A 57,671-nucleotide genomic window follows, 5' to 3' on the forward strand; every position below is an offset into this window, starting at 1 on the left:
GGTCGGTCGGCTCAGCGCGTTATCAGGCAAGAGGCAAGCCTCGGCGACTTGCAGATTGTTGTCGCGGGCAAAGTTCATGACGAAATCCCAGGCCATGGGCTCCAGGCCGCGGAGCTCTTCATTCACGATCACGCACTTCACGCCATTGATGACGCGCGGCACGCACAGCGGCGAGTAGCCGATGTAATCCCCAATGCCACCACGCACACCGCCGGGGCGAAAGCAGGACATGGCACCCGCCAGACGCTCGGCCCAATCGCTAGGGCGAAAGGTCTTGCCATCCGCGGTCAGGCCTTGGATGAAGACTTCTCTCGGCTTTTCAATCGGCTTCAGGGGCTGGCTCATGGATTTGGCGGCGGGGCTGCCAGCTTCGGTAGGAGCTGGCCGGCGCGGATACAACGGTTGGATGACGGCCCGTATTGTGCCTTGGATGTGCTGCGTTGCAGCACGCACCGCGCCCAAAGTGACCCGACAAAGTCACACCGAGGCATCAAAAGCGGGCCCAGTAAGCCGCATGAAAGGGGCACATGAATCGGCCCCGCCGCAGCGCATTCAGCACTGCACCTTAGAATCAGTCTGGCCTGGCAAGCTCGAATTGACTTCAGCCCAAAGCCATGGCCACAAGACCTGACCCCAGGTCATTGATCCAACCTTTTGTTTTTCCATTTGGAGAGTTGATGAACGCGCCTGTCGCCGCACCGTCTGTACCGTCTGAGCCTCATGTCATGCAAACCTATGGCCGCTTAGCCCTTGCCCTGTCGCATGGTCAAGGCTGCTGGGTCTGGGACGTGAACGGCCGACGATACCTGGACGGTCTGGGTGGCATCGCCGTCAACACCCTGGGCCACGGCCACCCCCGCTTGGTGCCGGCGCTGCAAGAGCAAATCGCCAAGATGATGCACTGCAGCAACTACTACCATGTGCCGCTGCAAGAGCAATTGGCTGCCAAGCTGTGCGAATACTCCGGCCTGGACGTGGCCTTTTTCTGCAATAGCGGCCTGGAAGCGAATGAAGCTGCGTTGAAGATCGCGCGCAAATTCGGCCATGACCGCGGCAATCACCAGCCCGAACTGCTGGTGTTTGACGGCGCATTCCACGGCCGCTCCATTGCCACCTTGTCGGCCACCGCCAACCCCAAGATCCACGCCGGCTTCGGCCCGCTGGTGGAAGGCTTTGTGCGCGTGCCCTTGAACGATATTGCGGCAGTGGAAGCAGCCCTGAAGGCGCACCCGAACATCACCGGCATCTTCCTGGAAACCATTCAGGGCGAAGGCGGCGTGAACCCAGCGCGCATCGAGTTCTTGCAAGACCTGCGCCGCGTTTGCGACGCCCATGACATCTTGCTGATGCTGGACGAAGTGCAATGCGGCATCGGCCGCACCGGCAAGTGGTTTGCCCATCAATGGGCCGGCATCAAGCCGGACGTGATGCCGCTGGCCAAGGGCCTGGGCTCGGGCGTGCCGGTGGGCGCCGTGGTCTGCGGACCGCGCGCGGCCAAGGTGATGCAACCGGGCAATCACGGCACCACCTTTGGCGGCAACCCGCTGGCAATGCGCGCCGGGGTCGAGACGCTGAAGATCATGGTCGAAGACGACTTGCTGGCTAATGCCGCCAAGGTCGGCGCCGAGCTGAAGGCCGCCCTGAGCCAAGGCTTGGCAGGCGTAGACGGCGTGGTGGAAGTGCGCGGCCAAGGCCTGATGCTGGGCATTGAGTTGGCTCGCCCCTGCGGCGCCCTGCTCGCCCGCGCAGCCGAAGCCGGGCTGATGATCAGCGTCACCGCCGACCGCGTCGTGCGCCTGGTGCCAGCCCTGATTCTGAGCAGCGATGAAGCCGCGCAGATCGCCGCCATTCTGGTGCCCCTGATCAAAACCTTCCTCGCGGAGCCGCAAGCATGAAGCCCGGATCCACATTGATTCGCCACTATCTGCAGTTCAAGGATTTGCGCGCCGAGGAGTACGCGCATCTGTTCGAGCGCGTCGCCATCATCAAGCGCCGCTTCAAGAACTACGAGCGCTATCAGCCCCTGGCTGACCGCACGCTGGCGATGATCTTCGAAAAGGCCAGCACCCGCACCCGGGTCAGCTTCGAAGCGGGCATGTACCAGATGGGTGGCTCGGTGGTGCACCTGACCACCGGCGACAGCCAGCTGGGCCGCGCCGAGCCGATCGAAGACAGCGCGCGGGTGATCAGCCGCATGGTGGACATCGTCATGATCCGCACCTTCGAGCAGACCAAGATCGAGCGCTTCGCGGCGCACTCGCGCGTGCCGGTCATCAACGGCCTGACCAATGAGTTCCACCCCTGCCAGATCCTGGCCGACTTGTTCACCTTCATCGAAGCGCACGGCATGAACCGCCGCGGCATCGTGGATGTGGACTGCCTCAAGGGCCGCGTGGTGGCCTGGGTGGGCGACGGCAACAACATGGCCAACACCTGGCTGCAGGCGGCGGAGATTCTGGGCTTCACCGTCCATGTCAGCACGCCCAGCGGCTATGAGGTCGACGCCAAGGTGGCCGGCATCCAGAACAGCGACTGCTACAAGGTCTTCAAGAACCCGCTGGACGCCTGCCGCGGCGCCGATCTGGTCACCACCGATGTGTGGACCAGCATGGGCTACGAGGCCGAGAACGACGCCCGCCGCGCCGCCTTCGCCGACTGGTGTGTGGATGCCGAGATGATGGGCGTGGCAAAGCCGGATGCCCTTTTCATGCACTGCCTGCCGGCCCACCGTGGTGAGGAAGTCACTGCAGAAGTCATCGACGGCCCCCAATCCGTCGTGTGGGATGAGGCTGAGAACCGCATGCATGTGCAAAAGGCGCTGATGGAGTACCTTTTGCTCGGTCGCATCGGCTGACGTATCGGCTGACGTATCGACCCAGGTCCGGGCGGCTCAGCCGCCCAGCCTCGCCCCAGGGGCGGCCCCTGCAAAAGGCAAAATTAGCCGCCCCCGACTCGGGTGATCCATCAGGCGGGTGTCAGCGTTTCATGGCAAGCTCTGCCCATGAAAATTGCGCTGATCTCCGACATCCATGCCAACCGTGAAGCTTTCAGCGCCGTGCTGGATCATGCCCAAGCTCAGGGCGTGAGCGACTATGCCCTGCTGGGCGATTTTGTGGGCTATGGCGGCGACCCCGCCTGGGTCGTGGATCGCGTCCGCGAGCTGGTCGACAAGGGCGCCGTGGCGGTGCTGGGCAATCACGATCAAGGTGCCGTGCAAGGCGTGGCCCCCACGATGAACGAAGAGGCCCGCGCCGCCGTGGCCTGGACCCACGATCAACTGAACGATGAGCAGCTGGCGTTTCTGGCCCAGCTGCCGCTCAGCGTGACGCAGCAAGACCGGCTCTATGTGCACGCCAACGCCTATGCCCCCGGCGGCTGGGCCTATATCCAGGGCCGCATGGAAGCCATGCAGAGCTTGCAAGCCACCAGCTGCCGCTACACCTTTTGCGGCCATATGCATGAGCCCATGCTCTACCACCTCTCGGGCACCGGCAAGGCGGGCGAATTCACACCGGCGCCGGGCACCGCCATTCCCCTGCTGCCCAATCGCCAGTGGCTGGTCATCCCCGGGTCCTGCGGCCAACCGCGCGACGGCAACCCGGCGGCTTGCTACGCCATCTTCGACAGCGCCAGCGGCGAGTTGAACTTCCAACGCGTGCCTTACGACTTTGAAACGGCAGCCCAACGCATCCTCAAAGCCGGCCTGCCCGAGCGCCTGGCTCATCGCCTGAGCCAGGGCCAGTAACTCCGCCATCAGCCTGCCAAACCAGCCATGCCAAACAGCCCCAGCGGACCAGTCAGCCAACTCCCTCCCATCGGGCCTTTGGAACCCGGCCTGGTGCTGGACGGTTTCCGGCTCGAAGAGCGCCTGCACCAAGGCGGCATGGCCAATCTCTGGAGCGTGACCCGACTCAGCCCGGTTGCCGGCGAAGACTTCCCGCTGATGATGAAGGTGCCACGCATCAAGGGCGGCGAAGACCCGGCCACCATCGTCGGCTTCGAGGTCGAGCAGATGTTGATGCCCGCCCTCAAAGGCCGCCATGTGCCGCGCTTTGTGGCGCGTGGCGACTGGACCCGCCAAGCCTATATCGTGATGGAGCGCATCGAGGGCGAATCCCTGCGGCCACGCCTGGACGAGGCGCCGCTGCCGCTGGAAGAAGTCATCACCATCGGCATTCAGGTGGCCACCGCTTTGCAAGACTTGCATCGCCAGCATGTGGTGCATCTGGACATCAAGCCCAGCAATATCCTCATCAAGGCCAATGGCGATGCAGTGCTAGTGGACTTCGGCCTCTCGCGTCACGAGCATCTGCCCGATTTGCTCGAAGAAGAGTTCGCACTGCCTATGGGCACCGGGCCCTATATGTCGCCCGAGCAAGTGCAGTTTGTGCGCAACGACCCGCGCAGCGACCTGTTTGCCCTGGGCGTGATGCTCTATCACCTGGCCACCGGCGAGCGGCCCTTCGGCCAGCCCAACTCGGTGCGCGGCCTGCGCCGCCGGCTTTACGTAGAGCCGGTGCCGCCGCGCGCCATCAACCCCGATTTACCGGCGTGGTTTCAGGAATTGGTGCTGCACTGCCTGGAGGTCAAAGCCGAGCGGCGCTACCAAAGTGCCGCGCAACTGGCGCTGGACCTGCAGCACCCGGAAGGCATTGTGCTGACCAAGCGCGCCGAGCGGGTGAACACCAGCAGCAGCATCAAAACACTCAAGCGCTGGTTCTTTGCGCTGGGCGCCGAGCCCAGTGTCCAGATCAGCACCAGCGTGCAAGTCTCCCGCAGCCCCATCATCATGGCCGCGGTGGATATTGAAAACGCCACCTCGGCCCTGCTGGAGCAGTTGCGCGAAACGGTGCGCCGCATCGTGCAGACCGAACCCGGCGCGCGCCTGGCCTGCGTCAGCGTGATGAAGGTGGCCCGCATCGGCATGGATGAGCTGACCGATAAGGAAGGCAAAAGCGTGCACGTCAAGCAGCTGATCGCCCTCAAGCATTGGGCCCGGCCGATCAGCAAGGCGCTCAATCTGGAAGACGGGCGCCTGACCTTTCATGTGCTGGAAGCGCCCGACGCGGCCACCGCCATCATCGACTTTGCGGCCAAGAATGGTGCCGACCACATCGTCATGGGCGCCCGCGGCGCCTCGGCCTTGAGGCGTTATCTGGGCAGCGTTTCGGCCCAGGTGGTGACGCAATCGGACTGCAGCGTCACCGTGGTGCGTGAGGCAGCACCAGCTGGGCGCTAAGCAAGATCAGCGGGCCAAGCACGCTAAGCTGGCGGCATGAGTACCGACAACCCCTGCATCAGCTGCGGCGCCTGCTGCGCCAGCTTCACCGTGGACTTTGCCCAGCAAGAACTGCAAAGCGAAGGCGGCTGTGTGCCCGACGGGCTGACCGTCACCGTCAACGACAGCCTCGCGCGCATGCGCGGCACCGACCATGTGCGCCCGCGCTGCGCGGCGCTGGTGGGCACGGTGGGCGTCAAGGCCAGCTGCGGCATTTACGAATGGCGCCCTGCGCCTTGCCGCGAGTTCGGCCTGTGCGCGCCCATGGGCCGCGGCGATGAGGCCTGCGCCAGGGCGCGCACCCGCCACGGCTTGTCGCCGCTAAGCTGAGGCGGGCCGCCCTGCCCTTCTTCCCAACAACTCACTCAACGCAAGATGCGCGTGCGCTGCTCCGCGCTCTGGCGCTGCGTATTGAGCCACTCCAGCTTGGCGGTATAGCTGGCCTTGTCCTTGGGCGTATTGCTATTGGCCACGGCCTGGCCCAGTTGCTGGCGAGCCAAGGCCAGATCGCCCAAGCCATAGCTGGCCAAGGCGGCCCAGAAATGAAACTCGGCCACAAAGGCGGAGCGCGCAATCTCCTTGTCGAAATAATCTCTGGCGGCCTTGAAGTCAGCCCCGTGCATGGCCAGCACACCCAGGTCGAAATAGCGATAAGGCGGATAGGGCTGCAAAGCCTTGAGCTGCAGGGCCAAGGCTTCGCTTTCCTGCACCTTGCCAAGATCATTCAGGACCAGCACCAGATTGGACATGGCTTGTGCATTACCCGGCTCCTGGGCCAGCACATAACGCAGCGGCGCCTCGGCTTGCGCCGATTGACCGGCGCGCCGGTAAATCACCGATAAGGTGTTGTAGGCCGCCATCAGCTTGGGGTCTTGCACCATGGCTTCGCGCGCCCACCAGTAAGCCTCGTCCATCTGATTGGCGATCAGCGCCTCGGCCGCGCGGTTATTCATATACATGGCGACGATGGTGTTCTCGTCGATCACCCGGGTGCGCTGAAAGCGGCGCTGCTCGGCCGGCAGAAAGTCAACCGTCAGCAAGTCCGCATCGCCATGGGTGCGGTGCTGCTCACCCAAGCGCTTGCCCAGGCTCAGATTGACGTGGCCGCTGAGCACAAAAATGCCCTCGCTGCGGGTCCAGAACTCATCCACGAAAACACTGTGGTAGCTCAAGGGCAGATCCAGCTGCTTGGCCAGCGCCGCCGTCATGATCACCAGGGACAAGCAGTTGCCACGTTTGGCCTCAAAGGCTTCCGCCGCATTGCGGGTGTAGCTGGAGTCATATTCCAGCATCAGCTCTGACTTGAGGTAGAGGGCATCCAGCAAGCCCTGGCGGCTGCCCTTGCTGCGCAATTGCGCGGCAATGTCCTCATCCAGATAGCGCCGCATGGCCGGGCTGAGCGCGAATACTTGCCCAGGCTGTATGGGCTCGGCCAGCGGCTTGAACAGCGCGTCGTGAAAGAGCTGCGGCTGCACCCGCGCGGGCGGCGCGCTGGCGCATCCTAGCAAGCTCAAGCTCACCACAAAGAACAAGCACTGGCACAGACACTGCCAGACGGTAAACAGCACAGACCTCGGCGTCATGATGGACCTCGCAAACCGGGACAAGCCTGCTTCAATATTAGTGCAAGCCCCGCCTTGCTGCCGGAAGTTAGGCCCTCGTCATGGGCCGGGCCATGCGCCTAGTCAAGCGCCTCCACAAACACCATCGCCGTCCTGGCCGGCAGCGTGAACTGACCGCTAGCGCGCTCATAGCGGGCTTGTGCGGCCGGGCGCGAATCGGCCGCAGCGGGCGCCAAATGCACGGGATGCAGGCGATAGGCGCGGCCGGCCAATGTCGGCAGGCTCAAGGTCTGAGCCTGTTCGGCCGCGTTGATGAAGTACAACAGGCCTTTGAAGCCCGCGCCCGGCCAGCCCTGGCCGTCGAGGCTGGCAGCCAGCACCAAGGGGTTCTGTGCCGAGCCGGTGTTGTGGAACACCAGGCGCTGCTGCACCGCCGCGGCCGTGGGCAGGCGGAACAGGCTGGAGCTGGCGCGGATCTTCAGCAAATCGCGAAAGGCATCGCGGGTCCAGGCAATGTCTTGCGGGCGCGGCTTGATGGCGGGGTCGGCCAGCAAGGGCTTCATCCACTCGAACATGGTGCCGTTATCGGCCTGGGGCGGCAAGCCCGCGCCGAAGCCGTTGTCGCGATAGGTCCAGTCCAGGCGGTTGAACCAATCGCCGGAGTCATAACTATTGCGGTCCAGCGATTTAGAGCGCAAGACATCGATGCCGGCATGAAAGTAGGCGATGCCTTGGCTGAAGGCCGTCAGCGCCGCGCCCAGCACTTGCACGCGGGCACGCTCGGCGCTGCTGGTGGCTTGCGGCAGCTTGAGCACATGGATATCAAAGAGGGTCTGGTTGTCGTGGTTCTCCACATAGTTCACCACCTCGCCGGGCTGAGACACATAACCGGCAGGCTGGCCGGCATAGTCGATCTCGGCCAGGCGCAGGGTTTGGTCCTGCCATGTCTGCAGGCGATAGTCGCGCAGCGAGCCGACCAGCCCAACGCGCAGCAGATCGGCCGCCTTGAGCAAATCACTGGTCGGGCGGGCTGACGCTTTCATCGCTTGCGCATTCGGCGCCGTGACCAGGCCGTTGAGCCAACCTTGGTTATGAAGCAGCGCCACGCCCCCATCACCCGCGCTGCCGCCGCGGGCCGCATCCCGCGCCCGGTCGCTGAAGGTGGCAATGCCGCTGCCGTTGAGCGAGAGCTGCGAAGCCTGCACAAAGCGCGCGCCGTTCGCCACCTCACCAAAATTCCAGCCCTCGCCCATCAGTTGCACTGGGCGGCCAGCCGCTGAGTTGACCCGCGCCTGCAGCGCCTCCATCACCGCACGCGGCTGGTGGGCCATCAGGTCAAAGCGGAAGGAATCGATGCGGTACTCACGCGCCCACAGCGCGACCGAGTCCAGCATCAGCTTGGCCATCATGCGGTGCTCGGTGGCGGTATTGGCACAGCAGGTGGACTGCTCCACCTCGCCGCTGGCGTTCAGGCGCTGGTAGTAGCCGGGCACGATGCGGTCCAGCACCGAACGCGCATTTTGGCCGGACGCAGCGGTGTGGTTGTAGACCACATCCATGCCCACCCGCAGGCCCATTTTGTGCAGGGCCTGCACCATCTGCCGGAACTCGATGATGCGGCGCTCGCCCTGCATCGCACTGCTGGCATAGCTGCCCTCGGGCGCGCTGTAATGCCAGGGGTCATAGCCCCAGTTGAAGCAGTCCTGGCCGGCCACGGCCATCACCGCCGCTTGCTGGGCCGGGCTATCGGCGGCGGCCTTGGGCACCTGGGGCGTCTTGCAGCCGGCTTCGGGGATGGTGGCAATGTCGAAGACCGGCAACAGATGCACATCCGTCAAGCCCGCGTCGGCCAAGGCTCGCAAATGGCGCATGCCATTCGATTCACCCTCGGTGAAGGCCAAATACTTGCCCCGCTTAGGCCGCGGCACCGTGCGGTCGCCAATGGAGAAGTCGCGCACATGCAGCTCATACACCACCATATCGGTGGCGTTTTTGACTCGGGCGCTGGCGTGCGCTTGCGCGTCCCAGCCTGCGGGCTTGAGCCGGGGCGACTGCAAATCAACCACCAGGCTGCGCGCGGAATCTTGGCTGAGGCTCAGCGAATAGGGGTCGGTCACCAAATTACGCACCAGGCCAAGGCCAGGCACCCAAACCTGCACGGCGTAGCGGTAGTACTGTCCGCTCAAATCGGCGGGCAGGCTCAGCGACCAAGTCCCCGTGCCACCCTCCCAGCGCATGGCCTGCACCGCCATAGCCTTGGTGCTGCCGCTGGCATAGCGGCACAAGCTGACCGCCTGCGCCGTGGGCGCCCAGAGTTTGAACAGGGTCTGTGCCGCGCCCACGCTAACACCCAAATCAGGCAGATCGGCAGCGCTGGCATAGAGGTCATCCAGCGCGCCCGGGGTCTGCAGGGCGGTATAAGCCAGCACGCGGCCCGCCGCGTCTTCTTGCACCAGCAAGACTTGCGCTTGCAGCAAGGCGGCCAGCTTGGCTGAGGTCGATTGGGCGTCAAGCCTATCTACTGCCACGCTCAGGCGCGGGCCGGCAGCAATGAACTTGAAGCGTTCGGCCAAGTCCTGGGCCAAAGGTGCTTCGCTGCGCTGCAGGGCTACGACCTCATCGGCCCCCTGCACCGGCTCGCCCACGCGCACTTGCAAGGCGCCCACGGCCGAGCGATAGAGTTTGAAGCGGCTGCCGGCAGGCTCGCCCTGCCCCGGCCATTGCAGCTGGCTGCGATCCAGCCAATAGGCACGGGCGGGGATGGGCTCTGCAAGGCCCGACCGAGTTTGCACCTGCGGCTGCAGCAGCTGCGTCAGCGGGCCATCGCACACCGCCTCCGCTTTGTCTTGGGCCTGGGCCAGACCTGCCTGCAGCATGAGGGCCAAGCCCAGGCCCGAGCCGATGAGCGACAAAGATCGGGACAGATGTGGGGGCAAACCAGAGGCCATCATTGCAAGCACCATAAAAGTAGCAAAACTACATACACTCTAGAAAGATTGGATTTTGCATGGCAAACCGCCTCATAGGCAAAATCCATTTGCAAGTAATTTACCTACTTATCCAAGAAGGAATGTCATGCCAGTTCGCTGCCCGCCCACAGCCCCCAGCCAAATGCCGCGTTGGCCAGCTGCCGCCTTGGCCGCCAGCCTGCTGAGCCTAAGCAGCCTAGCTTCACTGGCGCAAGCAGAAACGAGCAAGGCATCTGCAACTGCGCACAGCAAGGCCGTCGCAGCGCCAGCCTCGTTCGCTGGCCGCATCCAAGCCAAGCGCGACTGGCGCCAAGGCAGCTTCATGGAAATCTTCGTGCGCGGCTACCAGGACAGCGACGGCGACGGCATCGGCGACCTGCGCGGCCTGACCCAGCGCCTGGACTATTTGCAAGACCTGGGCATCAGCGGCATCTGGTTAATGCCCATCACCCCCAGCGCCGACCGCGACCACGGCTACGCCACCACCGACTATCGCGGCATCGAAGCCCAGTACGGCAGCATGGCCGACTTTGAAGAGTTGCTGCACCAGGCCCACCGGCGCGGCATCGGCGTGATCGTCGACTACGTCATCAACCACAGCGCCGCCGAGCACCCCTTTTTCCAAGAGGCCGCGGCCGACCGCAACAGCCCCTACCGCGACTGGTTTGTGTGGCAAGATCCGGCACCCACCGGCTGGGACATCTGGGGCAAGAACCCCTGGTATGCCAATGCGGCTGGCGGCCACTACTTCGCGACCTTTGGCGCGCCGATGCCGGACTTCAATCTGCGCAATCCGGCCGTGGTGGACTATCACCGCGCCAGCATGCGCTTCTGGCTGGACAAGGGCCTGGACGGCTTCCGCCTCGACGCCGTGCCGCACATGATCGAGAACGACGCCGTGCGCTGGAACGACCAGCCCGAGAGCCGCCAACTCACGCTGGAATTCCAGCAGTTGATCAAGTCCGCCCCGCAACGCTACAGCGTGTGCGAAGCCACCGCCAACCCGCAAGCCTATGCCGACACCAAGGTCTGCGGCAGCGCCTTCGCCTTTGGCCTGCAATACGAGGTGATCAAGGCCGCCAAGGGTGAACCCAAGGCGATTCAGGCCGTGGCCGACTATTTCAAGACCGCACCGCTCAGCATGGCCACCATGCTCAGCAACCACGACATCTTTGCCGGGCAGCGCCTGTGGGACCAAATGCAGGGGCAAACTCAGCCGGTCAAGCGCTACAAACTGGCGGCGGCCACCTATCTGCTGCAACCCGGCATTCCTTTCATTTACTACGGCGAAGAGATCGGCATGGCCGGTGTGCCGGGCCTGGAGGGTGACGAGCCCTTGCGTGCGCCCATGAGCTGGACGGCGGATGCCAAGGGTGGCTTCAGCCCGGCCGGCAGTAGCAGCCAGCCCTTCCGCCCACTGGCCCCCAACCGCCTCAGCCACAATGCCCAAACCCAGGCGCAAGACCCCGACTCCATCCTCAACTTCTACAAGGCCATGCTGCAGCTGCGCAATCAGCACCCCGCGCTGACACAGGGCAGCTATGTCCACCCTCAGGTCCAGGGTCAGGTCTTGCGCTTTGAGCGAAAGCACGGCGCCGAGCGCGTGCTGGTGGTCATCAACTATGGCGAGCAAGAAGCCACACTTAGGCTGCGCGACCTGAAGCCAGGCACCCGGCTGGCGCCACTTTACCCGGCAGGCGCTGCGCGGCTGAGCGCCAAGCCCTTGACGCTGGCGCCTTTGTCGCTGCAGGTCTATCGCCTTCAAACCCCCAAGCACTGATACGCCATGCCTCGTCTATTTGCTTTGTTCCTACGCCGCTTGCGCAGCGCTGTGCTGCCGGCGCTGCTGCTGAGCCTGGGCGCCAGCGCTACCCTCAGCGCTGTTGCGCAGGGCCCTGCCGCCACCGCACCGCGCGCCGATCGCATCGAGCCGCCATCTTGGTGGGTGGGCATGGCCGAGCCTCGCCTGCAGGTGTTGATCCACGGCCCTGGTGTCGGCGCCCTGCGCCCGGCGCTGAACTACCCCGGCGTGCGCATCGCAGGTGTGCAAACAGTGGCCAGCCCGAACTATCTGTTTGTGGATCTGGATATCTCGCCACAAGCTAAGCCGGGTGAACTGCCGCTCTTGCTGCAGGCTGCGCAAGGCAGCCAAGCGCCATTGCGAATCAACTATTCACTGCGCCCCCGCGCCCCAGGCTCGGCCCAGCGCCAGGGCTTTGGCCCCAAGGACGCCGTCTACCTGCTGGTGCCGGACCGCTTTGCCAAAGCAGGCGCCAACAGCGCCCCGGCCGGCATGCGCGAGGCCGAGCAGCGCAGCGATCCGAACGGGCGCCACGGCGGCAATCTGGCGGGCCTGCGCCAGCATCTGGACTACATCGCGGGCCTGGGCTTCACGCAGATCTGGCCCACTCCGCTGATCGAAAACAATTCGACCAAGGCCAGCTATCACGGCTATGGCGCGACGGACTTCTACCGCATCGACCCGCGCTTTGGCAGCCAAGCCGACTATCAGGCCCTGGTGAGTGAGGCACGCGAGCGTGGCCTGGGCGTGATCCAAGACATCGTGCTCAATCACATCGGCAGCAATCACTGGTGGATGGCCGATCTGCCCGCGCCCGACTGGCTCAATCAATGGCCTGAGTACACCCAGACCCAGCATGCCCGCAGCACCTTGCTGGACGGCCATGCCGCGCCGAGTGATCGCCGCTTGTTCACCAACGGCTGGTTCGTACCCGAGATGCCCGACCTCAACCAGCGCCATCCCCTGCTGGCCAACTACCTGACGCAGATGAGCGTTTGGTGGGTGGAGCAGGCGGGGCTGTCCGGGCTGCGCGTCGACACTTTCTCCTACTCGGACAAGCAATTCCTGGCGCGCTGGTCGGCCCGGCTGATGCAGGAGTATCCGAATTTCAATCTGGTCGGTGAGGAATGGAGCCCCTCGCCCGCCATCGTGGCCTACTGGCAGCGCGGCAAACGCAACCACGATGGTTATCAGACCGCCATGCCCAGCATGATGGACTTCCCCCTGCACGGCGCCTTGCTGGCCGGGCTGACGCAAGACGAATCCTGGGAAGGCGGCCTCAACAAGCTCTACGACGCCCTGGCTCACGACTTCCTCTACCCCGACCCGGCCCAGCTGATGCTGTTCACCGGCAATCACGACACGCCGCGCCTGTTCACCGCACTCAAGTCCGACCCGGCGCTATTCAAGATGGCGATGCTCTACCTGGCCACGGTGCAGCGCATTCCGCAGTTCTTTGCCGGGGACGAGTTGCTGCAGACCAGCCCGGCCCAACGCGATGACGGCGCCGTGCGGGCCGACTTCCCCGGTGGCTGGGCGGGCGATGCCGTCAATGCCTTCACCGGCCAAGGCCTCAGCCCCGCCCAGCGCGAGGCGCAGGACCTGGTGCGCCGTTTGATGAACTGGCGCAAGCAGTCCACCCTGGCACAGCGCGGTGAGTTGATGCACTACACCCCCAAGGACGGCAGCTATGTGCTGTTCCGCCATCTGCCCGGGCAGAGCCGCAAGCTGATGCTGGTGTTCAACAAGAACACAGCGCCCATCAGCCTGGACACCCGCCGCTTTGCCGAGATGCTGACGCCCCAATCGAGCGGCACCGATGTGCTCAGCGGCGCGCGCCATGCCCTGGGTCAGACCTTGCAAGTGCCCGCGCGCAGCGGCCTGCTGCTGGAGGTGGACAACTAAACAAAAAGGCCGGGCCTGAAAACAGGCCCGGCCCGGCTGAACTCAACCCTGCAAGGATCAGCCCGGCAAATTCAGCAAAGCCAGCGGCGCACGCCCGCTGGCCGCGCTGATCAAGCCCAGCACGCGAGCCGACTCGCTGCTGACCATCTCCCAGGTGAAGCGCCAGCCCCAGTTGCCGCCCAGCACGCCGGGCACATTCATGCGGTGCGCGCTGTCCAGGCCCAACACATCCTGCATCGGGAACACCGCCATATTGGCCACCGAATTGCAGCAAGCGCGGATCATCGCCCAGTGCACATCATGGGCGCCGCAAGCCAGGTAGGCGCCTGCGAAAGCACGCTCACGCGGGCTGGCCTTGTCCCACCAGCCGCGCACCGTGTCGTTGTCATGCGTGCCGGTATAGGCCACGCATTCACGCGGCCACATCTGCGGCAAGAACTCGTGTTGGCCGTCGCCACCGAAGCCGAACTGCAAAATCTTCATGCCGGGGAAGCCACAGCCCAGGCGCAGGGCGTGCACATCCTCGGTGATGAAGCCCAGGTCTTCGGCCACGATGGGCAAGCTACCCAAGGCCTTCTCGATGGCTTCAAACAGCGCCCGGCCCGGCCCTGGCAACCAGCGGCCCTGCTTGGCATCTGGGCTGCTAGCTGGGATCTCGTAATAGCCGGCAAAGCCACGGAAGTGATCGATGCGGAACACATCGGCCTGGCTCAAGGCCCGGCGCACCCGCGCCGTCCACCAAGCGTAGTCCTCGGCCGCCATGCGGTCCCAGCGGTACAGCGGGTTGCCCCAGCGCTGCCCCTGCGGGCCCAGATCATCGGGCGGCACGCCGGCCACAACGGTGGTCTGGAAATTTTCATCCAGCCAATAGAGATCGGGCCGCGACCAGCAGTCCGCGCTGTCATGCGCCACAAAGATGGGCAAATCACCCATGATGGACACGCCCTTGCTATTGGCATAACGCTTCAATTCAGCGCTCTGCAGATCGAACTGCCACTGCACAAAGCACCAGAATTCCAGCTCGGCCGCATAGTCCTTGCGCACCTGGGCAATGGCCGCGGGCTCGCGCCGCGCCAGCTCAGGCTGCCATTCCCACCAAGGCTGGCCTCCCAGCGGCGCACGGATGGCCATGAAGAGCGCATAGTCGTCCAGCCAGCTTTGCTGCTCGGCACACCACTGCGTGAAGGCTTGTCGGTCGGCCGCACTGGCGCGGGCCGCAAAACCGGCTGCCGCCGCACGCAGCTGCTGCTCACGCCAGGGCAGCACATCGCCGTAATGCACATGCAGGGGGTCAAAGCCGGCCGCAGGCAGGCTAGGCTGGGCCAACCAGCCCTTGGCGACCAAGGGCTCCAAGGCCACCATCCACTGGCTGCCAGCGAAGGCCGAGACGCCTTGGTAAGGGCTGTCGCCCGGGCCGATGGGCGTGGTGGGCAGCAGTTGCCAAATTGTTTGACCGGCCGAAGCCAGCCAGTCGACGAAATGAAAAGCCGCCGGGCCAAAGTCACCCATGCCATGCGGGCCGGGCAGCGAGGTGATGTGCAGCAGCACACCGGCGGAGCGTTGATTGAGGTTCATGGTCTCAGGGCTTTCTTCTCAAACATGGCGCAGCACCAGGAGGCTGCGCGCGGGAACATTCAGGTGGGCAATGGACTGAGCGGTGGGCTGAGCTATGGGCTGAGCTGTAGGCTGAGGGCTGGTCTGAACAGCCGATATTGGCATGGGCGCCGCATCCTGCGGCAACTCGCCACTGCTGTCCAAAACCAAGCGCCACGCCCCCAGGCCAAAGGCAAAAGCCTGCGACTCGGGCTCGGGGTTGAACAAAACCATCAGTCGCGGCGTGGCCGCAGACTCTGCGGGTTGGCGCGCCTCAAAAAACACGGCTGCAAAAGCGGACTGCGAAGCATCGAACCAATCGTGCTGCTGCATCTCCGCACCGCGTGGCGAGAACCAGCGCAAGCTGGGGGCCGAGGCCTGAGTTGCATCAGATGAAGCCGCGGCGAACCACTGCTCATGCCGCAGCAAGGGCTCGGCACGGCGCAGCGCCAGCAGCGCGGCGACAAAGGCTTGCGTGTCGCTCTCAGCCTGCGCCCAGTCCAGCCAAGTGATGGCATTGTCTTGGCAGTAGGCATTGTTATTACCGCCCTGGCTGTTGCCGATTTCGTCACCCGCACACAGCATGGGCGTGCCCTGGGCCAGCAGCAAAGTGGCCAACATGGCGCGGCGCACCCGCAAACGTGTGGCGCGAATGGCGGCGTCCTCGCTCGGCCCCTCATGGCCGAAGTTGGCGCAGAGTTCGCCGTCGCGACCATCGCGGTTGTTTTCGCCATTGGCGTGGTTGTGCTTGTGCGAATAGCTCACCACATCGGCCAGCACATAGCCGTCATGCACAGACACAAAGTTCACCGAAGCCGTCGGCCGGCGCGCGCCATGGTGGAACAAATCGCTGGAGGCCATGAAACGCCGCGCCAACTCGCCGCGACTGACGCTGGGCTGCTGCGAGCGCAGCCAATAGCCGCGCACCGCGTCGCGGAACTTGTCGTTCCAATCCAAAAAACGCCCAGGGAAGCGGCCGACCTGGTAGCCCTCATGCCCGGCATCCCAGGGCTCGGAGATCAAATGCACCTGGGCCAGCACCGGGTCCTGACGCAAGGCGGTGAAGAAGGCGGCCTGCGGGTCAAAGCCATGATGCGTGCGCCCCAGCACCGGCGCCAGATCGAAGCGGAAGCCGTCCACGCCCATCTCCGTCACCCAGTAGCGCAGCGAGTCCAGCACCAGCTGTGCCACGCGTGGGTGAGCGCAGTTCAGGGTGTTGCCGCAGGCGCTGACGTTTTCATAACGGCTTTTGTCGTCTGACACCAAGCGGTAGTAGCTGCGGTTGTCCAGCCCTCTGAAACTCAAGGTCGGGCCGAACTCATTGCCCTCGGGCGTGTGGTTGTAGACCACATCCAGCACCACCTCCAGGCCTTGCGCATGCAGCTCGCGCACCATGGCGCGGAACTCCTCGCGCACGGCGGCCGGGTCATCGCGATGGGCGCGCTGCGCCAGGCGCGGGTCAGGGCTGAAAAATCCGAGGGTGTTGTAGCCCCAGTAATTCGGTTTACCCAAATCGGCGAGATGCGGCTCATCGATATGAAAGTGCACGGGCAGCAAGGACAAGGTGGTGACACCCAGGGCTTTCAGATGCGCCACCGAGGCGGGGTGCGCCAGGCCGGCATAGCTGCCACGCAGGGCCTCGGGCACGGCTTGCAGCTGCTGCGAGAAGCCCTTCACATGCACTTCGTAAAGCACCAAGTCAGCGGTGGCATGGCGCGGCGCGTTCAGGCGCGGGCTGCTCTCAGCCGGCAAGGCTTGCGCCACCCTCGCCTTCAGCGCTTGCAAGGCGTTGTCGCGGGTGTCGAATGAGCGCGGGCCGTCCGGATGGCCCAGCTCATAACCGTGCTGCTCTGGCGCCCAGGCGAAGTGGCCGACGATCTCGCGGGCATAGGGGTCGAGCAAGAGCTTATGGGCATTGAAGCGATGACCCTGCTCGGGGCAATATGGCCCATGCACCCGCAGGCCGTAAACCAGCCCCGCGCCCAAGCCCGGCAAAAAGCCGTAGAACACCCCGTCATCAGGCCCCAGCAAGGCATAGCGGCGCAACTCGCGCTGGCCGGCGCCATCAAAGATGCACAGCTCAATGGCCGTGGCCGATTCGGAGAAGACGGCGAAATTGACCCCGCCGTCGCGAGGCGTAGCGCCCAGCGGCTCATGACGGCCGGCTTGCAAACATTCGGGCAAATGGCGACTCATGCGCGAGGCTCCAACAAAAAACGCAGGGGTTGCGCCAAACGGCTGGACCAGGCGCGCTCGTTGTGGCCCTGGCCCTCGAAAACCTGGCTCAGAACCCGAGGCGGTTTGTGCCCCAGTTCCACCATCAACGCGTCAACCTGGGCCTGCGCCTGATCGTAGAGTGCATCGAGTTCCACCGTGCCGCGGTCCATGTACAGCCGGCATTGGCCGGGCGGCGGCAGCTTGCGCCGCAGATAGGCCAGAGCAGCAGCTGGAATCTCAATATTGCGCTCATGTCCGCCAATCCAGTGGGTGCTGAGCGCGGCGGCGGCACCAAAGACCTGCGGATACTCGCACAAGCCATAAACACTGATCATGCCGCCCATGCTGGAACCCATCAAAAAGGTGGATTCGCGCCCGCGCTCGGTGGCATAACGCGCATCAACAGCAGGCTTGAGTTCTTCCACGATGAAGCGCAGATAGGCATCAGACAGGACTTCCGATTTCAACCGCTCGGCCCGGTAGCGCTGCATGACGGTCGAGTCCGGCAAAGCGTCGGCATAGGCCTTGGGGAAGAACTCCGCATGGCGCTGCTCAGGGCGGTTCCATATGCCCACAACGATGAAGTCGCGCAACTGGCCCGCTGCGATCATGGGCGCGGCGATCTTGTCCACACACCACGCTTGGCCGTTCCAAGTGCTGCGCGGATCGAACAGCATCTGGCCGTCATGCATATAGAGCACGGCATGTGGGCGGCGGCCGTCATAGCTCGGCGGCAGCCAGACTTCGACCGGGCGCGCCGGCACGAACTGAGAAGGGAACGCCGACCAGCGTTCCAGCCGGCCCGATTGCACCTGCTGCTCGCTGGCGCCGGGCGCCGTGGGCGCCACGCTAGCGGCGCCCAGTGCCATGCCACCCGCCAGCGCCGAGGCGGCAAGCACGCAGCAATCGCGTCGAGTAATCATTGGGATGCAAGTCCTTCAAGGGCAGACGGCCCCTTGGGCAACGCCGCTAAAAACAAGGTCGCCAGCGGCGGCAGAGTCAGCTCAAGATAGCCGTCACGCGCGAGCAGCTGTGCATCAAGATTGCCTAGATTGCTGCCGCCGTAATGCGCGGAATCGGTATTGAGAAGCTCCCGCCAAGCCTGTGATGAATCAAAGCCCTTGGGTAATGGCAGACGGTAGCTTGGGCGTGGCAGCGGCGTGAAATTGCAGACCACCAGGACCGTGGCGCCGACTCCACCACCAATTTCCGATGCGCCCTCCTCATGCCTTGCCCAGGCCAGCACCGACTGCTCGCGGTCCTCGGCCTGCAGCCACTCAAAGCCCGCTGCCTCGCAGTCCAGGCGGTGCAGCGCGGGGGTATTGCGGTAGAGCTGATTCAAGTCGCGGATCAGGCGCTGCACGCCCGCGTGGCGCGGGTCTTCCAACAATTCCCAGGGCAAGGACTTGGCCTCGTTCCACTCGCTGCTCTGGGCAAATTCCTGGCCCATGAAGAGCAGCTTCTTGCCCGGGTGGCCCCACATAAAGCCGTAGTAAGCGCGCAGATTGGCGAACTTCTGCCAGGCACTCGGGTCGCTGGCGTCGCCAGGCATCTTGCCCTGCATGCTGCCCTTGCCATGCACCACTTCGTCGTGCGAGATGGGCAGAACAAAGTTCTCACTGAAGGCGTAGACCAGGCCGAAGCTCATCTTCTCGTGATGCCAGCGCCGATGAATCGGGTCTTCCTGCATATAGCGCAAGGTGTCGTTCATCCAGCCCATATTCCACTTGTAGTGAAAACCCAGGCCGCCGGCATAGGTGGGCGCCGACACGCCGGGGAAGCTGGTGCTTTCCTCGGCCACGGTGATGGCGCCCGGGGTCTCGCTGCCGAGCACCTCGTTCATTTTCTTCAGCAGCGCGATCGCCTCCAGGTTCTCGCGCCCGCCCAGGGCATTGGGAATCCACTCACCAGGTCGGCGCGAATAGTCGCGGTAGAGCATGGAGGCCACCGCATCCACCCGCAAACCATCCACGCCCCAACGCTCGATCCAGTAGAGGGCATTGCCGACCAGGAACTGGCGCACCTCGGCACAGCCGAAGTTGTAGATCAGGGTGTTCCAGTCTTGGTGAAAGCCTTCTTTGGGATCGGCGTATTCGTACAAATGCGTGCCGTCGAACTGGGCCAGGCCATGCGCATCGATCGGGAAATGCGCCGGCACCCAGTCCAGCAGCAGCCCCAGGCCGCGCGCATGGCAAGCCGCCACAAAGCGCGCGAAGCCCTCGGGCGGGCCGAAGCGGGCCGTTGGGGCATAAAGCCCCAAGGTTTGATAGCCCCAGGAGCCATCGAAGGGATGCTCGCTGATGGGCATCAGCTGCACATGGGTGAAGCCCAGCTCGGCGGCATAACTTGGCAACTGCTCGGCCAGCTCATCCCAGCTGGGGAAGCGCGGGCCACCCTCGGCCGCCCTGCCCTGGCGCCAGGAGGCGGCATGCACCTCGTAAATGCTGATGGGGGCCTGGCGCGCGTTGGCAGCGGCACGGCCTGCTGGCAAAGCGGTGGGGGCCGGCAGCGTGCCGACCACGCTGGCATTGTCCGGCCGCAGCTGGGCCGCAAAAGCAAACGGGTCGGCCTTAAGCGGCAGCAAGCCGCCCTGGGCATCCAGCAACTCGAATTTGTAGAAGTCCCCGGGAGCCGCATGGGGAACAAAGATCTCCCACACGCCAGCGACGTGGCGCAAGCGCATGGCGTGGCGGCGGCCGTCCCAGTTATTGAACGAACCCACCACGCTGACCCGCCGCGCATTGGGCGCCCAGACGGCAAAGCGCACGCCGCTGACCGAACCCAGACTCAATACATGCGCGCCCAGCACGGTGTAGGGGCGCGGATGCTCGCCGCGCGCCAGCAAGGTCAGATCCTCATCGCTGAGCTGGGGGCCGAAGCTATAAGCATCGGCGTAGACCTCGCTATGCCCGTCTGCCCACTGCACTTGCAGCCGGTAGTCAAAGCGCTGCTTGCGGCGCAAGGCCTGGCCTTCGAAGAAACCGGCCGCATCGCGCTGGGCCAAGCTCGCGATGCGGCGGCCGGTCTTCGCGTCCAGCACCGTCACCGCCTGCGCGCCGGGCAGCAAGGCGCGCAGCCACAGCCGCCCCTGCGCATCGGCATGCAGACCCAGCACGCTGAAAGGGTCGGCATGCTGGCCGTTCAGCAAGGCCTGGAGATCGGTGGAGGCAAGCATCGCGCGGTCTGTCCCTTCTCTTTTGCTTCTTGTCGCTCTTGTCGCTCTTGTCGCTCTTGTCGCGCCTATTGCGGCGCCGTCATCTTCACCGCAAGGCGGTCAGCCGAGCAAGCGCAAGCTGGCCAAAAATCAGGCCCAAAATCCGCCCATCATCAAGCCAGACTCTCACGTGACCACACCCGCGCCACATACTCCTCAATCGTGCGGTCCGACGAGAAGGCGCCCATGCCGGCCACATTGAGGATGGCGCGCTGGCTCCAGGCGGCAGGCTGTTTGAACAAGGCGTCCACCTCGGCTTGCTTGGCCAGGTAGTCGGCAAAGTCGGCCATCAGCATATAGACATCCTGGCCCAGCAGCTTGTCGACCAGCACGCGGTAGCGGTCGCGGTCACCGAAGGAGAAGGCGCCGTTGGCGATGGCCTCGATGACGGCCTTCAGTTGCGCATTGCTCTCCACATACTTGCGCGGCTCATAGCCCTGCTGCTTGAGCTGGGCCACCGCCTCGGTGCGCAGGCCGAAGACAAACATATTCTCCACGCCCATGGCCTGGGCCATTTCGATATTGGCGCCGTCCCAGGTGCCGATGGTCAGCGCGCCGTTGAGGGCGAACTTCATATTGCCGGTGCCCGAGGCTTCGGTGCCGGCGGTGGAAATCTGCTCTGACAAATCGGCGGCCGGGATGATGATCTCGGCCAAGCTAACGCCGTAATTCGGCAGGAACACCAGCTTGAGCTTGTCGCCCACGCGCGGGTCGCTATTGATGACGCGACCCACATCGTGCGCCAGCTGGATGATGGATTTGGCCATGTGATAGGCCGAGGCCGCCTTGCCGGCGATGACCACGGTACGCGGAGTCCAGTCGGCCTGCGGGTTGGCAACAATCGCCTGGTAACGCGCGATCACATGCAAGATATTGAGCAGCTGGCGCTTGTACTCGTGGATGCGTTTGATCTGCACGTCGAACAGGCTGTCGGGGTTCAGCGCCACGCCCAGCTGGCTGCGCACCAGATCGGCCAGGCGCTGCTTGTTGGCGCGCTTGACGGCCAGGAACTGCGCGCCAAAGCCCACATCGGCGGCCAGGGGCTTGAGCTGCTGCAGTGCCATCAGGTCTTGGCGCCAAGTGCTGCCGATGCGGCCATCAATCAGGGCCGACAAACTGGGATTGCATTGCTGCAGCCAGCGACGCGGCGTCACACCATTGGTGACGTTATGGAAACGGTCGGGGAAGAGGCGATGGAAGTCGGCAAAGATGGTTTGCACCATCAGCTCCGAATGCAGGGCCGCCACGCCATTGACGCGGTGCGAGGCCACGATGGACAGAGCCGCCATGCGCACGCGGCGCTGGCCGCCCGAACCGGCGCCATGGCCTTCATCGATCAGCGAGACCCGCTGCAGCAAGCCGGTGTCACCAGGGAAGCGCTGCGCCACCTCGGTCAGAAAGCGTTGATTGATCTCGTAAATGATTTCCAGATGGCGCGGCAGCAGCTGCTCGAACATCTGCACCGGCCAGGTCTCCAGCGCCTCCGGCATCAGGGTGTGGTTGGTGTAGGACACGGCTTGGCGGGTGATGGCCCAGGCCTGATCCCAGCCCAAGGCATGCTCATCCACCAGCAAGCGCATCAACTCGGCCGGGGCCAGGGCCGGATGGGTGTCGTTCAAATGGACGGCATTGCGCAGACCCAACTCCTGCAAAGGGGCGCCCTCGCGCAGATGGCGGGCGATCAGGTCTTGCAAGGAGGCGCTGGTCAAGAAGGCCTCTTGCTTGAGGCGCAACTCGCGCCCGGCCTCGGTGCTGTCGTCCGGGTAGAGCACCCAGTTCAGCGCGTCGGCGGCCACGCGGTGGCGGGCGGCGCCCATGAAGTCACCTTCGCAGAAGGTGGCAAAGTTGATCGGTGCGGCGGCACTTGCATGCCACTGGCGCAGGGTCGAGACCCGCTCGCTGTGGTGGGCCGGCACGATGAAGTCATAGGCTTGCGCCTCCAGCACCTCGGCCGGCTGCCAGCGGCGCGCGCCGCCGTCCTCCACCACCACCCGGCCGCCGAAGCCCACGTGGTAGCGCAGCTCAGGGCGCGGCACCTCCCAGGGCTGACCCAAGCGCATCCAGTCGTCCGGCATTTCAATCTGGCGGCCGTCTTGAATGCCCTGGGCGAACATGCCGTACTGGTAGCGCAGGCCGTAACCGAATGAGGGCAAGCCCAGCTCGGCGAAAGAATCCAAGAAGCAAGCCGCCAGGCGGCCGAGGCCACCATTGCCCAGCGCCATATCGGGCTCACGCTCCAGCACATCGCTGTATTGCAGGCCTTGAGCGGCCAGCAACTCGCGCAGATCGCCATCCAGACCCAGCGCAGCCAAGGCGTTGGAAAGCGCACGGCCCATCAAGAATTCCATCGACAGGTAATGCACCCGGCGCACCGGCGCCTCGGCGCCGCGCTTGGCGTCGGCCAATTGGGTCTGCGCCCAGCGCAAGGCCAGCACATCGCGGGTGGCGGTGGCGGCGGCGCGCAAGGCGGTCTGTGCGCTGGCTGTGCCACCGGACAGGCTCATCTCGCGCTCAAAAGCACTGGCAAAGGCGGCGCGAAGCGCGGCGCGCGCTTGGGCTTGGGTCTGTTGGGCTGGTGTTGCTGAAGTCATGGCATCCATCGTGGTCAAAACCCTGGTCTTGAGAATCATGCTTAATCCCGGCCCTCGCCGCCTGGCGAGGCAAGGCCTCACAGCCTCCGGCTGGAAGCTTTGTAGCCAGTATCGCTGACGGCAGAAGATTTGTGTAGTTTCACTACATGCAAAACAACAAATCCCAGCAACAGGCCCTTGATCTTATTTATGCACAGTTCAAATCTGCCGGGTAATTGCTGTTGTTCAACTACAAAGCAAACGTTATATTCGAGCCAAAGAGAACAATGACTGGAGACAGCAGCGTGGCAGATGTTCAGCTTCAAGGCGTGGCCAAAGCTTTCGGCGATGTGACGATTTTTCAGGGCATCGACCTGCATATCCGGGACGGCGAGTTCATGGTTTTCGTCGGCCCCTCGGGCTGCGGCAAGTCCACTTTGCTGCGCTCCATCGCGGGGCTGGAAGAAATTACCGGCGGTGAGTTGCGCATCGGCGGGCGCGTCGTCAACGATGTGCCGCCGGCCGAACGCGGCATCGCCATGGTGTTCCAGTCCTATGCGCTCTACCCGCATATGAACTTGTTTGACAACATGGCCTTCGGACTCAAGCTGGCCAAAGTGCCCAAGCCAGAGATCGAAAGCGCTGTGCGCAATGCCGCCAAGATCTTGCACATCGAGCATTTGCTGGATCGCAAGCCCAAGGACTTGTCGGGCGGCCAGCGCCAGCGCGTGGCCATTGGCCGCGCCATCGTGCAAAAGCCCGATGTGTTTTTGTTTGACGAACCGCTCTCCAACCTCGACGCCGCCCTGCGTGTGCGCATGCGTTACGAGTTCGCCAAGCTGCATGAAGACCTGAAGACCACCATGGTCTACGTCACCCACGATCAGGTGGAAGCGATGACGCTGGCGGATCGCATCGTGGTGCTGTCGGCCGGGCGCATCGAGCAAGTCGGCACGCCGCTGGAGCTGTACGAGCACCCCGACAACCTTTTTGTGGCCGGCTTCATTGGCTCGCCCAAGATGAATTTCATCGAGGCGGAAGTCGTGCAGGGCCGGGCTGACGAGGTGCTGCTTCGCCTAGCCGGTGGGGCATCCATCCGCGCCCTGGTGGACGGCAGCAGCGCCAAGCCTGGAGACAAGGTCAGCTTAGGCATCCGCCCCGAGCACTTTGTGGTGGGCGCCACTGAGAACGTGATTCAGGCCACCGTCACCTTTGTGGAGTCCCTGGGCAGCGCCACCCACGCCTATTGCGCCTTCCCCGGTGTGGAAGACGCGCTGACCTGCGAATTCGATGGCCGCACCAAGATCCGCACCGGCGACACACTGAGCCTGAGCCTGCCGGCCGAGGCCTGCTATGTCTTCAATGCCCAGGGTCAGGCCTTGCGCCGCCAGGGCTGGTCCGCCGAGGTGGCCGCATGAAGAGGGCGATGCACGCGAGAGCGCGAACCGCTTGTTTCGTTCCAGCACTGACATCGGCACTGACCCTGGCCTTGGGCCTGCCAGCCCAGGCGGCCTCGGCCGGCGCGCAGTCCGACCTGAAGTTGGTGGTCTGGATCAATAGCGACAAGGGCTATAACGGGCTGCAAAAAGTGGGCGACGCTTTTGCCGAGAAGTCCGGCGTCAAGGTCACGGTGGAGCATCCCGTCGATGCGCCCGACAAATTCAGCCAAGCCGCAGGGGCCGGCAAGGGACCAGACATTTTTTGCTGGCCGCATGACCGTGTGGGTGAATGGGCCAAGAGCGGCCTGATCTCACCGGTGCGCCCGAACCAGCGCATCAGCAGCGAAGTGGAAGCCTCGGCCTGGCAAGCCTTCGCCTATCGCGGCAAGACCTGGGGCTACCCCATCGCCATCGAGGCCATCGGCCTGATCTACAACAAAGCCCTGGTGAAGACGCCGCCCAGTACTTTTAACGAAGTGATCGCCCTGGACCAGCGCTTGGTCAAGCAAGGCAAGAAGGCGATTTTGTGGGACTACAACAAGAGCTTTTTCAGCTGGCCCTTGTTCGCCGGCGCGGGCGGGCAGATCTTCCCCAAAGATGCGCAAGGTGAGTACGACACAGCCAAAGTTGGCGTCAACAACGCCGGTGCGGTGCGCGCAGGCCAAATGCTGGATCAACTGATCCGCAGTGGCGTGATGCCCAAGGGCGCCCGCTATGCCGAGATGGAAGGCGGCTTTGCCCGTGGCGATGTGGCCATGATGATCTCCGGCCCCTTCGCCTGGGACAACGCGCGCCGCGCCAAGATTGATTTCGGCGTGGCCCCCATTCCCGCCGTCATCCCCGGCCAACCCAGCCGGCCTTTTGTGGGCGTGCTGGGCTGCATGATTGCCGCGCCCAGCAAGGTCAAGGACGTGGCGCGCGAATTCATCGAAAACCACTTGATGCGGGTGGACAGCCTGAAGACCATCAATGCCGATGTACCCCTGGGCGTGCCGGCCAACAAGGCCTTCTATGCCGAACTGGCAGCCGACCCGGCTATTCGCGCCTCGATGGAGAACGCCCGCCTGGGCCAGGCCATCCCCAACATCCCCGAAGTCGGCCGCTTCTGGACCGCCATGGACGCAGCGATGGAAGCCATCAGCAACGGCCTGCAATCTCCCAAGGACGCCCTGGACGGCGCGGCCGCACGCATGACGGTGGGCAAGTGATATGACGCGGACAAGCAATCTCAATTCGAGCCAGGCCGCCGGCAGCAGCACCAGCAGCAGCCTGCTGAAATGGCCGCTGGTGGCGACCCTGGCTTTGGCCGGGCTCTACCTGGTTTTCAATATCTACGCCGCCGGCCAACTCTGGTGGGCGCTGGGGCTGCTTGTGCTCTTGGGCAGCGCCTTCTTTGTCTATCTGGCCAAGATCTCTTTCGCCTACCGCTACCTCTACCCGGGTCTGGCGGGCATGGCGATTTTTGTGGCCTTCCCGCTGCTGTACACGGTGCAGATCGGCTTCACCAACTACTCCTCCAGCAATCTGCTCAGCCAGGAGCGGGTGCGCAGCTATCTGCTGGAGCAAACGGCGCCGGATGACGCTCACTTGATGAGTTACTCCCTGCACGCCGACGGGCCGCAATACCTGCTGGCGCTGCGTCCGCTCAGCCCCATGGGTGAGCTGGGCGAGGTGGCTTTTGTGTCCGGCCCGCTGGCCTTGATGAACACCCAGGCGCCTGTGCGGGTGAGCATGGCTGCCCCCACCGCCTCTACCCATTTGGCACCTGCCCTGCCGCTGAAAGAGGTGCTCAAGCACCGCGATGTGCTGATGAGCTTGGTGCTGAGCCTGCCCGAGGGCGCGGCGTCTCATGGCACCGACCTGCATTACCTGGGCGTGAGCGAATTCGGCCCGCTGAACCGGCTCTGGCAGGCCAACCCGGACGGCTCGCTCACGCAGGCATCCGATGGCGCCGTCTACCACCCCAATGGCGAGACCGGCTTTTTCGAAAACGCCGCCACGGGCGAGCGCCTGCAGCCCGGCTTCAAGGTGTTTGCCGGCCTCAAGCATTACCAGCGCATGGTGATGGACCCGGACTTCCGCGGCCCCTTCTTTTCAATCTTCTTGTGGACGGTGAGCTTCTCGGCGCTGACCGTGCTCTTCACCCTGCTGATCGGCATGGCCCTGGCGGTGCTGCTGAACTGGGAAGCGCTGCGTTTTCGCACCACCTACCGCACGCTCTTGTTCCTGCCCTATGCGGTGCCGGGCTTCATTTCTATTCTGGTGTTCAAGGGCTTGTTCAACCAGAACTTCGGCGAGATCAACGCCATTCTGGACAGCTTATTCGGCATCAAGCCCGCCTGGTTTGCCGACCCCGCGCTGGCCCGCAGCATGCTGCTGATCGTCAACACCTGGCTGGGCTACCCCTACATCATGGTGCTGTGCACCGGCTTGCTGAAGGCCATCCCCGCGGACCTGTACGAAGCCTCGGCGATTGCAGGTGCCGGGCCGCTGACCAACTTCTTCAAGATCACCGCGCCTTTGATCGCCAAGCCGCTCACACCTTTGTTGATTGGCATCTTCGCCTTCAACTTCAACAATTTCGTGCTGATCGCCTTGCTGACCGATGGCCGGCCGGACTACCTCAACACCAAGGTCCCTGCCGGGCAGACCGACATTCTGGTCAGCTACACCTACCGCATCGCCTTCCAGGATTCCGGTCAGGACTTCGGGCTGGCAGCGGCCGTGTCGACCGTGATCTTCCTGATGGTGGCAGCGATGTCGCTGATCAATCTGCGCTTGATGCGCGCGAACTCAAGGTAAAGGTATTGCGTGACAGACCGCCCGAGTGAGCGAAGCGAACGAGTAGCTCTGTCACCAACCAATTTTTTGACTTGTGTGACAGACCGCCCGAACGAGCAAAGCGAGTGAGTAGCTCTGTCACCAACTGATTAGGTATTGCGTGACAGACCGCCCGAGTGAACGCATCGAACGGGTCGACCTGTCAGCAAACCAGTAGAAAGCAAGCATGGCCATCGTCACCAGTAAAACCCAAAAGTGGCGCGTCCTCGGCGCCCACGCCCTGCTGTGGGCGCTGATCGGCATCACCATCTTCCCGCTGCTGGCGGTGATTTCGATCTCGCTGCGGCCGGGGAACTTCTCCACCGGCAGCTTGATCCCGTCGGAGATCAGCCTGGAGCATTGGAAGCTCGCACTCGGCATCCCCTACCAAAGCGCCGATGGCAGCTTGATTCAGCCGCCCTTCCCTGTGCTGCGCTGGCTCTGGAATTCAATCAAGATTGCCACCATCTCGGCACTACTGATCGTGGCCATCTCCACCACCGCCGCCTATGCATTTGCGCGCCTGAAGTTCCGCTTCAAAACGCCCATTCTCAACAGCATGCTGCTGCTGCAGATGTTCCCAGCTGTACTGGCCCTGGTGGCGATTTACGCCATCTTCGAAACCATCGGCCAGTACCTGCCGGGCCTGGGCATTGAAACCCATGCCGGCCTGGTGCTGAGCTATATGGGCGGCGTGGCCATGCATATCTGGACCATACGCGGCTACTTCGAGACCATCCCCGTGGAGATCGAGGAATGCGCCAAGGTGGACGGCGCCACCCATTGGCAGGCTTTCCGGTATGTGCTGCTGCCCATGGCTGTGCCCATTTTGATGGTGGTCTTCGTGCTGGCCTTCATCGGCACCATCATCGAGTACCCGGTGGCCTCGGTGCTGCTGCGTGAAGAGGCCAATCTGACCCTGGCCGTGGGCGTCAAGTACTACCTCAACACCCAGCGCTTTTTGTGGGGCGACTTCGCCGCCGCCGCCGTGCTCTCGGGCCTGCCGATCACGCTGGTGTTCTTGGCCGCGCAGCGCTGGATCGTCTCAGGCCTGACGGCCGGTGGGGTGAAGGGCTAGTGACGGCCGATTCAAAAGCCAATGGCGCGGCGACTGATTGAGCCGCAAATGTAAGAAGGCGCGCGAAACTCGCGCGCCTTCTTGGCTGAGCGTCCCGGGCCTGGCATCAGATGCGCAAGGCCCGGTAGCTAGAGTCAAATCCACAACAAGGCGAGATCAAGGCGTGATCAAAGACGCCGAGTCATTGCGGGTATCGGCGTCGCCTCGGGCTTCCACCTTGCCTGCAAAGATAAGGCCAGCCGTTTCACCCGGATTGAAGGTGTAAGGCAAGGTGAACACCAAGGAGCCATCCTTGGGCAGCAGGAGCACGCCCATGGATTTGTCATTGAGCGAGCTCGGGCACTCGGCGCCGCCTGCGGCCACGCAAGTCATCGCCCCCAGCACCGGCGTCTTGGAGGAGATCTGGTTCAAGGTCAGGGTCACTCTCTTAGCGGCGTCAGGGCCGCTATTGGCCACGGTCACCACATATTGGAAACTGCCGCCAGCCGGCACGGAGGCAGTCGGCCCGTCGAGCTTGATGCTCACATCATTGGTATAGGCCTTGAAACCCACCGACTGCTTGCTGCTCGACAAATTGGTGCCAGTATTGGTGCTGGCTTCGGCGGCCACGTTGACCGAGCCGCTGGTGCCGAGCTTGACCGTCCCAGAGACATCAAAGGTCAAGCTCGCGCCGGGGGCCAGATTACTGATGGTCATGCGCGAACCCAGGCTCGGGCAAGCGGTCGCGAGGCTATCAGAGCTGCAGGCCGAGACTTGGAAGCGCTCCAGCAGCGCGTCCGCGCTGATGCTCACATCAGTCGAAGCCGCAGCCGCCTTGCCCACGTTAGACACCTTGACGGTGGCCACGGTCTGCGCATAGCCCGAAGGCACGTCCGGCCCGGGCAAGCCCATGGTGACCATCAACTCAGGCGTATCCACCGGCGGCGGTGGGGGGGGCGGTGTGGTGTCGCCACCACCGCCGCCACCGCCGCAGGCGCTCAAAACGAGCGCAGCACCAAGCCCAGCCAGCAAAGGCAGTGGGCGTGCAACGATATTTTTCAAAGACGCGAAGCTGCTTGTGGAACGCGAAACCATGTTTATCCCCTAGTCATTTGGTACCGGCCTAGCTGCCAATTCATTTCGGCAAAAAAGCTGGCTCTTGAAAGTGAGCGCGAATTTTAGTGACGCAACTTTTTAAGATCCGTTCGGCTTGAGTAGTCACATTGTGCGCATTTCGTACGCGAGCTTGCAATGGGCGAACAAAGTGTTCCAGGGCGACTGCTTGAAGCGACTCGCTTTTCCGTGTACCGGTGCAAAGCAAGCCCAATTGCCAAGCAGACATCACCCCCAGGAAAAACTTAAGGCGCCAGCTGCCTATCCAAAAAACCCGCGACACGATTCCAGAAATCGATCTGATTCGCCGGTACACGCCAACCATGGCCCTCGTCGGCATAAACCACATACTCGAGCTCGCTGCTGGCTTTGAGGGCCTTGCTGAAGGCCTCACCGTGCACCAGGGGCACGCGCTGATCCGCGCTGCCGTAGGCCAGCAGCACCGGCTGCTTGATGCTGGCAGCATGGGTCAAGGGTGAATTGGCTTTGAGCTCGGCGGCGTCCTTGACCCGGTCGCCCAGCAGCTTGGGCATGCCGTGCTTTTTGTAGGCATCAGACACATCATCCCAGCTGACCGAATGCAACATGTCCAGGTCGGTCACACCCACCCAGGCCACAGCGCAGCGGAATAGCGCCGGGTCGCGCACCAAGCCCATCAAAGCCGCATAGCCGCCATAGCTGCCGCCGGCGATGGCAATGCGCTTGGGATCGGCAATGCCTTGTGCGATTGCCCAGGCCGCAGCATCCGCCAAGTCGGTCTGCATGGCCTTGCCCCACTGGCGCCAACCGGCTTGGTGATGCGCCGCACCGAAGCCTTTGCTGCCCCTGAACTGGGGCTGCAAGACCGCAAAGCCCCGCGCCGCCAGGAACTGCACTTCCGCATCCCAGCGCCAGGCCGGGCCGCGCACAAAAGGCCCGCCATGCACCAAGACGACCATGGGCAGATTCTTCATGCCGGCAGCGCCGGGCGGCAAGGTCAGCCAAGCCGGCAGTTCCAGACCGTCGCGCGCCTTGATGCGCACCATCTCCATCTCAGCCATGGCCTTGGCATTGATGTCCGGCCGCTCGCCGCCCAGGCGGCTGAATTTGCGGGTCTCGCGGTTGAACAAGAAGTACTGCGTTGGCTGAATGTCGGCAAAGGCTTCGATCAAGACCCAAGGTGCATCGCCCGTCCAGGGCACGCTGATGCGGTTGACGGTGCGTGGCAGCACCTTGTCGATCTGCTTCTGCAGGGTCTGCATCTCAGCGTCCAGCCACTGGGTGACCTCGGCATCGATGGTGAAGCGCAGACCCAGCACCTTGTCACGGCGTGCGATCACCTCGGCATCCACATCGAACTGGGGTGATTGGGCCAAGGGTTCGGCCGACCATTCGCCGGTGGCAGGGTCAAGCAGCCAGCAGGCTTGCTTGTCACGGCCACGCTGGGCGGTGACGAACAGCTTGCCGTCGGCGCCGATTTGGCGCACGGCCAGCTCTCCCCCTTCGGTGAAGGCATTGAACTCCGCCAAGACCTGCCACTGCCCCGTCGCTGGGTTGCGCCAGCGCAAGGCGCCCTTCTCGGCTTCCTGCGTCTGAGCGACGCGCAACTCGCCCTGTGGGTCAGCCCACCAACCGACCGAATGCAGCGGCCCGTCCACTTCAACGCTGCGCCCCGTGCGGGTATTCAAGCGCAGCAGCTTGATATAGCCCACGCTCTTGCTGTCGTAGCTCTCGGGCCGGACCACCAAGACCTCATCACCCACACGCTGGGCGGAGCCATTGAGCAAAAAGGTGTTCCAAGGCTGTAGCGACAGCGAGTCACTGCCATTGCGCACCCACACGCGCTGGCGCTCGACCAACTGCTTGAACTCCGAGCCATCGTGCTGCACCGCAAACAAGCCAGGCGCCGCATCGATCTTGCCCTGCGGCGTTTCGCGGTCGTTCAAGTCAAACGCCAGGCGCTCGTTATTGACCCAGACGAAATTGCCCACATCGGCAGCGTCTGAGCTGTACACCACCTTGGGCGTCATGCCCTCCAGCGTCAGCACCGTCAGCATCATGCGGCCAGCCGCCCCCATGCTGCGCATGGCCAAGCGCCGGCCGTCGGGCGAAAGGCTGGCTGCATCCATCTGCGCCGCGCGGAAGAATTTATCGGCCGTCTGTCTGAGGGGCGAAGCAATGGCTTCAGGCGACGTTTGCGCCTGAGCCCAGGGCCATGCGGCAGCGAGCGAGGCGGCCAAGAGCGTGCGACGCTTCAAAGTTGTGAGCGAGAGAGTCATGTGAGATTCGCCTGAGAGGCTCGACAAATGGGAAGGAAGAAGGAAGGCACAAAGAAAAAACCCCTGCGGGCTGGAGCAGCCGGCAGGGGTTTCGAACGTGCAGAACTTAGAACTTGTAGCTGGCGCCCAGCATCACCGAGCGGCCCCACTTCAGGTATTCCAACGGACGATCCTTGGTGCCGGCGTAGGTCTGGTAAGCCGTGTCGCCCAGATTATTCACTTGCAATTGCAAGCCCAAGCCCTTCATCGCGCCGGTATTGAAGCTGTAGCCGATTTGCGCGTCGACGATGCTTTCACCCACCACATAACGCAGGGTGCGGTTGCCGTTGAAGTTACCGATTTCACCGATGAAGTCGGAACGCTTGCGCTGGCTGATGCGGAACTCGAAGCCGTCGGCCTCGTAGTAGGCCGTCAGGTTGTAGACCTGCTTGGACAGACCCGGCAGGGTGATGTTGCCCGAGCCCACGCTGCTGGCGCTATCTGGATCCTTGATCGCGATATTGCTATCGGTGAAGCTGGCGCTGGCCACGATACCGAAGCCCTTCAACACAGGGCTGACCATTTGCAGGGGCAGCGAGGCTGACAGCTCGATACCTTGCAGACGGCCACCATTGCCGTTGTAAGGCGCCGTGTAGTCACCCTTGCTGGCGATGGTGGTGCCGGGAATCGGCTTGGCATCGGCGATATAGGCCGAGAAGTCGTAGTTCGGGTTGGTCTGGGTGTAGATATAGCTCTGCAGGTCTTTGTAGAAGTACGCGGCAGCCACATAAGCCTTGGTGCCAAAGTACTTCTCGTAAGACATGTCAAAAGCCACCGCACGCCAAGGGTCCAGGCGCGAGTTACCACCGCTGGCACCGGGCTTGCGCACACCGTTGACATCGGGGTTGTCGCCCACGCCGAACTCCAGGGCCGAGCGCAGCTGGTCAACACGCGGACGCGCCACTTGCTTGGCCAGGGCCATGCGCACGGTCTGATCATTGCTCAGGCCAAACACCAGGTTCATGCTGGGCAGCGCATCGGTGTAGGTCTTGCCGTCAGTCACCGGCTTGGGGTTCGCGCCATCCGTCAGGCGAATGGCGGTGGAGGATTGGTCGGTGTGCTGAACTTGCACGCCCACATTGCCGCGCACCGAGATGCCGCCCCAGTTGGTGTCGATGTCACCCTTCAGGTAGCCGGTGGTGATCTTCTCGTTGACGTCCCAGGCCTTGGCCACCAGATAGGGGAAGGCGGTGGCGCTTGGCTTGAACGTCATGTATTTATCAACCGCGCCAGGCACATTCCAAGCGGGGATGTTGCCAACGCCGGCAAAGCCGAGGTCAACCTGACCGTACTGGAACTCAGAGCCGACGGCGGTTTCGCCTTGCGCGCCGAGATTGATATTGCCTTCAGGCTGGCGCTTTTTCTTGGAACGGTCGGCGTAGTTCAGGCCGAATTGCACCTCAGACAAAAGGGAGCTGGCGAAGGCCGGTGCGGGCAGGCTGCCACCGAACTTCAGGCTCTTGAGCTCGTCTTCCACGCTAGGCGTCTTGCCGTAGCCGGAGCCGTAAATCGTGCCGCGCAGCAGCAGCTTGCTCGGGTCCGAATAGCTCAGGCTGGGGTTCAGGGTGGAGAAGCCACCGCTCACCACATTGAGCTTGAGCGTGTCCAGCGGTGCCGTCGTCGCATTGCTCGGCGGCAGCTGCAAATTGTTTTCGAGATTCAGCTCTTCACGCGTGGCCTTGGAATAGCTCGCATCGGCCAGCCAGTTCACGCCCGCAGCCTTGAACTTATTGTTCCAGCCCAGCGCGTTGATCTTGTCCTCGCGCTTGTTATACATGCCGCGCACCAGCGGGTAGAGGCCGCTGATCGTGCCGCCGCCAAAAGTGCCGTTGGCATTGATGATCGGCGAGGTCACATTCAAGCCGGGGTTGAAGCCGCCGTTATAGCCGCTCAAGTTGACTTCGAACTGATTGGCCGTGTCTTCTTGCTTGGCCTGGGTGTGATACAGATCGATCACACTGCTCCAGTCGGCCGAGGGGCGGAACTCGATCGTGGCCATCAAGCCATCACGCTTGGTCACGCCGGTGCGGCGCAGGGCCTTGATACCGTCCGAGTAGTAGGTGCCATCGGCCACGCCAGGGCGCCAGCCGGTCTTGATCTGCTGCCAGGGCTCGTACAGACCCACTTGCTCTTCTTGCACCGGGGTCTCGAGGTGGGCATAGCCCAGCACGACGCCGATGGTGCGGTTGGCAAACTGATCGATATAGCTGGCGCTCAAACGATTGCCTCGGTCCGAGGCGTTTGCTGCCTTGCCCAGGGAGTTCTGCGACACGCGAGCACCAATGGAAACCACGCGGCTGCCGAAGTTCAGCGGGCGAACGGTTTGCATGTCCAACGTGCCGGACAAGCCTTGGCCGATCAAGCCTGCATCGGGCGTCTTGTAAACGGTCACGCCGCTCAGCAACTCGGAGGGGAACTGGTCGAACTCGACGCTGCGGTTGTCACCGGTGCTGACCATCTCGCGGCCGTTCAGCAAGCTGGTGGCGAAGTCGGGCGACAAGCCGCGCACGCTGATCACTTGGGCGCGACCGGCCGCGCGCTGGGCCGACAGGCCAGGCAAACGAGCGATGGACTCAGCAATGCTGTTGTCGGGCAGCTTGCCGATGTCTTCGGCGGAAACGGCTTCGACGATGGAGTCGGAGTTCTTCTTCACCGAAATGGCCGCTTCGATACCCTTGCGGATGCCGGTGACGGTGACGGTTTCCAGCTTTTCGGAGCTGGCGGCTTGCTGGGCAAATGCGCCCGCTGCCATCATCAAGACGGCGCAGCCAATGGCGACTTGCTTGACTTGGAAGGTTTCGCGCTGCACGGCCTTGGCCTGCATACGCTTCTCTGCGGAAGTATTCATATTCAATGTCTCCTCAAGCTCTCTCTGGAACAACAAGGTGGCCCACACAAGCAGCCACTACCGGTCGCTAGGGGGTTGAGAACTCAATGTCTCAGGCGCATTTGTACCAAAACTAGATATTCTTCGTGCAAACGTAAACCCTAGACGTTGCATTACTACGACCAAATTTCGTCTAAGTTCACCCGGATAGTCAGGGTTTACGCTTAAGTTTTGCCTATATTTAAGGCAACAAAACCACTTTAAGACCAATTTTCACCAAAAGACATGTACTTCAACTACACGCCATTTCAAGGCAAAGTACAAACCCATCTGGGGCAAAGCAACCCAGGAAAAGACAAAGCCGCCGAACCCTGGGGAGTTCGACGGCTTTGACGGATTAAACCGATGCGCTAGCTGTTATGGCAGCTTAGATAGGCCAAGCAAGACAAGTCGCGCAGGGCGCAGACCCAACGGTGCCGCGTGGTCATTCACGCTTTTGCTCAGTCATCCAGCTGCTCAATTGCCGCCGCCACACCGGTCAGCGCCGCCAGGGTGTCGGTGATCAAGGCCGTCGGAATCGCTGCCAGATAGCCCTGGAAACGCCCCTTGGCCTCAAAGCGCTCGCGAAAGCGCGAGGCGAAAAAGCGCTCGCCCAGGCGCGGCACAATGCCGCCGCCGATATAGACGCCGCCACGCGCACCCAAGATCAACGCCACATTGCCGGCAAAGCTGCCGAGCAAGGCACAAAAGCTGTCCAGCGCTTGCGCGCACAGGGGATCCTCGCCAGACAAGCCGCGCGCCACAATCTGCTCCGAACTCAAGGCCAGCGGCACGTGGGCCTGTTCGCCCCGTTCACCTTGCTTGCCTTGCGCACCCTGATGGCCCATCACCGCCACGACTGCCGCATGAAGTACTGGCAAGCCGATGCCCGACAACAAGCGTTCGGCCGACACATGCGCATACTGCGTGCGCACATGCGCCAGCAAGGCACTTTCAAAGTCATCCGCAGCCGACAAACTGGCATGCCCGCCTTCGCAAGGCAAGGCAATCCAGCCCTGCGGCGTCGGCGTCACCCCCGCCACGCCCAGGCCGGTACCCGGGCCGATCACCGCCATGGTCGCCGCGGCCGAGGCCGGCAAATAAGGCTGAATCGCATCACCCGCCACCCAAGCGCGCAACTGCCCATCACCCAGGCGCGGCAAGGACAAGGCCAGAGCCTCAAAGTCGTTCAAGACCAGCAGGGGCGACACGCCCAAATCCTGCTGCACCTGGCGCCGCGAAAAGCTCCAATGGCTATTGGTCAGCTCCACCTGATCGCCAGCGACGGCCGTGGCCACAGCGAAAGCCGCTGAACTCGGGCGCAGTGAGGCATCGCCAAGCTGCTGTCGCAGACCATCCAGATAGGCATTGGCCGCTGCCACCGGGCCACTATGCTCGCGTACCGGCAAGACCGTGACATGGCTGACCGGCGCATGCCGCGCCGCGAGCCAGCCGAAGCGCGCATTGGTGCCGCCAATATCGGCCACCAAGCAGGGGTAGAGGGCGCCGTTCACCAAGCCAAACTCCCGCCACGCACGCACCCACCACCACCCCGCGGCAGCTGAAGCAGTAATTCAAACAATCGTCGTTGTAGGGCTTGCACGTTCTTTTCTTATCTTTTCCAAAGTTCCCAGGGCTCGGTCGCTAGGCGCGAGACCGGATGGCAGGCCAGCCACCAAGATCAGCCTCAAATCAAGCGACAGCGAGTAGCCAGTCAGCAAACCCAGCTCTCTCGCCACACCTTCCGCAGTCGCCTAAGGCCACAGCAGGGCCAGAAGGTAGCAAAACTACACGATCAACGCAATAGATAGTTCCCAAGGTCTTGCGCCAGCTTAGTCAGCCGATTTCAGGCCTGAGCTAGCCAGCGGCGGGAAATTTTTATGGCAGAACGCAAGAACCCAGATGGCGCAGCGCAGGGATCGGAGCAAAAATGGTTCGCGGGCGACCAGCGACGCGACCAAAGTCGCCAAGCACAACTGTAGTCAAGCTACATCACCCAGGTGCCGGATAGCACTTGCGGGCCATGCCAAGGCCGTGGCAAGCTTGGCCGCAGGCTTAACTAGGCGGAAGGGCCGCCACAAGCGCGCCGCATAATGCAGCGCCACGCGATCAAGCCTGCCCGGGCTTGCTCTCTTTTTCCACCTCGTGCCCATCGCCAGACACAGACATGTCGCTCAAGTCAAACTTTGACAGCCCACGCTTGATTGCCGATATCGGCGGCACCTATGCGCGCTTCGCGGTGGAGCAAGCACCCGGCCATTTCAGCCAGATTGCCTCCTTGCGTTGCGCCGACTTTGCCGACTTCCACGCGGCGATCAGCGCCTATCTGAGTGACCTGGCGCCGATTGGCGCAAATGGCCCAAATAACTCGAATAGCTCGAATGGCCAGAGTGCTACGAGTGGAAGCCAAAGCCAGCACGGCATCTTGCATGCGGCCATCGCCATCGCCTATCCGGTCGAAGGCGACCAGGTGCGCATGACCAATTACCACTGGCAGTTTTCCATCGAGGAAATGCGCCAGCGCCTGGGTCTGGAAACCCTGGTGGTGGTGAATGACTTCACCGCCCTGGCCATGGCCCTGCCCAAGCTGGGCCCGGCCGATGTGCGCCAGATCGGCGGCGGCGAGGCCCGCATGCCCAGCGTGATCGGCCTGCTGGGCTCAGGCTCGGGCCTGGGCGTGTCAGGCCTGATCCCGGCGGCGGAAGGCTGGATCGCCCTGGGCACCGAAGGCGGCCACACCAATTTCGCCCCACGTGACGAGCGTGAAATCGCCATCCTGCGCCACGCTTGGCGGCAGTTCGAGCATGTCTCTTTCGAGCGCTTGTTGTCGGGCCCCGGCATCGAGTTGATTTACCGCGCCCTGGCCGAGCATGGCGGCGTGGCGGCAGAAGATTTGCAAGCCCCCGAAATCACCCAACGCGCCCTGGACCACCAGGATCCGCTGTGCGCTGAAACCCTGGATGTGTTTTGCGCCCTGCTGGGCACGGCCGCATCCAATCTGGCGGTGACCTTGGGCGCGATGGGCGGCGTCTATATCGGTGGCGGCATCGTGCCGCGCTTGGGCGAGTATTTCGACAAGTCCTTGTTCCGCGCCCGCTTCGAAGACAAGGGCCGCTTCCACGACTATGTGGCCGCCATCCCCACCTTTGTGATCACCGCCGAGCACGCCACCTTCAAGGGAGCCTCGGCGATTCTGCAAGCGCAGTTGAAGACCCTGGAGGCCACGCCCGGCTCGGCGATTCTGGGCCAGATCCGGCGCGCCTGCGCCGAGTTGTCACCGGCCGAATTGCGGGTGGCCGAGCATGTGCTGGCCCATCCGCGCGATGTGCTGGGCGCACCCATTGTGGAGATCGCCCGCGCGGCAGAAGTGAGCCAGCCCACAGTGATCCGCTTTTGCCGCTCGCTCGGTTGCGAGGGCCTGTCGGACTTCAAGCTGCGCCTGGCCTCGGGCCTGACCGGCACCGTGCCCGTCACCCACACCCAGGTCAATCTGGATGACTCGATGGTGGAGCTGGGCGCCAAGGTGCTGGGCAATACCGCCTCGGCGATTTTGCAAGTGCGCAGCCAGCTCAACCGCGAGATGATCGACCGCGCCATCGACCTGCTGCTGGGCGCCGGCCATATCGAGTTCTACGCCGTCGGCCATTACGGCGTGGTGGCGCAGGACGCGCAGTTCAAGTTCCTGCGCTTTGGCATGTCCAGCGCGGCCTACACCGACACCCGCTTGCAAGCCCTGGCCGTCAATGTGCTCAAGCCGCGCGATGTGGTGGTCATCATCAGCAACGGCGGGCGCCTGCAGGAGTTGCTGGAGGTGGCCGACAAAGCGCATGAGCGCGGTGCCTATGTGGTGGCAATCACGGCTAGCCAATCCCCGCTGGCACGCAAGGCAGATGCGGCCTTGATCGTGGACCATGTCGAAGACGTGGCCACCCATCTGCCCATGATCAGCCGCATCTTGCACCTGCTGGTGATCGACATCCTGGCCGTCGGTGTGGCCATGCGCCGCAACCCCGAGGGCGTGGAAATGCTCTCGCGCCTGGCACAGGATGCGCTGGACGAGAAAGACTCGGCACGACCCGCCGGCCAGAGCCCACGCGCCCAGCGCACCGCGCCGGGCGTCACCCTGGCCTCACCGCTGGCCAAGCTGACCTCGCACAGTCGCTGATCAGGCCATTCGCCTGATTCAGCTGATCAAGCGGATCAAGCTGGCTTGACGCCACCGGCCGCCAGGCCGGCAATCTGCGCCAGCACGCCGGGCAATTGGCTCACCCCGTCGATGACGAAATGGGCGCCGCCGGCGTACAGCTCAGCACTGGCACGGGCACGCAATTCGGCTTGCTCATGCTCCGTCAATGCCTGCCACTGCGCTTCGCTCAAGCCCAAGGTATTGCCGGTCACCGCCAGGCCCACCACCCAGCAGCCGATGGCACGACCCTCTTGCAAGCCGGGCACCGTGTCATCCACCTTCACCACGCTGGCCGGCGGCCACACGCCCAGATCGGCCAGGGTCTTGACCATCATCAGAGGGCCAGGTCTTGCCGAGGGCATATCGCCCGCGCAGACCAGGTTGTCGGGCTCATAGCCCTGGGCCGCCGCCAATGGCGCCAGCACCTCCATGATGGGCCGGTTGTAGCCCGTGGTTGAGCCGATCTTGAGCCCCTGCTCGCGCAAGGCTTGCACCACCTCCAGCGCGCCCGGAATCAGCGTGGCATGCTGGCTGACGCTGGCCATATTCATGGGCGTGAAGACCTCGTAGAGCTCGTCGCAATCGGCATCGCTGAAAGCTCGGCCGTGCACGCGCGCCCATTCGGCGGCAATGCGCGGGGCATTACCCAGGGCATGGATGTGGTCCCACTTGGCCAACCCCATGGGCACGCGGGCTTCATCAATGCTGATGTTCACGCCATAGCGCGCAAACAGCTGCACAAAAGCGCCCATGGGCGCTTGGCTGCCGTAGTCCAGCATGGTGCCGGCCCAGTCGAACACCACCGCTTGTAGTTTGTTGCTCATCTCATTTGCTCCAAAAATTACCAGGCCGCAAAAACCTCTTCGGCCAAACCAAATGCCGTGCTGGCACCGGTGCCGCTGCTGATAGTGACGGCGCGGGTCAGCGCATCAGGCGACTCCACCAGGCAAGGCTCGGTGGCCGAGGAGGGATAGGTGCCCACCCAGCGCTCGATCACCTGGGCTTCGCGCAGATGCAAGGCCTCACGCAGATGGCGCAGGATCAAATCGTCCACCGCTTCGTTAGCGAAAGGCGGCAGCACCGGGCCGTAGTGATGTGAGTCCCCCACCACCAAGCTGCCGTCAGCGCTTTGCACCACGATCAGGTGGATGCCATGGGCCAGGCTCTCGCCCTCCTCCGCCTGCAAGCGCGCCCGCAGGGCTTGCGCCTCGGGCAGCTCGGAATAGCCCTCATAACGCACCAGGCTCAGCTCACCCATCACCGAGGCCGGTAGCTTGAAGCCGGCTTCAGGCCGCACCCGCAGCATTTGCAACTGACAGAGGCGCAGCTGATGCGGAACCCAGCGCTCGGCAAACAAGCCATGGAGTTCGGCGCCCGTGCACACCACCACCCGCTCGGCGCGGTACTGGCCCCGCGAGCTCTGCACATGCGGCGTCTGCAGCGCCAGCACGCTTTCGCCAAAGCGGAACTCAACGCCGTAAGTGCTGGCCAACCAGCGGGCCAAAAGCGGAATCGCCTCGCGCGACTCGACCCGCAACTCATGCGGGCTGTAGAGCACCTGCCCCGACCCATTTCCCAAGCGCAGCGCCGGCGCGCGCGCGCTGGCGTCCGCTTCGCTCAGAAGCTCGCATTGCTGTGCCATCTCGGTGCGCATAAAGGCTTCCAGCACGGCTTGCGCCTCGGGCCTTTGCGCGGCCAGATACAGGCCGCGGTGCTGCACCTCAATGCCCGCCAGTGGTGCCACATCCGCCCAAACCTGGCGCGAGCGCATGGCACGCGCCCAGCTGGCGCCGGCCTTTTGCCCGGTCACCGTGACAAAGCCGAAGTTGCGGATCGAGGCGCCGATGCAGGCCGCATCCCGCTCCAGCACCACCACCTTGAGCCCGCGCTTGGCGGCGGCATAGGCATGGGCCAGGCCAACGATGCCGGCACCGACCACCAGTAAGTCATATGTCTTGCTCATTCCAGTTCTCAACTCCAAAAGAAAAGTTTGGGCTGCGGCGGCAAGTCAAGCGCGCAGCCTCGGGGGACAGGCGAGCTGCAAATGCCGACCTGCCCACTCCGCTCGTTCAGCCGATTCAGCGCGCCCGCCAGCGCTGCGTCTTGTTGATCAGCAGCCGCTCCAGGCCCGCCAACACCAGGCGGCCCAGGGCCGCAGTTGCGAAGATCAGCACCGCCATTGCGGCCGCCGGTCCGATATCGCCCGCGTCATCCATGGCCAGCACGGCCACCGAGGCCAGCGTGGTCTCGGGCGAATACAAAAACACCACCGCCGAGACCGTGGTCAGCGCATTGACGAAGAAGTAGCCCGCCACCTGCACCAGCGTCGGCAGGCTGACCGGCAAATGCACCCGCAACAAGGTCTTCCAGAAAGGCACACCCATGCTTTCAGCCACCAGTTCGTACTCGCGGTCCAGCGAGCGCAGCGCCGTTAGCTGGGTCAGATGCGCCACCGAAAAGAAGTGCGCCGTGGTGCAGATCACCAGCAGGCCCAGCGAACCGTAGAGGAAGTGCAAGGGGTTCCAGGCCGCGTTGAAAAACAAGATATAGCCCAGGCCAAGCGCCAAGCCCGGTACCGCCATTGGCAAGCCGGCCAGCCCGGCCAGCAAGCCGCGCGCGGCGGCAAACTGGCGCGGCTTTTCCACCAGATAGGCGCTCAAAAAACTTAAGCCCGTGCCCAGCAGCGCGGTTCCCAAGGCCAGCTTGAGCGAATTGAAGTAGCTGGCCCAACCGCCGCCGTCCATCAGATCAAACTGGTAGTTACGCAGCGAAGGCTGCAGCTGATAGGGCCAATAGGTGGCCAGTGAGGCAAACACCGCCACGCCCATCACCAAGAGCAGTGCACCGGCCACCAAGCTGCAATACAGCAGCATTGCGCGGTCCAGCAAGGGCGCGGGCTTAGGCGAATACGGCACAGAGCGCAGGCCCAGGCTGGCGCTTTGCGAGGCGCGCAGGCGCTGCTCCACCCAGAAGGCCAGCAGGGCTGGCAGCAGCAACACCAAGGCCACCACCGCGCCCATTTGCAGCTTTTGCTGACCGATCACCTGCTTGTAGATGTCGGTGGCCAGCACCTGCGTATTGCCGCCAATCACCTTGGGCACGCCAAAGTCGGTGATCACCAGCACAAACACCAGCATGAAGGCCATCACCAGGCCATAGCGGCTGGCCGGCAGCGTCACCGTGCGGAACACCCGCCAGGGGCTGGCACCCAGGCTAGCAGCGGCCTCGTACAAGCGACCGTCGCTGCTGGCCAGTGCCGTCAGCAAGACCAGCAAAGCATGCGGGAATGTCCACAGCACCGAGCCGGTGACGATGCCAAAAGGGCCGTAAGCACTCAAGCCCGGCAGCCAGCCTTTGAGCAAGCCCTGGTTGCCGAACAGATAAATCAGGCTGATGGCCATCAGCAGCGAGGGCGCCAGCACCGGCACCAAGGCCACGGCGCGAAAGAAACGCCGCCCTGGCATGCAGGTCTGCGTCAAGGCAAAGGCATAGCCATAGGCCAAGCTCACGCAAATCAGCGCACTCAGCACAGACAGCCACAAGCTATTGAACAAGGAGCGGCCCACATTCGGGCTGCTGAGGTAGGCCAGATGATTGGCCAGGCCGCTGAACTGGCCTTTGTCATCAAAGAAACTCATGCCGCCCAGGGCGGCAACCGGCAAGCCCACGGCCACCAGCAAGCTGAGCAAACTGGCGGCCAGCAGCACGCGCAGCAGCAGGCGCTCAAACGAGCCGCCCGTCCGCGCTGGCGTTCGCGCTGCAGCCACGGCCCCAAAACTCAGTTTTGCCACCGCATCGCCACTCATGCCGCCCGCCGCATCGACAAGGGTTGCGCCAGGGCATGAATCGCCGCCGCCGGAATGTCCAGCAAGACGTGACCCTGCAGCCAAGCGGGCAGCGTGGCGTCGCGCGGCGTGGCCAACTCGGCCTCGATCACGCCGTCCGCTCCGCAAGCCTCACACTGCAGACGCACCAGGGTGCAAGGGCCGAGGAAAACGGTTTCCAGCACCTTGCCACGTAAGGTGTTCACGGCATCACTGGCGATGCCCACGGAACCATGCAGCTCAGCAGGCCGCAGCGCAATCGCCTCAGGCCGCAAACCCAGCAGCACCGGGCTGCCGGTCTTGAATTCATGGGTGTCGCAATGCAGTTCCTGCGTGCCCACCCTCGCTCGGCCCGCCGCCACCACCAGGGCTTGCAACAGATTCATGCGGCCAACGAAACCGGCCGCAAACGGGCTGACCGGTCGCGCGTACAGCGCTTGCGGGCTGCCCTGCTGCTCGACCTGGCCCTGATGCATCAGCACCACCCGGTCAGACATGGACAAGGCCTCATCCTGGTCATGCGTCACCATCAAGGTGGTGATGCCCAGCTGCTTTTGCAGGCGCCGGATCTCGCTGCGCAAGCCGACGCGCACCTGGGCATCCAGGGCCGACAGCGGCTCGTCCAGCAGCAAGAGTGCTGGCTTTGGCGCCAGCGCCCGCGCCAAGGCGACGCGCTGCTGCTGCCCGCCCGACAGCTGGGCCGGGAATTTATTGGCCTGCTCGGCCAGGCCGACCAGGTCCAACATCTCAAGCGCGCGGGCCTGACGGTCACGCCGCGCCAAATCCTGCAAACCGTAGGCCACGTTCTGCGCCACGCTCAAATTGGGGAACAGGGCATAACTCTGAAACACCACGCCAAAGCGGCGTTGCGAAGCGGCTTGTTGGGTGATGTCTTGGCCGCCCAGGCTGATGCTGCCGGTATCCGGCGTCTCGATGCCGCACAAGATGCGCAAGAGCGTGGTCTTGCCGCAGCCCGAAGGCCCCAGCAAGCTGATGAATTCGCCGGCGGCCACGTCCAACGCAATGCCGCGCAGCACGGGCTGCGCGCCGTAGCGCTTGCTGATGTGTTTGATTGAGAGCATGTGGGTCAGAGGGGTCCGAGATTGCCGGGGTATAGCGAGGCCCAAGCCCAGCTCTTCATTCAGTCGGTGGGGGCTGAGCTCAGTGGGTACTGCGAGGTTCAAGCCCCAAGTCTTCAGTCAGTGGGGCTGCGCTCGCTGGGTACAGCAGGTCCAACCCCAAATCCTCAGTCAGTGGGGTCGGAGCTCGCTGAATACAGCGAGGTCCAACCCCAGGTCATTACCTTTTCGGTTCGGCCTTGGCTTCGTACCGGCGCGCCCACTCGGTCAGGATGCGTTCGCGGTTATTGGCGGCCCAGACGAAGTCGTTCTTCACCAGCAGCTTCTCGATGTCGGCCGGCACATACTCCAGGCGCTCTTGCACTTGCGGCAGGGCCAGCACGGCGAAGTTGGCGGCGTAGAGCTCATTGGCCTTGCGGGTCACGGCCCAATCGGCCAAGGCCTTGGCGGCGTCTTGCTTTTTGCTGCTCTTGAAGATGGCGGTGGCTTCCACATCCCAGCCCAGGCCTTCCTTGGGGAAGATGATGTCGATGGGGGCGCCATCTTTCTTGGTCTTGTTGGCGCGGTAGTCGAAGGACAGGCCGACCGGGAATTCGCCCGCACCGGCTTGGCGGCAAGGCTTGGAGCCGCTGTGGGTGTAGACACCCACGTTTTGGTGCAACGCGTCCATGAAGGCCCAGCCCTTGGCCTCGCCCATGCTTTGCAACCAGGCCGACACCATCAAAAACCCGGTGCCGCTGGAGGCGGGATGGGGCATGGTGATCGTGCCCTTATAGGCCGGCAGGGTCAGGTCTTGCCAGCTAACAGGTTTGGGCAGCTTGCGCTTGTCGGCTTCAACGGTGTTGAAGCAGACGGCCGAGGACCACAGGTCCATGCCCACCCAGGTCGGCTGAGCTTGCGGGTCACGCATATTGGCGCGCACCTGGGCCAGGCCCTTGGGGGCGTAAGGCTGCAGCAGACCCTCTTTGTCCAGCAGCATCAGCGAAGTGGCGGCCAGGCCCCACACCGCGTCGGCTTGTGGATTGGCCTTCTCGGCCAGCAGACGGGCGGTGATGATGCCGGTGCTGTCGCGCACAAACTTCAGCTCGATGCTGGGGTTGTCGTGCTCGAAGGCGGTCTTGTAGGCCTTGATCTGGTCAGCTTCCAGAGCCGAGTACACCAGCAGCTCGGTTTTGCCCTGGGCCTGGGCAGTGCCGCCAGCCAAGCTCAGCAGGCTCAGCACGGTCAACATCAGGGGCTTGATCAACAGTTTGCGCATCTTGACTCCGGTAGTGAGGGGGACGAATAGGCGAAACTGTAGAGATGGCACATGAAAGCACCGCGTCAACGGGCGCAAATATGACAAAGCCGGTATTGGCAAACTTGTGGCGGCGGGTCTTGCCATGCTGGTGACTCAGCTCAAGTCCTTTTTCATCGTCGCCCGCCTGGGCAGCGTCACTCTGGCCGCCAAGCAGCTCGGTCTGAGCCAACCCACGGTGACGACGCAGATCCGCGCCCTGGAAGAGCATTACGGCATCGAGCTGTTTCACCGCAGCAGCGGCCGCCTGGTGATCAGCGATGCCGGCGTGCGCCTGCTACCCCTGGTGGACCAGTTGCTGCAGCAAGAAATCGATGTGGAATTCGCCCTGCGCAATGCCGGCGAGCCGCAGCACGGCAGCCTGCGCCTGGGCGCCACCGCGCCCTACTACTTGCTGGACATCGTGCAGCGCTATCACCAGCGCTTCCCGCAGGTGGAAATCAGCGTGGCCGCCGGCAACTCGCGGCAGATGATCGCCACCTTGCTGGAGTACCAGGTCGATCTGGCCACCTCCTCCCAGCTAGAAACCGACCCACGCCTGTTCCGCATGGAATTGGGTGCCGACCCGCTGGTGTTGCTGCTACACGTCCAGCACCCGCTGACCCAGATGGACGCGGTGCCGCTGGCGGCCCTGGCCGACTGCATGCTGCTGACACGTGAACGCGGCTCAACCACCCGGCAGATGAGCGAGCAAATGCTCAGCGAGGCCGGCGTGCAGCCCCGCGCCAGCATGGAAATCGCCAGCCGCGAAGCCTTGCGGGAAGCCGTGCTGCGGCAGATGGGCGTCAGCATCTTCGCCCGCAGCGAGGTCAGCACGCACCCGCTGCTGTGCAGCCGGCCCTTCGTCGAGCCAACGCCGGTGCTGCCGGAATATCTGTACTGCCTGAAAGACCGGCGCAACGCCCGACTGATCGCGAGTTTTCTGGCCGAATGCCAGGCGCAATGATCCGCCCGTTTGATTTGACGCAAAGACCAAAGAGGCCGGGAAAAGGAGTAGGCCAAGGCCGCCATTTCCCGCCAGCCAAGCTGCATACTACGGACACAAACACTCTCAGCGGAGACCTCGATGCCCAAGCTTGTTGCCGAGAAGATTGAACTGAGCGGTCTGTTGGACCGCGCCGCCCTGCAGAGTACGCTGGAGCAGGCGGCGAGCAAAGCCATTGCCGATGCCCAAGCCCTGGCCGTGCTGACCATCGATGTGGATCATTTCAAGGATTACCAAGACGCCAAAGGCCTGCCCCAGGCCGAAGCCACGCTACTGAACCTGGCCAAATTCCTGCAAACCCAGTTGCCCAGCGGCGCCACCTTGGCCCATCTGGGGGCCGACGCCTTTGTGCTGGTGTTGCCGGGCCGCGATATCGCCGCCGCCCTGGCATGCGCCGAAACCTTGCGCCTGGCCGTGCAAGCCGAATTGGCCGGACTGGATAGCCCCACGCCGCTGACCATTTCACTCGGTGTTGCCGCCAGCCCCGCTGGCAATAACTGGACCGCACGCGGCCTGCTCTCGCTGGCCGATACGCGCATGACCTTCGCCAAGAAGCGCCTGCTGCCGCACCACAACCACACCTGGGCCGGCACCCTGCCCTCGGACTGGTATGCGCGCATGGACATTCAACCCGGGGCTTGGCCTAGCCTGTAAAGCAGCTTTGGCAGCGGGCTGAACGGGGTTCACCCCCGCGCGGCCCGCAGCCGGCTATGCACCGCCCTGGCATGCGGCACCCACGCCAGGGTGGCCCAGCGCCGCCACATCAGCAGCCCTCGCACCCACTCATCCGCCGCGTAAGCAATCCACAAGCCCGGCAAACCCAGGCCGAAGTAAGAACCCAGCAGCCAGCTGCCCCCGGCCAAGACCAGCACCATGGAGGCCGCCCCGGCCATCACCGGGTAGCGCGCATCGCCCGTGGCCCGCAAGGCATTGATCACCACCAAGTTGAAGGTGCGGCCCGGCTCCAGCAGCACGGTGATCCACAACAAGCTCGCGCCCAGATCGATGATGGCCGCGTCTTGAGTGAAGAAACCCAGCAACCAGCGCCCGCTCAAGGCCGCCGCCAGCGCCACCAATGTGCTGACCACCAGGCCACGCGCCAAGGCCTTGCGCACCAGACGATGCGCTTCGTGCAATTTACCTGCGCCGATCATGTGGCCCACCACGATCTCGGCCGCAAAACCCGTGGCCAAGCCAAACATCAGCACGCCATACATCAGCTGCAAGGTATAGGCTTGGGTGGCCAAGGCGGCTGCGCCCATCGTCGCCGCCACGCCCACGGTCACCAAAAAGCTCAGGCGGTAGGCGATGTTCTCGGCCGCAGCCGGCAGGCCGATGTGCAGCACAGCCGCCAGCGGTGCACGCGGCAAGCGCCACCAATCCGACAACTGCGGCCGCAGCCCCAGATGCGCCCGCCACAGCCACAGCAGCAAACCCAGGCCCAGCAATCGGCTGATCAGCAAAGCCAGGGCAAAGCCAGGCAGGCCCAGCGCCGGCACAGGCCCCCAGCCCGACATCAAGGGCACAGCCAGGGCCAGATGGCTGGACTGCATCAGCACGATCACCGCCAGGGCCGCGCGGCTGTGCAGATGCGCGCGCAAAACACTGCTCATCGAGGCCAGCCAAGCGTCCAGCAACATAGCGGGTGCCAAACACTGCAAAAAGACAGTGGCCAAGGGCAATACTTCCGCCGGTGCCTGCAGCAAACGCAGCAGTGGCTCGGCAAACAGCAAGGCAGCCAGGGACACGGGCACACCCATCCAAGTACCGGCACCGAGCACGGCCCGTGCCACCCGGTCAGCTTCGGCGCGCTGCCCAGCGCCTAGGCTTTGCGTGATCACCACGCTGACGCCCGCGCCAATGATGCGAAACAGAATGAACAAAGTGGCCGAGAGCTGATTGGCCAGCGCAAAGGCGCCGCCCGCTGCGTCCGACACCCGCCCGGCCAAGGCCGTACACACCATGCCCACGGCGATGCCCAGCCAAAGCTCCATGAACAAGGGCCAAGCCAGGGGGAAAAGGCGCGGGGCGGGATGGGTCGGCCGATGAGGCGTTCGGTGGGGCATGGCAGGCGGCACGCCGCGGGTCAACAAGCGCCAAAGCGCATGGAAAGGGTGACAGATCGAGGGCGCATTCTCCACGAGAAGCCCGGCCGAAGCAGTCGCCTCGCCACAAAACCCGGAATGCGGGGACAATCAGCCCCTTACCCGCATTACTCTCTTATTGGAAAGCTCGCCTTGAAAAAGACTTATCAGCTGCGCATCGAAGGCAAAAACCCCGACCGCCTCCTCGAAGCAATCAAGTTCGAGATCCGCAAATACATCAAGCGCGAACAAGGCAAGGCCCTGCCCAAAGGCTTTGACATCTGGGACTTTGACTGCCACATCGGCGCCGACGAAGCCACAGCCCAGGTGACCCATCCGGCCGAGATCAACCCCGCCATTGACGACGTTGTCAAAACCGGCGCCACGTCCTTCTATATCGCGTTGACGGCCAAGCCGGCCCAGCGCCGCCCGCGCCAAGCTCCTACCCTGATCCCGCGCAACGGCGGCGAAGCGGACGACGCGCTGGACGACTGATTCAGACCGGCAGTTGGGCAGTTGGGCAGTTGGGCAGTTGGGCAGTTGGGGATCATGCCCTTGCAGGCAATGAATACAGGCCCAGGCCCGGTCTAGCCACTCAGACTTGGCTGGGGGAATAGAACCTCACCCCGCCCTGCCCCACGGCCTTGGCCTCGTACATGGCCTTGTCGGCCTTGGCCATGATCTCCGCACGGGTCTGGCCGTCCTCCGGGAAGCGGCCGATGCCGATGCTGGCACCCAATTGCAGCTGATGCCCTTCGTAGGCGATGGGCGCGGTCAGGCAAGCCAGCAGCTTTTCCGCGATGGCTGCCACATGCTCCATCTGGGTCTGCGAGTCCAGCAGCACCACAAACTCATCACCGCCCAGGCGCGCCACGGTGTCAGCCTCGCGCATCATTCCGAGCAAGCGCCCGGCCACGATCTTCAAGACCGCGTCGCCGGCATCATGGCCGAAGCGATCGTTCAGCTGCTTGAAACGATCCAGGTCGATGAAGAGCACGCAGACCCGCCCACCATGCCGCCGGGCATGTGCGCAGGCGGTGTCGAGCCGGTCTTCCAGCAAACGCCGATTGGGCAGGCCGGTCAGCATGTCATGCTGAGCCAGGTGCTCCAAGGCCTCTTGCTTGCGCATCAAATCGGCCAGTTGCTCCTTGATCTGCTCTTGCATCTGCGCAAAGTTGCGCGCCAGGCTGCCGATCTCATCTTTGCGGGTCAAGGGCAAAGCACCCGCCGGCAGTCCTAAGGCAAAGCGCTGCGCGGCGGCGCTGACCGCATTGATCGGGCGGGTGAAGGCACGCGCCAGGCCGATCGCCAGCAGCAGGCAGAGCAGGCACAGCACCGCCACGATCTGGAGTGTGGTCAGCGCCAGCTCCCGGGTCCGGCCCAGCACATCATCCAGCGGCTGGGCCAGGCCCAGAACCATTCGCCCATCACTGGAACGGACCCGAATATCCTGGACGATGAAGGCCGCAACGATGGGCTCCAGCGCATGCGCGCCCTCACTGGCCTCGAACACCGCCTGGGTGCTGGCATCTGAGATTAACTCGGTCAGCCTGGGCATTTCATCTTGAATCAATTGACGCTGGCCGCGATCAAAACCAAAGGTTTTTTGCGCGTCCGGGTGAATCAAGATGTCACCCTCGCCGTTGGCCAAAAAGACTTGGTAGCTGGGAGGCAAGTCGGCTTTGAGCATGGAGAACATGCCGTTCAGGTCTAGATTCACCACCACCAGGCCTAAGGCAGCGGCTGCGTTGTTGTCGGCATTGCCAGCCACCCGCACTGGCATGGCCAGCTGCAAAGTGGGCTTATCCTGACCGGCATTGGCTCCGCGCTCGTGATTGATGCTGATGCGTGACAAATAGGTCTCGCCAGCGGCGAGCTTCAAGGTGTCGGCCACATAGTCGTAGTGGCCCTTTTCCTGCAAATCAGGGCCCTGCACACGCTGCAAGCTGCCGTCTCGCCGGTCCACCCGCACCCGCTCCAGGCCGTAGTCATGGGCCGAGATCAGGCGCAGTTGAAAGTAAGCCGGGTTGGCGCCCATGAACTGCGCGAACAAAGTGGCCACTTGATCTGCCGCCGCCAAGTCACCCGGCTTGAGCAAGGCCTGCACGGCGGCCGGGTGGCTGCTCATCACCAAAAGGTGGCGGCTGATTTCCTCCCGGCTCACCGCGATGCGGCGTGATAGCACCCGGGTTGATGTCAGCAGCTCCTGCTTGGCCGTGTTGACCAACATATCGCGGCTGGCCTCATAGGCATAAAAGCCGGTCAGGCCCGCGGCTAACACGCCCACGGCGGCCAGCAGCAGGCCCAGTTTGACGGCGATGCCTTGAGCCCAGACTTTCATGGCTCCAACACCTTGGCCAAGCGATCACCCGAAATGATGCGCGCCCACAGCTGGTTGCGCCGCTCTTCGCTTTCCACCGGCTCCAGCCACAAGAGCTTGTCATCCGCCCGATAGTCCTTGGACGCCATCATGGCGCTGCCCAAGCCTTGGCTGCTGCCCAGCATGCGGCTGGTTTCGTCTTCCAGCATATGGTTGATCCAGGCATGCGCAAGCTTGCTGTCTGAGGCCCCCGCGCCAACGACCCAACAGTCCAGCCAAGCCAGGGCGCCCTCCTTCGGAATCACATAGGCCGCATCCACGCCGGCCTCTTGCAACTCCAGCAACTGCTGGCGACCGAAGTTGGCGAACATCAGGGCGGCTTGGCGACGCTTGAACAGCGCCACCGACTCATCCGGCTGGGTATAGAAGCCGCCCGCATTGCGGCGCAAGGCGATCAATTGCTCAACCGCCGGCGCCCAATTCGCCGTACTCAAGGTAAAGGGATTGCCCAGCCCTAAGCGCAGCGCGGCCAAGCTGAAGTTATGGGTGCCGCCGTTATAGGCAATGACGCGGCCGCGGTAACGCGCATCCCACAGGTCAGCGATGGAATCTGGCGCGCGCTGAACCTGGCTACGGTCATAGATGAGACCCATTTCCGCATAAGCGAAGGGCACGCCGAAAAACGCGCCGTTGGCGCCTAGGCTAGGCAGGGCATTGGCCTGCCGAAATCGGGGGAGTTGCCGCGCAAGATTCGGGATCAGGTCAGGGCTGATGGGCTGCACCAAGCTTTGGCGCCGATAACGTCTGAGTTCCGCCGTATTGACGGCAAACACATCGTAGTCCCGCCCCTTGTTGGCATTCATCTTTTGCCACAAGTCGACATCGGAATCGATCACCGTCAGCGCAACCTGCACGCCGCTGCGGCGCTCAAAGCTTCGCATGGCCTCAGGATCGACATAGCCAGGCCATGCCAGCACACGCAGACGTTTTTTGTCCCCGGCCCATGCGGACGCCACCCCAGACAAAGCCGAGGCGCCAAGAACTCCACAAAAACTACGACGCTGCCACATGAGCTGAATTCACAAATTTGCGGTGCGGCCAGGCCTCAAGTGAGTCTTGAGAGCCCTTCCAGAGGTCGAAGCTCTGATCTTCCGCGCTGCCAAGGGTATTTCACCGCATCGGCAGAGCGCAAAAACAAAATTCGATACTTTTTGCACACACAAAAAGCACGTCAGTCCATGCAAGGGCCTCCCTGACCTGCAATTCGGCAGGCCAAAGGGGGCCTTAGTCGCTCAAAACGCGGCGATCCCCGTCATGGCACGGCCCAGAATCAAGGCATGGATGTCGTGGGTGCCTTCGTAGGTATTGACCACTTCCAGGTTGACCAGATGGCGGGCAATGCCGAACTCGTCGCTGATGCCATTGCCACCCAGCATGTCCCGAGCGGTGCGGGCGATGTCCAGGCTCTTGCCGCAGCTATTGCGCTTCATGATGGAGGTGATCTCCACCGCGGCCGTGCCTTCGTCCTTCATGCGACCCAGGCGCAAGCAGCCCTGCAGGCCCAGGGTGATCTCGGTCTGCATATCGGCCAGCTTCTTCTGCACCAACTGGTTCGCAGCCAGGGGCTTGCCGAATTGCTTGCGGTCCAGGGTGTACTGGCGAGCCTTGTGCCAGCAGTCTTCCGCCGCACCCAGCGCGCCCCAAGCGATGCCGTAGCGGGCGCTATTCAGGCAGGTGAACGGGCCTTTCAAGCCGCGCACCTCGGGGAAGGCGTTTTCCTCGGGGCAGAACACCTCGTCCATGACGATTTCGCCGGTGATGGAGGCACGCAAGCCCACCTTACCGTGGATGGCCGGGGCGCTCAGGCCCTTCCAGCCCTTTTCCAGCACGAAGCCGCGGATGGCGCCTTCATCGTCCTTGGCCCAGACCACAAACACATCGGCCACCGGGCTGTTGGTGATCCACATCTTGCTGCCAGTGAGGCTGTAGCCGCCCGCCACCTTCTTGGCCCGCGTGACCATGGAGCCGGGGTCGGAGCCATGATTGGGTTCGGTCAGACCGAAGCACCCAATCCATTCACCCGTGGCCAGCTTGGGCAAATACTTCTGCTTGGTCGCTTCGTTGCCGAAGTCGTTGATCGGCACCATCACCAGCGAGCTTTGCACGCTCATCATGGAGCGGTAGCCGGAATCCACCCGCTCCACCTCACGGGCGATCAGACCGTAGGCCACATAGTTGAGGCCGGGGCCGCCGTATTCGGGCGCGATGGTGGGGCCCAGCAGGCCGATCTCGCCCATCTCGCGGAAGATGGCCAGATCGGTGCGCTCATGGCGGAAGGCCTCCAGCACGCGCGGCGCCAGGCGTTCCTGGCAATAAGCAGCCGCGGCATCGCGGATCATGCGTTCGTCATCGCTCAGCTGCTCATTCAAGAGCAGCGGGTCGTCCCAGTGAAAAGAAGCTTTGCTCATTTTTTGTCTCCAAGAATCTGCATCGTAATTCAGGCCGCGGCTAGCGCCGGCGCCACCGCCGTGACCTCGATTTCCACTTTGGCGCGATCCTCCATCAGCGCCACCACCTGCACCGCGCTCATGGCGATTTGGTAGTCGCTGCCCAAAACCTCGCGGTAGACCTGGCCCAGCTCGCGGCCGCGCGCCAGGTACTCGCGCTTGTCGATCACATACCAGGTCATGCGGGTGATGTGCGCGGGCAAGGCGCCGGCCTCGGCCAGCACGGCACGGATGTTCAGCAAGGCCTGGCGCACCTGCGCAATGAAGTCATCGCTCTCGAACTGGCAAGCGGCATTCCAGCCGATTTGGCCGGCCACGAAAATTTGCCGCCCGCTGGCCACCACGCCATTGGCATAGCCACGCGGCGCAGCCCAACCTGCCGGTTGCAAGACTTGTTTGTGCGTGTTTGTTGTCATGTGTTTACTGCTCCTAGCGCGCGGCTCAATGCCTCGCGCAAATCATCGGGAAAGGGGGTGGGTTTGTGGGTCAGCAAGGAGGTGCAGACCAGCACCTGCGCGAAGCGTACCCGCAGGCCATCGGTGCCCGCGAATTCAATCGCCAGGCTCAGCGAGGTGCGGCCCAATTTGACGATTTGAATGCGCTGCGTCAGCCAGTCGCCCATGCGGCTGACGCGCTGAAAGTCCGCGCTCAAATGCACGCTGGGCATGCCGACTCGGCGCGGGCCCAACAGTTGCGCATAGTCCACCTGCAAGCCTTGGGTGAACCAGTCTTCCACCAAGGCATTGAGCATTTCAAAGTAGCGCGGGTAGAAGACGATGCCGGCCGGGTCGCAATGACCGAAGCGCACCAACTCACGCCGCTCAAAAACAAAGTTAGTCACCAGCGTCAAACTCCAAGGTATCGGTGCCACAGGGCGTGGTCGGCATCCAGTGCGGCCGAGTCCCCCTGCCACACCATTTGCCCACGCTCCAGAATGTGATGGCGGTCCGCCAGGCGAATCAGGCGCTTGACGTATTTATCCACCACCAGAATTGTCTGCCCGGCTTCACGCAAAACCTGCAAGCAGCGCCAGATTTCTTCGCGGATCAGCGGCGCCAGGCCTTCGGTGGCCTCATCGAGAATCATCAGGCGCGGATTGGTCACCAAGGCCCGGCCGATGGCCAGCATTTGCTGCTCACCGCCCGAGAGCTGATTGCCCATATTCGAAGCGCGCTCGCGCAGGCGCGGGAACAACTCGAACACCCGCTCCACCCCCCAAGGTTCAGCTGCGCCACTGCGATTGGCCGCAAAAGCCTGCAAATGCTCACGCACCGAAAGATTGGGAAACACCTGCCGGCCTTCTGGCACGATGGCCAGGCCTAAGCGCGCGATGCGGTCGGCCGACCAGCCATTGATGACTTCACCGCAAAAGCGGATCTGCCCGGCCTGAGGCTTCATCCAGCCGGTCAGGCAACGCAGCGTGGTGCTTTTGCCCATGCCGTTGCGACCCAGCAGCGTCACCACCTCGCCGGCCTGCACGGACAAATCCAGGCCGAACAAAACCTGGCTGCTACCGTAGGCGGCCTCCAGGCCGCTGACTTCCAGCAAGCTGCTCACAGCGCCGCCTCCATCTCTTCATCGCCCAGATAGGCTTTTTTGACCTCGGGATGAGCGCGAATCTCATCCGGTGTGCCGCTGGCAATGACCCGCCCGAACACCAGGGTAGAGATGCGATCCGCCAGACGGAACACCGCGTCCATATCGTGCTCCACCAGCAGCAGGGTCACCTCTTGCCGCAACGATTGCAGCAGCACGACCATGCGCTCCGATTCGTCGGGCCCCATGCCGGCCATGGGCTCGTCCAGCAAAAGCAAGCGCGGCCGTGCCGCCAGGGCCAGGCCCAATTCCAGCTGCCGCTGCTCGCCGTGTCCAAGGGCGCCGGCTTGGCGCTGCGCCTGCGCGGCCAGGCCGATGCGCACCAGCAAGTCCTGGGCCTCGGCGCGCAGGGCCGCGTCAGCTGCAGCCTTGCGCCACAAACTGGGCCAGCCGGGCCGGCGCGCCTGAACGGCTAAGCAGAGGTTGTCCAGCACGCTGAAGCTTTTGAAGATGCTGGTGATCTGATAAGAGCGCACCAGCCCGGCCCGCACCCGCGCGGCCATGGGCATGAGGGTCAAGTCTTGCCCTGCAAAAAGAATGCGCCCAGCATCGGGCTTGAGCGCCCCCGAGATTTGATGAATCAAGGTGGTTTTTCCCGCACCATTGGGGCCGATCAAGGCATGCACCTCGCCGGCCTTGACCTCGAAGCTGGCGTGGTCGGTGGCTGCCAAAGCACCGAAGCGCTTGATCAAGCCTTCCACCTTCAGCAGCGGCTGCGCGTCAGTCATTTCTTTTCCCTCCGCAGCCGAGCGAAGCTGCCGGCCAGGCCCTTGGGCGCAAACAAAACCACCAGCAGGAGCAAGAGCCCCAGCACCATCTGCCAGTGCAAGGTGTAGCCAGAAAGCACTTCTTCCAGCAGCAACAAGACCGCCGCGCCCAAAACCCCGCCCCACAAAGCCCCGGCGCCGCCGAGGATCAGCATGATGAGCAACTGCCCCGACTGCGACCAATGCAGCATATGCGGCGTGACCAGGCCGTTCAGATTGGCCAGCAACGCTCCCGCCAAGCCCGCCAAGGCCCCCGCCAACACAAAGGCCTGCCACTGCACGGCAAACACCGGGCTGCCAACGGCGGCCATGCGCTGTTCGTTCTCCTTGATGCCTTGCAAGAGTTGGCCGAAGGGCGAATTGACCCAGCGCTGCAGGGCGGCCATCACCAGTGCGCCCAAGGCCAGGATCAGCCAGTAAAACTGCGCATCGTTTTGCAGATCCAAGCCTGGGGCCAGGGAGCGCTGCGGCAGCGGCATGCCGTCTTCGCCGCCATAAGCCTTCAGCGAGACCATGAGGTAATAAAACATCTGGGCGAATGCCAGGGTAATCATGATGAAGTACACGCCCCGGGTGCGCAGACTGATGGCGCCGATCAAAGCCGCCGCCAGCGCGCTGACCGCCATGGCCAGCGGCCAGGCGACCCAGGCTTGCACCACGCCAGCCTCGGCCAAGATGCCTACCGTGTAAGCGCCCAGGCCCACAAAAGCCGCATGGCCAAAGCTGACCATGCCGCCGAATCCCAAGATCAGGTTCAAGCTGGAAGCAGCGATGGCGAAAATCAGCACCCGGCTCATCACGCCCAGGTAGAACTCCATGCCCAAGGCGGTGAGCAAGGGCGGCAAAGCGGCGAGCAAGAGCAGAAGGCCATACGCCCAGACACCCAGGCCGCGATGATGAAGCGATTGACTCATGGCGCTCATCCCCGCGCCGGGAACAAGCCCGCCGGTTTCCAGAACAAGACCGCGGCCATCAGCACATAGATCAGGATGGACGCCAGTGCCGGGCCCAAATTGCTGGCAACCTCGGGCGACGCCACCTGGCGCAGCAAGGCCGGCAACAAGGCACGGCTGCAGGTATCCACCAGGCCAACAGCCAAAGCCCCCACCAGCGCACCGCGGATGGAACCGATGCCGCCGATGACGATCACCACAAAGGCCAGGATCAGAATGCTCTCACCCATGCCCACCTGCACCGCCAGCAAAGGCCCCAGCAGCGAGCCCGCCAAGGCACACAGCGCCGCGCCAAAGCCAAAAACCAGGGTGAACAAGCGGCCGGTATTGACACCCATGGCCATGGCCATGGGCCGGTTCGATGCACCCGCCCTCACCCACATGCCAATGCGGGTACGCGTCACCAACACAAACAGCAGCAAAGCCACCGCCAAGCCAACGCCGATGATGAGCAGGCGATAGGCCGGGTACAGCAAGCCAGGCAGCAACTCCACCGGGCCAGACAAGGCCGCCGGCGTGTTGAGCATCATGGGCTGTTCGCCCCAGATCATGCGCACGCCTTCATTGCAGATCAGGATCAAGGCGAAAGTGGCCAAGACCTGGGATAGGTGATCGCGCTGATAGAGCCGGCGCAAAAGCGTCAACTCCAGCAACATGCCAAACAACGCCGTGCCCACCAGCGCCGCCAGCACCGCGAGCGCAAAAGAGCCAGTGGCCTGCGCCGTGGCCGCAGCCAAATAGGCGCCCACCATGTAGAGCGAGCCATGGGCCAGATTGATCATGTCCATGATGCCGAACACCAGCGTCAGGCCGGCAGCCAGCAGGAACAACATCAGGCCAAACTGCAGGCCATTGAGGGCCTGCTCGGTGATCAAGATCCAGTCCATTGCGTCCTATTCAATTGAAGATCGCTTGCTGCTTTCGCAGCATGCACAGCGATGCCGCTTGTTTGGCTGCTTCGCATAGCGAAGTCAAGGAGGAGGCGAAGGCCGCAGGCCTGAGCCGGGGGACATGAGCGGCGCGAAGTAGGCAAACAATCAAGCAGGCACGCCACTCCGCACCATCTCTGACTCGAACTCAGGGGAACAGGCGGGCGCTGCCGCTCATGTCCCCCGGCCACGGCCTGCGGCCGCGGCCTCCGCCTTGACTTCGCGCCAGAGCCCGCCTGCTCCCCTTGGCCAGCGGGCTGGCGCGCCAAGCCCTTACTCTCACTGCATCTTGCAAGATGCCGCGTACGCGTCCGCATGATTGCTGAAGATCTTGCCCAGAGTCTTGTTGGTGACCCGGCCTTGCGCGTCCTTGGTGATCACGCGCAGGTAGTAGTCCTGAATCGGGAACTGGTTGTTATTGAACTTGAAGCCGCCGCGGATGG

43 protein-coding genes (2 of these 43 only partly in view) are annotated in these 57,671 nt (G+C 63.4%); 15 read left to right on the forward strand and 28 right to left on the reverse strand.

All coding sequences use genetic code 11. The features are described 5' to 3' along the window. Positions 1–345: the 5' portion of a DUF3579 domain-containing protein gene (locus AABB87_RS03600; RefSeq protein WP_058720015.1), read on the reverse strand. It extends 9 nt beyond the left edge of the window; only the first 345 of its 354 coding nucleotides appear in the window; it begins with the start codon at positions 343–345; its stop codon lies off the left edge, out of view. 332 nt (positions 346–677) lie between these two features. Here AABB87_RS03600 and AABB87_RS03605 point away from each other — a divergent pair, with 332 nt between their 5' ends. The 5 genes from AABB87_RS03605 to AABB87_RS03625 all read left to right on the forward strand — a co-directional run bounded on the left by AABB87_RS03605 (position 678) and on the right by AABB87_RS03625 (position 5,608). After that, complete coding sequence (locus AABB87_RS03605; RefSeq protein ID WP_341969880.1) at positions 678–1,895, forward strand: aspartate aminotransferase family protein; 1,218 nt, start codon at positions 678–680, stop codon at positions 1,893–1,895. Then, positions 1,892–2,854, forward strand: coding sequence for an ornithine carbamoyltransferase (gene argF, locus AABB87_RS03610; protein WP_341969881.1), 963 nt, complete (start codon positions 1,892–1,894; stop codon positions 2,852–2,854). The genes AABB87_RS03605 and argF overlap by 4 nt, the downstream gene beginning before the upstream one ends. Before the next feature lie 147 nt (positions 2,855–3,001). Next, positions 3,002–3,745 (forward strand): metallophosphoesterase family protein, encoded by a 744-nt coding sequence (locus AABB87_RS03615; RefSeq protein ID WP_341969882.1) that lies wholly within the window; start codon positions 3,002–3,004, stop codon positions 3,743–3,745. A gap of 27 nt (positions 3,746–3,772) precedes the next feature. Then, on the forward strand, positions 3,773–5,239 hold the full coding sequence (locus AABB87_RS03620; RefSeq protein ID WP_058720019.1) for a serine/threonine protein kinase: 1,467 nt from the start codon (positions 3,773–3,775) through the stop codon (positions 5,237–5,239). Positions 5,240–5,275: 36 nt separating this feature from the next. Beyond that, complete coding sequence (locus tag AABB87_RS03625; RefSeq protein WP_341969884.1) at positions 5,276–5,608, forward strand: YkgJ family cysteine cluster protein; 333 nt, start codon at positions 5,276–5,278, stop codon at positions 5,606–5,608. Between the two features lie 35 nt (positions 5,609–5,643). Here AABB87_RS03625 and AABB87_RS03630 read toward each other — a convergent pair whose 3' ends face one another. Together AABB87_RS03630 and AABB87_RS03635 are read right to left on the reverse strand one after the other, a co-directional pair. Beyond that, positions 5,644–6,861 carry a tetratricopeptide repeat protein gene (locus AABB87_RS03630; RefSeq protein WP_341969886.1) on the reverse strand — a complete coding sequence of 406 codons (1,218 nt, stop codon included), beginning with the start codon at positions 6,859–6,861 and terminating at the stop codon, positions 5,644–5,646. Positions 6,862–6,959: 98 nt separating this feature from the next. Beyond that, positions 6,960–9,752, reverse strand: coding sequence for an alpha-1,6-glucosidase domain-containing protein (locus AABB87_RS03635; protein ID WP_341969887.1), 2,793 nt, complete (start codon positions 9,750–9,752; stop codon positions 6,960–6,962). A 199-nt stretch (positions 9,753–9,951) separates the two neighbouring features. Between AABB87_RS03635 and AABB87_RS03640 the strand changes: the two genes are divergently transcribed. Continuing rightward, on the forward strand, positions 9,952–11,589 hold the full coding sequence (locus tag AABB87_RS03640) for an alpha-amylase family glycosyl hydrolase (RefSeq protein ID WP_341969889.1): 1,638 nt from the start codon (positions 9,952–9,954) through the stop codon (positions 11,587–11,589). Positions 11,590–11,595: 6 nt separating this feature from the next. After that, positions 11,596–13,515 carry a glycoside hydrolase family 13 protein gene (locus AABB87_RS03645; protein WP_341969891.1) on the forward strand — a complete coding sequence of 640 codons (1,920 nt, stop codon included), beginning with the start codon at positions 11,596–11,598 and terminating at the stop codon, positions 13,513–13,515. A gap of 57 nt (positions 13,516–13,572) precedes the next feature. Here AABB87_RS03645 and malQ read toward each other — a convergent pair whose 3' ends face one another. From malQ to AABB87_RS03670, 5 genes are all read right to left on the reverse strand, one after another. Beyond that, on the reverse strand, positions 13,573–15,090 hold the full coding sequence (malQ, locus tag AABB87_RS03650; protein WP_341969892.1) for a 4-alpha-glucanotransferase: 1,518 nt from the start codon (positions 15,088–15,090) through the stop codon (positions 13,573–13,575). Between the two features lie 18 nt (positions 15,091–15,108). Beyond that, the gene (glgX, locus tag AABB87_RS03655) at positions 15,109–17,304 is read right to left on the reverse strand and encodes a glycogen debranching protein GlgX (RefSeq protein WP_341969893.1); all 2,196 of its coding nucleotides are present in this window, start codon (positions 17,302–17,304) and stop codon (positions 15,109–15,111) included. After that, positions 17,301–18,248, reverse strand: a complete 948-nt coding sequence (locus AABB87_RS03660; protein ID WP_341969895.1) for an alpha/beta hydrolase — start codon at positions 18,246–18,248, stop codon at positions 17,301–17,303. Before AABB87_RS03660 ends, glgX begins: the two co-directional genes overlap by 4 nt. Then, positions 18,245–20,500 carry a 1,4-alpha-glucan branching protein GlgB gene (glgB, locus tag AABB87_RS03665; RefSeq protein ID WP_341969896.1) on the reverse strand — a complete coding sequence of 752 codons (2,256 nt, stop codon included), beginning with the start codon at positions 20,498–20,500 and terminating at the stop codon, positions 18,245–18,247. Before glgB ends, AABB87_RS03660 begins: the two co-directional genes overlap by 4 nt. A 152-nt stretch (positions 20,501–20,652) precedes the next feature. Next, on the reverse strand, positions 20,653–23,130 hold the full coding sequence (locus tag AABB87_RS03670; RefSeq protein WP_341969897.1) for a glycogen/starch/alpha-glucan phosphorylase: 2,478 nt from the start codon (positions 23,128–23,130) through the stop codon (positions 20,653–20,655). Between the two features lie 284 nt (positions 23,131–23,414). Here AABB87_RS03670 and AABB87_RS03675 point away from each other — a divergent pair, with 284 nt between their 5' ends. The 4 genes from AABB87_RS03675 (at position 23,415) to malG (ending at position 28,446) form a co-directional block, all read left to right on the forward strand. Then, a complete protein-coding gene (locus AABB87_RS03675) occupies positions 23,415–24,527 on the forward strand; it encodes an ABC transporter ATP-binding protein (RefSeq protein ID WP_341970263.1) in 1,113 nt (370 codons plus the stop codon). 8 nt (positions 24,528–24,535) lie between these two features. After that, positions 24,536–25,756: a maltose/maltodextrin ABC transporter substrate-binding protein MalE gene (malE, locus tag AABB87_RS03680; protein ID WP_341969898.1), complete on the forward strand. Its 1,221-nt coding sequence runs from the start codon at positions 24,536–24,538 to the stop codon at positions 25,754–25,756. A gap of 1 nt (position 25,757) precedes the next feature. Next, positions 25,758–27,350, forward strand: a complete 1,593-nt coding sequence (malF, locus tag AABB87_RS03685) for a maltose ABC transporter permease MalF (RefSeq protein ID WP_341969899.1) — start codon at positions 25,758–25,760, stop codon at positions 27,348–27,350. A gap of 205 nt (positions 27,351–27,555) precedes the next feature. Further along, the gene (gene malG, locus AABB87_RS03690; RefSeq protein WP_058720029.1) at positions 27,556–28,446 is read left to right on the forward strand and encodes a maltose ABC transporter permease MalG; all 891 of its coding nucleotides are present in this window, start codon (positions 27,556–27,558) and stop codon (positions 28,444–28,446) included. Positions 28,447–28,602: 156 nt separating this feature from the next. Here malG and AABB87_RS03695 read toward each other — a convergent pair whose 3' ends face one another. From AABB87_RS03695 to glk, 4 genes are all read right to left on the reverse strand, one after another. Continuing rightward, positions 28,603–29,487 carry a hypothetical protein gene (locus AABB87_RS03695; protein WP_341969901.1) on the reverse strand — a complete coding sequence of 295 codons (885 nt, stop codon included), beginning with the start codon at positions 29,485–29,487 and terminating at the stop codon, positions 28,603–28,605. 296 nt (positions 29,488–29,783) lie between these two features. Further along, positions 29,784–31,796 carry an alpha/beta hydrolase family protein gene (locus tag AABB87_RS03700; protein WP_341969903.1) on the reverse strand — a complete coding sequence of 671 codons (2,013 nt, stop codon included), beginning with the start codon at positions 31,794–31,796 and terminating at the stop codon, positions 29,784–29,786. A 106-nt stretch (positions 31,797–31,902) separates the two neighbouring features. Next, a complete protein-coding gene (locus tag AABB87_RS03705; protein ID WP_341969904.1) occupies positions 31,903–34,683 on the reverse strand; it encodes a TonB-dependent receptor in 2,781 nt (926 codons plus the stop codon). A 479-nt stretch (positions 34,684–35,162) separates the two neighbouring features. Then, on the reverse strand, positions 35,163–36,215 hold the full coding sequence (gene glk / locus AABB87_RS03710) for a glucokinase (protein WP_341969905.1): 1,053 nt from the start codon (positions 36,213–36,215) through the stop codon (positions 35,163–35,165). Between the two features lie 653 nt (positions 36,216–36,868). Here glk and AABB87_RS03715 point away from each other — a divergent pair. Beyond that, positions 36,869–38,866 carry a glucokinase gene (locus AABB87_RS03715; RefSeq protein ID WP_341969906.1) on the forward strand — a complete coding sequence of 666 codons (1,998 nt, stop codon included), beginning with the start codon at positions 36,869–36,871 and terminating at the stop codon, positions 38,864–38,866. A gap of 35 nt (positions 38,867–38,901) precedes the next feature. Here AABB87_RS03715 and phnX read toward each other — a convergent pair whose 3' ends face one another. The 5 genes from phnX to AABB87_RS03740 form a co-directional block, all read right to left on the reverse strand. Further along, positions 38,902–39,711 (reverse strand): phosphonoacetaldehyde hydrolase, encoded by an 810-nt coding sequence (gene phnX / locus AABB87_RS03720; RefSeq protein ID WP_341969907.1) that lies wholly within the window; start codon positions 39,709–39,711, stop codon positions 38,902–38,904. A gap of 17 nt (positions 39,712–39,728) precedes the next feature. After that, a complete protein-coding gene (locus tag AABB87_RS03725) occupies positions 39,729–40,850 on the reverse strand; it encodes a TIGR03364 family FAD-dependent oxidoreductase (RefSeq protein WP_341969909.1) in 1,122 nt (373 codons plus the stop codon). A gap of 115 nt (positions 40,851–40,965) precedes the next feature. Then, positions 40,966–42,693: a putative 2-aminoethylphosphonate ABC transporter permease subunit gene (locus AABB87_RS03730; RefSeq protein ID WP_445944829.1), complete on the reverse strand. Its 1,728-nt coding sequence runs from the start codon at positions 42,691–42,693 to the stop codon at positions 40,966–40,968. After that, on the reverse strand, positions 42,690–43,793 hold the full coding sequence (locus AABB87_RS03735; protein WP_341969911.1) for an ABC transporter ATP-binding protein: 1,104 nt from the start codon (positions 43,791–43,793) through the stop codon (positions 42,690–42,692). The genes AABB87_RS03730 and AABB87_RS03735 overlap by 4 nt, the downstream gene beginning before the upstream one ends. Before the next feature lie 217 nt (positions 43,794–44,010). Beyond that, positions 44,011–45,021, reverse strand: coding sequence for a putative 2-aminoethylphosphonate ABC transporter substrate-binding protein (locus AABB87_RS03740; protein ID WP_341970265.1), 1,011 nt, complete (start codon positions 45,019–45,021; stop codon positions 44,011–44,013). Between the two features lie 151 nt (positions 45,022–45,172). Here AABB87_RS03740 and AABB87_RS03745 point away from each other — a divergent pair, with 151 nt between their 5' ends. Together AABB87_RS03745 and AABB87_RS03750 are read left to right on the forward strand one after the other, a co-directional pair. Beyond that, the gene (locus AABB87_RS03745; protein ID WP_341969913.1) at positions 45,173–46,033 is read left to right on the forward strand and encodes a LysR substrate-binding domain-containing protein; all 861 of its coding nucleotides are present in this window, start codon (positions 45,173–45,175) and stop codon (positions 46,031–46,033) included. Between the two features lie 120 nt (positions 46,034–46,153). Continuing rightward, the gene (locus tag AABB87_RS03750; RefSeq protein WP_341969915.1) at positions 46,154–46,726 is read left to right on the forward strand and encodes a GGDEF domain-containing protein; all 573 of its coding nucleotides are present in this window, start codon (positions 46,154–46,156) and stop codon (positions 46,724–46,726) included. A 29-nt stretch (positions 46,727–46,755) separates the two neighbouring features. Here AABB87_RS03750 and AABB87_RS03755 read toward each other — a convergent pair whose 3' ends face one another. Next, positions 46,756–48,066 (reverse strand): MATE family efflux transporter, encoded by a 1,311-nt coding sequence (locus AABB87_RS03755; protein ID WP_341970267.1) that lies wholly within the window; start codon positions 48,064–48,066, stop codon positions 46,756–46,758. 243 nt (positions 48,067–48,309) lie between these two features. On the opposite strand from AABB87_RS03755, the gene AABB87_RS03760 reads away from it, so the two are divergent. Next, positions 48,310–48,651: a DUF6172 family protein gene (locus AABB87_RS03760; protein WP_341969916.1), complete on the forward strand. Its 342-nt coding sequence runs from the start codon at positions 48,310–48,312 to the stop codon at positions 48,649–48,651. A gap of 100 nt (positions 48,652–48,751) precedes the next feature. Here AABB87_RS03760 and AABB87_RS03765 read toward each other — a convergent pair whose 3' ends face one another. The 10 genes from AABB87_RS03765 to AABB87_RS03810 all read right to left on the reverse strand — a co-directional run. After that, positions 48,752–50,497, reverse strand: coding sequence for a diguanylate cyclase domain-containing protein (locus AABB87_RS03765; protein ID WP_341969918.1), 1,746 nt, complete (start codon positions 50,495–50,497; stop codon positions 48,752–48,754). Continuing rightward, on the reverse strand, positions 50,494–51,546 hold the full coding sequence (locus AABB87_RS03770) for an ABC transporter substrate-binding protein (RefSeq protein ID WP_341969919.1): 1,053 nt from the start codon (positions 51,544–51,546) through the stop codon (positions 50,494–50,496). Before AABB87_RS03770 ends, AABB87_RS03765 begins: the two co-directional genes overlap by 4 nt. Before the next feature lie 222 nt (positions 51,547–51,768). Then, positions 51,769–52,944: an acyl-CoA dehydrogenase gene (locus tag AABB87_RS03775; RefSeq protein ID WP_058720043.1), complete on the reverse strand. Its 1,176-nt coding sequence runs from the start codon at positions 52,942–52,944 to the stop codon at positions 51,769–51,771. 29 nt (positions 52,945–52,973) lie between these two features. Next, positions 52,974–53,399, reverse strand: coding sequence for a RidA family protein (locus tag AABB87_RS03780; RefSeq protein ID WP_341969921.1), 426 nt, complete (start codon positions 53,397–53,399; stop codon positions 52,974–52,976). Further along, positions 53,396–53,824, reverse strand: coding sequence for an acyl-CoA thioesterase (locus AABB87_RS03785; RefSeq protein ID WP_058722230.1), 429 nt, complete (start codon positions 53,822–53,824; stop codon positions 53,396–53,398). Before AABB87_RS03785 ends, AABB87_RS03780 begins: the two co-directional genes overlap by 4 nt. 5 nt (positions 53,825–53,829) lie before the next feature. Then, positions 53,830–54,540, reverse strand: coding sequence for an ABC transporter ATP-binding protein (locus AABB87_RS03790; protein ID WP_442952177.1), 711 nt, complete (start codon positions 54,538–54,540; stop codon positions 53,830–53,832). Then, positions 54,537–55,307, reverse strand: a complete 771-nt coding sequence (locus AABB87_RS03795) for an ABC transporter ATP-binding protein (protein ID WP_341969923.1) — start codon at positions 55,305–55,307, stop codon at positions 54,537–54,539. The genes AABB87_RS03790 and AABB87_RS03795 overlap by 4 nt, the downstream gene beginning before the upstream one ends. Further along, entirely contained in the window at positions 55,304–56,260 is a 957-nt protein-coding gene (locus AABB87_RS03800) for a branched-chain amino acid ABC transporter permease (protein WP_341969924.1), read from the reverse strand. Before AABB87_RS03800 ends, AABB87_RS03795 begins: the two co-directional genes overlap by 4 nt. A 5-nt stretch (positions 56,261–56,265) precedes the next feature. Further along, positions 56,266–57,186 (reverse strand): branched-chain amino acid ABC transporter permease, encoded by a 921-nt coding sequence (locus tag AABB87_RS03805; protein WP_341969926.1) that lies wholly within the window; start codon positions 57,184–57,186, stop codon positions 56,266–56,268. Positions 57,187–57,507: 321 nt separating this feature from the next. Further along, a protein-coding gene (locus tag AABB87_RS03810; protein WP_445944833.1) for an ABC transporter substrate-binding protein crosses the window boundary here: on the reverse strand, positions 57,508–57,671 show its final stretch. 1,030 nt of this gene lie beyond the right edge of the window; only the last 164 of its 1,194 coding nucleotides appear in the window; the start codon falls outside the window, past its right edge — the gene reads right to left on this strand; it ends in the stop codon at positions 57,508–57,510.

The organism is Roseateles sp. PN1 (assembly GCF_038419725.1).
Lineage (GTDB): Bacteria > Pseudomonadota > Gammaproteobacteria > Burkholderiales > Burkholderiaceae_C > Paucibacter_A.

Coding starts and splice junctions, on each gene's coding strand:
- AABB87_RS03605 (WP_341969880.1), top strand. CDS start 678: ATGAACGCGCCTGTCGCCGCACCGTCTGTACCGTCTGAGCCTCATGTC.
- argF (WP_341969881.1), top strand. CDS start 1,892: ATGAAGCCCGGATCCACATTGATTCGCCACTATCTGCAGTTCAAGGAT.
- AABB87_RS03615 (WP_341969882.1), top strand. CDS start 3,002: ATGAAAATTGCGCTGATCTCCGACATCCATGCCAACCGTGAAGCTTTC.
- AABB87_RS03620 (WP_058720019.1), top strand. CDS start 3,773: ATGCCAAACAGCCCCAGCGGACCAGTCAGCCAACTCCCTCCCATCGGG.
- AABB87_RS03625 (WP_341969884.1), top strand. CDS start 5,276: ATGAGTACCGACAACCCCTGCATCAGCTGCGGCGCCTGCTGCGCCAGC.
- AABB87_RS03630 (WP_341969886.1), bottom strand. CDS start 6,861: ATGACGCCGAGGTCTGTGCTGTTTACCGTCTGGCAGTGTCTGTGCCAG.
- AABB87_RS03640 (WP_341969889.1), top strand. CDS start 9,952: ATGCCGCGTTGGCCAGCTGCCGCCTTGGCCGCCAGCCTGCTGAGCCTA.
- AABB87_RS03645 (WP_341969891.1), top strand. CDS start 11,596: ATGCCTCGTCTATTTGCTTTGTTCCTACGCCGCTTGCGCAGCGCTGTG.
- malQ (WP_341969892.1), bottom strand. CDS start 15,090: ATGAACCTCAATCAACGCTCCGCCGGTGTGCTGCTGCACATCACCTCG.
- glgX (WP_341969893.1), bottom strand. CDS start 17,304: ATGAGTCGCCATTTGCCCGAATGTTTGCAAGCCGGCCGTCATGAGCCG.
- AABB87_RS03660 (WP_341969895.1), bottom strand. CDS start 18,248: ATGATTACTCGACGCGATTGCTGCGTGCTTGCCGCCTCGGCGCTGGCG.
- glgB (WP_341969896.1), bottom strand. CDS start 20,500: ATGCTTGCCTCCACCGATCTCCAGGCCTTGCTGAACGGCCAGCATGCC.
- AABB87_RS03670 (WP_341969897.1), bottom strand. CDS start 23,130: ATGACTTCAGCAACACCAGCCCAACAGACCCAAGCCCAAGCGCGCGCC.
- malE (WP_341969898.1), top strand. CDS start 24,536: ATGCACGCGAGAGCGCGAACCGCTTGTTTCGTTCCAGCACTGACATCG.
- malF (WP_341969899.1), top strand. CDS start 25,758: ATGACGCGGACAAGCAATCTCAATTCGAGCCAGGCCGCCGGCAGCAGC.
- malG (WP_058720029.1), top strand. CDS start 27,556: ATGGCCATCGTCACCAGTAAAACCCAAAAGTGGCGCGTCCTCGGCGCC.
- AABB87_RS03700 (WP_341969903.1), bottom strand. CDS start 31,796: ATGACTCTCTCGCTCACAACTTTGAAGCGTCGCACGCTCTTGGCCGCC.
- AABB87_RS03705 (WP_341969904.1), bottom strand. CDS start 34,683: ATGAATACTTCCGCAGAGAAGCGTATGCAGGCCAAGGCCGTGCAGCGC.
- AABB87_RS03715 (WP_341969906.1), top strand. CDS start 36,869: ATGTCGCTCAAGTCAAACTTTGACAGCCCACGCTTGATTGCCGATATC.
- phnX (WP_341969907.1), bottom strand. CDS start 39,711: ATGAGCAACAAACTACAAGCGGTGGTGTTCGACTGGGCCGGCACCATG.
- AABB87_RS03725 (WP_341969909.1), bottom strand. CDS start 40,850: ATGAGCAAGACATATGACTTACTGGTGGTCGGTGCCGGCATCGTTGGC.
- AABB87_RS03730 (WP_445944829.1), bottom strand. CDS start 42,693: ATGAGTGGCGATGCGGTGGCAAAACTGAGTTTTGGGGCCGTGGCTGCA.
- AABB87_RS03735 (WP_341969911.1), bottom strand. CDS start 43,793: ATGCTCTCAATCAAACACATCAGCAAGCGCTACGGCGCGCAGCCCGTG.
- AABB87_RS03740 (WP_341970265.1), bottom strand. CDS start 45,021: ATGTTGACCGTGCTGAGCCTGCTGAGCTTGGCTGGCGGCACTGCCCAG.
- AABB87_RS03745 (WP_341969913.1), top strand. CDS start 45,173: ATGCTGGTGACTCAGCTCAAGTCCTTTTTCATCGTCGCCCGCCTGGGC.
- AABB87_RS03750 (WP_341969915.1), top strand. CDS start 46,154: ATGCCCAAGCTTGTTGCCGAGAAGATTGAACTGAGCGGTCTGTTGGAC.
- AABB87_RS03755 (WP_341970267.1), bottom strand. CDS start 48,066: ATGGAGCTTTGGCTGGGCATCGCCGTGGGCATGGTGTGTACGGCCTTG.
- AABB87_RS03765 (WP_341969918.1), bottom strand. CDS start 50,497: ATGAAAGTCTGGGCTCAAGGCATCGCCGTCAAACTGGGCCTGCTGCTG.
- AABB87_RS03770 (WP_341969919.1), bottom strand. CDS start 51,546: ATGTGGCAGCGTCGTAGTTTTTGTGGAGTTCTTGGCGCCTCGGCTTTG.
- AABB87_RS03775 (WP_058720043.1), bottom strand. CDS start 52,944: ATGAGCAAAGCTTCTTTTCACTGGGACGACCCGCTGCTCTTGAATGAG.
- AABB87_RS03780 (WP_341969921.1), bottom strand. CDS start 53,399: ATGACAACAAACACGCACAAACAAGTCTTGCAACCGGCAGGTTGGGCT.
- AABB87_RS03795 (WP_341969923.1), bottom strand. CDS start 55,307: ATGACTGACGCGCAGCCGCTGCTGAAGGTGGAAGGCTTGATCAAGCGC.
- AABB87_RS03800 (WP_341969924.1), bottom strand. CDS start 56,260: ATGAGTCAATCGCTTCATCATCGCGGCCTGGGTGTCTGGGCGTATGGC.
- AABB87_RS03805 (WP_341969926.1), bottom strand. CDS start 57,186: ATGGACTGGATCTTGATCACCGAGCAGGCCCTCAATGGCCTGCAGTTT.